The following is a 48,434-nucleotide window of genomic DNA, read 5'->3' on the forward strand; positions in this document are numbered from 1 at the left end:
TGCCGATGTTGCCGTTGATCTTCACCAGGAAGTTACGGCCGATGATCATCGGTTCCAGTTCGGTGTGGTTGATGTTGGCCGGAATGATCGCGCGGCCACGGGCGATTTCGTCACGGACGAATTCGGGGGTGATGATCTTCGGCACGCTGGCGCCGAAGCTGTGGCCGGCGTGTTGCTGGTCCAGCAGGCCAGCGGCGCGAGCCACTTCCAGCTTCATGTTTTCGCGGATGGCGACGTATTCCATCTCGGCGGTGATGATGCCTTGGCGGGCATAGTGCATCTGGCTGACGTTGGCCCCGGCCTTGGCGCGGCGCGGGTTGTTGACGTGGGCGAAGCGCAGTTTGGTCAGTTCGGCATCGGCGAGGCGTTCCTGGCCGAAATTGGAGCTCAGGCCCGGCAGGCGTTCAGTGTCGCCACGGGACTCGATCCACGCAGAACGCACATCGGCCAGGCCTTTGCGCACGTCGATGATGACATTGGGGTCGGTGTACGGGCCCGAGGTGTCGTACACCACCACCGGTGCATTGATCTCGCCGCCAAAGTCGGTCGGCGTTACATCCAGGCTGATTTCGCGCATGGGCACGAGGATGTCGGGGCGCGAGCCCTGGACATAGATTTTTTGCGAGCGGGTAAACGGTTGAACCGACTGTTGATCGACTTGGGCCGAATCACTCAGGTTCATCGTATTTTTTGGTTTTATCGTCATCACGGGCTCTCCAGACAGCATCCAGGCAGTGGAATTTTGTCGGAGCGAACCTGTAACGAATGGACGCGACCAATCAGCAATAACAAAGCTGTTGGTGCTGTGCTCAGTGCTCGAGGGGTGTTCGATTGTCGAACAACATCCCGGACGAAGCACAAGAGGACTCGCCGGGTGACGAGAAATCTTGTTCCCTACGCAGGCGCTAACCTGATCAGGTTCAACGGGATCCGAAATTATTCGATCTCAGCCTCATAGCAAGGCACCCCGACAAGAACCCGGCCAGTCTAGACACAACTGACAAAGAACGCCAACACCGCGCAAACACCTCGATGAATGGCAGAATCAGGATTGTTGCCGCCCCATTGCACAACTACACTCGCTACGCCAAGCCATGCATTGACGTGGTACGTGCCGCGCCTTAGCCTTGGCGCTCAAATTACTTGTGTAATATTAATTCTAGGGAACGCCTATGCTGCGCAAACTTTCACTGGCCCTTGCCGTGTCTTGTGCGTCTTATGGAACGGGCTGGGCAGCAGAAGCGCCCTTATCGACCAAGAACGACCTGGTCAGCGTTTACCAGGAAGCAAAGGCCAACAACGCCGACCTCGCGGCGGCCATCGCGCAATATGGCGCGCAGAAAGAAGTCGTGCCTCAGGCTCGCGCCGGCCTGCTGCCCAATCTGTCAGGGGGTGCCGAAGTCGCCAGCGTGCGCACCGCGATCGACCAGCCTTCATCGACGGCCAATCGCAGCGCAAATTCGTATCAGGCTACCCTGGCGCAGCCGCTGTTCCGTGCTGATCGCTGGTTCCAGTTCCAGGCCGCCAAGGACGTCAACGAACAGGCGGCCCTGCAACTCTCGGCCACCGAGCAAAACCTGATCCTGCAATCGGCTGAAAGCTACTTCAACGTGCTGCGCACCCAGGACAATCTGGCGTCGACCAAGGCTGAAGAAGCCGCATTCAAACGCCAGCTCGACCAGTCCAACGAGCGTTTCGACGTCGGCCTGTCGGACAAGACCGACGTGCTCAACTCACAAGCCAGTTACGACACCGCACGCGCCAACCGGATCGTTGCGCAACGCCAGGTCGATGACGCGTTTGAAGCGCTGATCACCCTGACCAACCGTCAGTACAACTCGATCTGGGGCGTCGTCCATAGCCTGCCGATCCTGCCGCCGGCGCCGAACGACGCTAAAGCCTGGGTCGATACGGCCGCCCGCCAGAACCTGAATCTGCTGGCCAGCAACTACGCGGTCAGTGCCGCCGAAGAAACCCTCAAGCAGCGTAAGTCCGGTCACTTGCCGACGGTCGACGCGGTGGCGAAATACGAAAAAGGTGATAACGACGCACTGGGCTTCAGCAACCCGAACGCCTTTGGCCAACCGTACAGTGGCAACGTCGAGCAAACGACAGTGGGCCTGCAACTGAATATCCCGATCTACAGCGGCGGCCTGACCACCTCCCAGGTGCGTCAATCGTATGCGCAACTGGATCAGACCGAGCAGCAACGCGAAGCGCTGCGTCGGCAGATCGTCGAAAGCACCCGCAACCTGCACCGCGCGGTCAACACCGATGTGGATCAGGTACAGGCGCGCAAGCAGTCGATCATCTCCAACCAGAGTGCGGTGGAAGCGACTGAAATCGGCTATCAGGTAGGGACACGCAACATCGTCGACGTACTGGATGCGCAGCGCTCGCTGTACAACTCGGTACGCGACTACAACAACACCCGCTACGACTACATCCTCGACAACCTGCGCCTGAAGCAGCAGGCCGGCACGTTGAGCCCGGGGGATCTGGAAGACCTGAAGCGCTACCTCAAGGCCGACTACAACCCGGACAAGGACTTCCTGCCGCCGGATCTGGCGAAGGCTGCGGCTGCCCAGCTCAAGGCAAGACCCGGCGAGTAATACGTCATTATTCTGATGAGGGGGCTTGCCCCCTCTTCAGAAATGTCAGGCTCAGATCGGTCGGTTGATCAACCGCCCCAGCCCATCCAGCAATCGCTGCAACGCCCCCTGATTGCTGCGCATCACCTTCAGCCCCGCCTCAGCCATCCGCTGTGCATCGCGCGGCAATTCGAACAGCCGCTGCACCGCCAGCGCCAGACCTTCGGCATCCTCCACTTCCTGCAACGCCCCGGCACTGCGCAGCTGCGCGGCGATTTCGAGGAAGTTGAACAGGTGCGGGCCACTCAGTACCGGCTTGGCCAACGCGGCCGGTTCCAGCAGGTTATGCCCACCGTTCGGCACCAGGCTGCCCCCCACGAAAGCGGTATCTGCCAAGGCGTAGAGAAACAGCAACTCGCCCATGGTGTCGCCCACCAGCACCGACGTGGCCGAGGTCACCGGCTCGCTTGTGGAACGACGCAGCGTGGCGAAACCCTGCTGCTGACACAGCTCGAACACCGTGTTGAAACGCTCCGGATGGCGCGGCACCAGGATCAGCAACGCATCGGGATGATTGGCCAGTAACTGACGATGGGCCGCGAGGACCACTTCGTCTTCACCTTCATGGGTACTGGCGGCGATCCACACCGGCCGCTCAAGCGTCTGCCATTGCGTGCGCAGCTCGACGGCGCGTTGCAGCAATTGCGGGTCGATGGTCAGGTCGAACTTGATTGAGCCGGTGACTTCCACGGTTTCCGGACGCGCTCCCAAGTCACGAAAGCGCTGGGCCTCAGCCTCGGTCTGAACCGCGAACAGGCTCATCTCGGCGAGCATCGGCTGCGTCAGTTTGCGGAAGCGGCCATAACCCTTGGCCGAGCGTTCGGACAGTCGCGCATTGGCCAGCGCCACGGGAATCCCGCGTCTGGCGCATTGGTGAATATGGTTAGGCCAGAGTTCGGTTTCCATGATCACCGCCAGCGTTGGCCGGACCCGGTCGAGAAAACGCGCAGCGGCGCAGGGCAAATCGTAAGGCAGATAGCAGTGCTGAATGCGCGGTTCATTGGCGAACAACGCCTGGATGCGCTCGGACCCGGTCGGGGTCATGCAGGTCACGGTAATCGGCAGCTGTGGATAACGTTGCAGCAAGGCGCGGATCATCGGCGCCGCCGCGATGCTTTCGCCCACCGACACCGCGTGCACCCAGATACCGCCCGGCTTCATTACCGGCAGTGCGAGGGAGAACCGCTCGCCAATGCGTTTGGCATACGCCGGCGCCTTACGCGCCCGCAGCCACAGACGAATCGCTACCAGTGGCAGCCCCAGATAAAACAGCGCGGTATAGAGAGTTCTATTCATGGCGGCGGAGTTTATCGGCTTTTCTCGCCGATCGCCTGCAAGTGCACGGCAAAACGTTCCGCCAGCCAACGAGCCGCCGGGCCCGGCGGTTCATCGCGACGCCACACCAACTCCACCACCAGCGCCGGCGGGGTCCATTCGCTGTCCAGTTCGACCATCAGGCCCTGGTACGCCGGGTATTGCACCACGTGCCGGGGCAACCAGGCCCAACCGAGGCCGCGCACCAGCCATTCGGCCATCACGTAGAAACTGTCGGCCCGCCAGACTTGCGGGCTGGCGGGCTCGCTGCCGGGGTAAACGCTGGACTGGGTCGACATCAGCAACTGCCGATGCTGCGCCAGCGCCTGACAATCAACGTGAGCCTGCTTCGCCAGTGGGTGCCCGACGCCGCACACCGTGAGCATCTCGACGCTGCCCACCACTCGCCGCTCAAGGGCCTCGGGAATCTGGTCATGATAAAACAGCAGCCCCAGATCAGCCCGGCGCTCCACCAGTTTGCGCGCGACATCGCCCTGGGCGGCGCTGGTCAGCTGCACTTCGAGGCTGGGAAATTTTTCCGCCAGGGCTTCGAAGCTTTCGATGATCGGCTGATAGGGCATGGCTTCATCCTGAGCCACACGCAATCGAGCTTCCTGGCCGCGCATCATGGCCAACGCGCGACCGTTGAGGCGCTCGCACTGGCGCAGCACTTCTCGCGCCTCTTCCAGCAAGGCATTACCGGCCTCGGTGAGTTTCGGCTGACGGCCGCTACTGCGATCGAACAGACTCACGCCCAGATCTTCTTCGAGCAGCGCAATCGAACTGCTGACCGCTGACTGCGCCTTGCGCTGATCACGTGCCACCGCAGAAAACGAACGATGCTCCGCTACGCTGACAAACAACCGCAGTTGCTCAAGATTCCATTGCATAGGCCAGCCCATCTTTTTGGCAGATAGGTAATGACTTTACCGCATCTGAAGAGTCTCTAAAATGCCGACCTCAGAAAGCAACACTTCACACGAGGATGCACCCATGACCGCTTACTACTATCTGGCCATCGCCATCTGCGCCGAAGTGATCGCAACTGTTTCGATGAAAGCCGTCAAAGGTTTCAGCACGCCGCTGCCGCTGGTTCTGGTGATCGTCGGTTACGGCATTGCCTTCTGGATGCTGACCCTGGTAGTGCGCAGCGTTCCGGTGGGAGTTGCCTACGCAGTGTGGGCCGGCATGGGAATCGTGATGGTCAGCGTCGCGGCGCTGTTTATCTACGGGCAGAAGCTGGATGTGCCGGCGATGCTGGGGATGGCGTTGATCGTACTGGGTGTCGTGGTCATCCAACTGTTCTCAAAAACTGCCGGGCACTGATGCACCGCTTTTTGTAGCAGTTGCCGAAGGCTGCGTCCGACTGCGAAGCAGTTGTAAAAACTGACAATAGACATCTCAGACAGATCGAAGGCGAGGACTTCGGTCGAGCGCGACCCCGGCTCGAACGCAGCCTTCGGCAGCTGCTACATAGCGCTTGGCATGAATCTGTATACTGCGCCCTCGTCTTGAACACTGAGGTCGCCGCATGCCATCCGTTATTTCCACCGACGTTCTGATTGTCGGCGCTGGTGTCGCCGGCCTCTGGCTGAATGCGCGCCTGCGCCGCCAGGGTTTTTCGACCGTGCTGGTGGAAAGCGCCAGCCTCGGCGGCGGGCAGAGTGTGAAATCCCAGGGCATCATCCACGGCGGCGCCAAGTACGCGTTGCACGGCGCCCTGACCGGGGCATCGGAAGCGATTGCCGACATGCCGCGCCGCTGGCGTGAAGCGCTGGCGGGCGATGGCGAACTGGACCTGTCCGGCGTACGCCTGTTGTCCGAAGCGCACTATCTCTGGTCCCCCGGCACGCTCGCCGGCAACCTCACCAGTTTCTTCGCGAGCAAGGCCGTGCGCGGCCGTGTCGATCAGGTCAAGGGCGAGCAACTGCCGCCGGCCCTGCAAGACAAACGCTTCAAGGGCAAGGTTTATCGCCTGGCGGAATTGGTGGTCGACGTGCCAAGCCTGATCCAGCGCCTGGCCGTTCTGGCCGGTGATGGCCTGCTCGCCGCGCAGAAGATCGAGCCGCTGCTGGAAGGCAACGTGCTGGTCGGCCTGAAGGTCGATGAGCGCGAGATTCGTGCCCAGCGCATCGTCCTCAGCGCCGGTGCTGGCACCGCGGCATTGCTCGAAGCGCTGGGGTTGAGCCAGCCCGCCATGCAGCGTCGGCCGTTGCATATGATCATCGCCAAAGGCCCGGGCCTCAAACCGCTTTACGCCCATTGCCTGGGCGGCGGCACCAAACCGCGCCTGACCGTGACCACTCACCCGGCCGCCGACGGTCAGTGGGTCTGGTACATGGGGGGCGACATTGCCGAGGCTGAAGGCGTTGCCCGCGAACCTGCCGAGCAAATCGCCACGGCCCAGCAAGAGCTCGGGCAGTTGCTGCCATGGATCGACCTGAGCACCGCGCAATGGGCCACCTTGCGCGTGGACCGCGCCGAGCCGTTGCAATCGGGGCTCACCCGTCCCGACAACGCCTTCCTCGCCGAACAAGGTCGCCTGCTGGTGGGCTGGCCGACCAAACTGGCGCTGGCACCGGACTTCGCCGACCGGGTCATCGCCAGCCTGACGCGTGACGGCATCCAGCCGAGCCATCCAGAGCCTCTGCCGGAACTACCGAAACCGCCAATGGGCGTGCCGGCCTGGGAGCAACTGCTGCCATGAGCCAACCAACCCTGCACGATCTGCACCGCCCATTGGGCAGCACCGGCCTGCTGGTGTCGCCGCTGGGCCTGGGCACGGTCAAACTCGGCCGTGACCAGGGCGTGAAATATCCCAATGGTTTTCAGATTCCCGACGACGATGATGCACGCCGGTTGCTCAAACTCGCCCGCGACATGGGCATCAACCTGATCGACACCGCCCCGGCCTATGGCCGCAGCGAAGAACGCCTCGGCCCGCTATTGCGCGGCCAGCGTCAGGACTGGGTGATTGTCAGCAAGGTCGGCGAAGAGTTTTCCAATGGCCAGTCGAGCCACGATTTCAGTGCCGCCCACACCCGTCTTTCAGTGGAGCGCAGCCTGCAACGTCTGGAAACGGATTTTATCGACCTGGTGCTGGTGCACTCCGACGGCAACGATATGGCGATCCTCAATGACAGCGAGGTCTACGCGACCCTCGCCACGCTCAAGGCCGAAGGCAAGATTCGCGGTTTCGGTTTTTCCGGCAAAACCGTCGAAGGTGGTTTGAAGGCTCTGGAGCAAGGTGATTGCGCCATGGTCACCTACAATCTGAACGATCAGAACGAGAAGCCTGTCATTGACTATGCTGCTGCTCACGGCAAAGCCATTCTGGTCAAAAAAGCCCTCGCCAGCGGTCATGTGTGCCTGAGTCCAGGCGTGGACCCGGTGCGCGCCAGCTTCGAGTTGTTGTTTGAACATCCGGGTGTGGCCAGTGCTATTGTCGGGACCATTAATCCGCTGCACCTCGCCCACAACGTTGCGACCGTTGCCCAGGTCCTCCGTAGAAACTGATGCCGCCCACGCGGCCTTAAGCAGGAGCCGACATGCCGCGTACGCTCATTAGAAAGAACCCGAGCAACTTCAAGACCCTGCCATTGTACGTCGAAGCGACTCCCGAAGGCTTGAGCTACCAGAGCGTCGGGATGCCGCTCAACTTTTCCCAGACCCTGCAACGTCGCCGTCCTGTGACGGTAGCCAGCACCGAGCGGTTTGCGCTGGAACTGGCCAACCTCGGGGTCTCGGTGCGCCTGACCCTGCATTGGCAGAATCGCGATTACTGGGTGTTGGTGCGCCAGCGTCGGCAAGACCGTGGCGACGTGGTGCTCAAGCTGATCTCCGGGTACGTGCCGGCCCATGAACTGAACCTGCCGCTGCACACGGCGATTCAGGAAATTGCCGAAGAGTGCCTGCTGGAAACCCCGGAAGGCTGGCTCGGCGGGCGTTTTAATGACACGTGGTTGCCTGCGCCCTATGCCAGTGCCCTGCACTACCGCGAGGCGCTACCGTTTCGCCTGACGCCGTTGTCCGGTTCGGCGCGGCCGGTGCGGTGCGCCAACCTGCAACTGATCGAACGGCCACGGGCTTACGTGCATTTGCCCACCGCGTCGTTGCAACTGATCTATGACCTGCGCCTGGACGTGCCCAAGGAAGCCAAATCCCTGAGCCTGTTTCATGTCGATGAGCGCCTGGAAGGCGATCAACTGGTGGCCCGCCTCGACCGCAAGCGCCCGGATTTGTACCTGATGCCCTTGCAGGACGGCCAGCCGATGGCCGAGCTGTATACCTTGAAGAAGGATCAGCTCTACCCCGCGAGCACGCGCGGCTTGTTCCTGGCAGAGAGTTTTGCCCAACAGGAAGGCTGGGTGGTGCGTGATGAGCGGATTCGCTGGAAAGATTGGGTGCGCCAGCAGGGGCTGAGCCCGCCGGGGAAGGATTCGGGTCTGGCGCGATTACGCGGGAAGGCAAAGCAATTACTGAAGAAAATCGTGCCGCATAAAAAAGTCAGCTCTTGATCGTTCCCACATTCTGCGTCCGTTGATCATTCCCACGCAGAGCGTGGGAATGATCAACGTCTCACTCGGATTGACGGATCTTATCGACAATCGCCGTTGTAGAGCTGTTCGCTACCAGCCCCAGCACTTTCACCGTCCCGCCATAAGCCGTCACGATGTCTGCGCCGACCACTTGGTCGATCCCGTAATCCCCCCCCTTCACCAACACGTCCGGCTTGACCTCGCGCAACAGATTTTCCGGGGTGCCTTCAGGGAAGCTGATCACCCAATCCACTGCGCCCAAACCGGCCAGTACGGCCATGCGACGGTCGACGCTGTTGATCGGACGACCCGGCCCTTTCAGGCGGCTGACCGAAGCATCGTCATTGACCGCAACGATCAATCGATCGCCCTGGGCCCGTGCCTGCTCGAGGTAGGTCACGTGGCCGGCATGCAGAATGTCGAAGCAGCCATTGGTGAAGACAATCTTCTCTTTGTGCGCACGCGCATCGGCGACGGCCAGCAAGAGCTGCTCAAGGCCCAACACACCGCGCTCGGAACCCTCTTCGCGCTGGATGGCGCGGCGTAGTTCCGGGGCGCTGATGGCTGCGGTACCGAGTTTGCCGACCACAATGCCAGCTGCCAGGTTGGCCAGGGCCACCGCATGGGGCAATTCTTCACCCGCGGCAATCGCCGCTGCCAAGGTAGAAATCACGGTATCGCCAGCACCGGTCACGTCGAACACTTCACGGGCACGGGCCGGCAGGTGCAGCGCCGGATGATCCGGACGCAGCAAGGTCATGCCGTGTTCGCCACGGGTCACCAGCAAGGCGCCGAGGTCGAGGTCGTGCATCAGCTGCGCGCCTTTGCTCACCAGTTCGTGCTCATCGGCGCAGCCACCGACGATGGTTTCGAACTCGCTGAGGTTCGGGGTGATCAGGCTCGCGCCACGGTAGATCGAGAAATCCTTGCCCTTGGGATCCGCCAGCACTGGAATGCCACGGGCACGGGCGGCCTGGATCAGCACCTGATGGTTTTTCAGGGCGCCTTTGCCGTAGTCGGACAGCACCAGCACCTTGATGCCTTCGAGCAGTTCATCGACTTGCTCGCCAAGCGCCAACGCGTCGGTGGCGAAGGGTTCTTCGAAGTCGATACGCAGCAATTGCTGGTGACGACTCATGACCCGCAGCTTGACGATGGTCGGCTGGTGCGCAATGCGCTGGAAAATAGCCCGGACGCCTGCGCCCTGGAGGCTATTGGCCAGGCTGTCGGCCGCTTCGTCGTCGCCGGTCACACCGACCAGCGAGGCAGGAGCACCGAGCGCGGCAATGTTCAACGCAACGTTGGCGGCACCGCCCGGGCGGTCCTCGATTTGCTCGACCTTGACCACCGGCACCGGCGCCTCAGGGGAAATCCGTGAGGTACCACCATGCCAGTAACGGTCGAGCATGACATCGCCGACCACCAAGACAGGGGCTTGATCGAATCGCGGCATGGACAACTTCATGGAGCAACCCACATACAAAATGAACAGGGGCGCGATATTACCACAGGGTTGGCGCTGGCTTGCGTGACGGCTGCAACGGGATGATTTGCCGGGTAAAACTGTTCATTTATTGAGCAGAAAAGCCGATAACTGCCAGCAGGCGTCGGCCAGCCCCGTTTCGTCGGTGTCGATCTCACATTCGGCAGACAGCGGCGCCTCGTACGGGCTGTCAATGCCGGTGAAGTCCTTGACCCGCCCCTGCCGGGCCGCTTGATACAAGCCTTTGGGGTCGCGCTGCGCACACACTGCGAACGGCGTGCTCACATACACCTCAATGAAATCGCCTTCGGCGAACAAACGCCGGGCGGTTTCGCGCTCGGTACGAAAAGGCGAGATCGCCGCAACGATCACTATCAGCCCCGCATCCACCATCAATCGTGCCACCTCGGCCATGCGTCGGATATTTTCCCGGCGACAGTCAGCCCCCATCCCCAGATCACGGCACAAGCCGCCACGCAGGTTGTCACCATCCAGCAGAAAGGTGTGCAGCCCACGCTGATTGAGCTGAAGTTCAAGGGCATTGGCCAGCGTCGACTTGCCCGCCCCGGACAACCCGGTCAACCACAAGCAACGCGGCCGCTGGCATTTGATTGAGGCACGCGCCTCGTTCGACAGCGCCAGCGAGTAAGGCCTGACATCGGCAACTGACATCAACTGCGCTTTATTCATAGCCGAGCATCTCGTAGTCGCGCTGGTACGCCCGGCGTACCAACCGACGGGTACGCGCCGAGCAGAAATCACGGGCGCGCATCGGCTGTCGTTGCCGGGAGCTGTTGACGTGAGGCAGCACCAGCGAACACCCCAACTGCTCGCAGACCAGTTGAAAGTCCCGTTCCAGATGCTCCTGATACCCAATGAAGTCCAACGCCAGATGCCCCAGGGAGTCGGTGAGAAAATCCGTTTGCGCGGCGAAATGCAATTGCCGCTGGATCGTTTCCGGGTGCAGCCAGCGACCGACGAAATCGTCGAAGTCGCGGTAGTGGCTGACCAGTTTTTGCGCCGCATGATCGCGCCGGCCCAACTCGTTGCCCCGCAGAAACGCGTAGGCCGAATAAGCCCTTTCCAGAGGATCACGCACAAAGGCGAATTTGAAACTGGCCGCAAACTGCTCGGAAAACTGCTGCTCGTACCAGTACAACGGCAAGTGACCGGGGCTCCAATTGTCGAACATCGCTGCGCAAATGCTGCTCCCGGCACATTTGGGGACATGAATGTACAGACAGGAAAGCTGCTCGAAGGCTTGGGGAAAACGCACATTGGCCGACATCGATTTGTTCACCACCTGGCGGTCTACCACCGACAGGCGTCCCAGCAAAAATGCCCGCTGCGACTTGGGTAACAGCTTCCAGAGATAACGTTGCAGCATGGCAGTACCCGCGCGATGGGGATGGCCCCATCGATTGAAGTCAAAGGTCGTTCAGGAACCTTAACAAGCGAGTCGCACAGATTTATGCAGGTTTGGTCAAGAAGGGTAAAGGTCTGGATACAAATCGCCGGGCGCATTGCGCGCCCGGCGAGCGAAGATCAGGCGATGTCTTCAGCCGGGGCATCGAGGCCCATGGCGTTCAGGCGGGCGTAGTATCCGTTGTGCGCCAGCAGCTCGGCATGGGTACCGCGCTCGACGATCCGGCCCTGATCCATAACCAGAATCAGGTCAGCCTTTTCGATGGTCGACAGTCGGTGAGCGATCACCAGCGTGGTCCGGCCTTTCATCACTTGATCGAGTGCCGCCTGAATGTGGCGCTCGGATTCAGTGTCGAGCGCCGAGGTGGCCTCGTCGAGAATCAGCAACGGCGCGTTCTTCAACAGGGCTCGCGCAATCGCCAGACGCTGACGCTGACCGCCGGACAGCAGCACGCCGTTCTCGCCGACCTGGGTGTCCAGGCCTTCGGGTAATTGCGCGATGAAATCCATGGCGTAAGCGTCTCGCGCCGCTTTCTCGATGTCTTCACGCGGCGCGCCGGCGAGATCGCCATAGGCAATGTTGTTGGCCACGGTGTCGCTGAACAACGTCACATGCTGGGTCACCTGGGCGATGTGCTTGCGCAGGTTCAGCAGCTTGTACTGCTCCACTTCAACACCGTCGATCAGGATCTCGCCCTTGTCGTGGTGATAGAAGCGCGGAATCAGGTTGGCCAGGGTCGACTTGCCACTGCCTGAGCGTCCGACCAGTGCCACCATTTGCCCCGGTTCGACCGAGAACGTGATGTCATTGAGCACCTGGCGATCGGTGTCCGGGTAGGTGAAGCTCAGGTTACGTACGTCCAGACGACCGGTGACAGCATCGCGTTCGACGGTGCCGGTATCGACTTCAGGCGCAACGTCCAGTTGTTCGAAAATGCTCTCGGCACCGGCCACGCCTTTCTGGATGGTCGAGCTGACTTCGGACAGCTGGCGGATCGGCTTGGGCAACAGGCCGGCCAGGGTGATGTAGGCAACCATGTCACCAGCCGAAGCATCGCCACGCAGGTACAGCACCAGGAACATCAGCACCGCCATGGCGGTGTAAATCACCAATTGCAGCAGCGGCGTGTAGATGGCACCGGTGCGGGTCATGCGCAGTTGCTTGTCGGTATTGCCCTGGCTGGCGTCGAAGAAGCGTTTTTCTTCGTAGACTTCGCCACCGAAGCTGCGCACCACGCGATAGCCCTGAATGGTTTCCGACGCCACGTGCGTCACATCACCCATGGCCAACTGGATTTTCTTGCTTTGCTTGCGGAATTTCTTGCTCGCGGTGCGCACCATGACGGCGATCAACGGCAGGATGGCGACCATGACCAGCGTCAGGCGCCAGTTCATGAACAGCAGCGAGGCAAACAGGAAGATCACCGTCATGCCCTCACGGATTACGACCTTGATCGCATCTGTGGCCGCCCCGGTGACCATCGTCACGTTGAAGGTGATACGCGAAATCAGATGACCCGAGTTATGCTTGTCGAAATACCGGTTGGGCAGAACCAACAGGTTATTGAACAGCTGTACTCGCAGATCATGAACTAGACCCAGAGAAACTTTGGCTAGAAAGTAGTTGCCCAGATAAGATCCCAGCCCTTGCCACGCGGCGATCAGGATGATCAGCAGCGGCACCGCCTGCAGCAGTTGCAGGTCGCGCAGGTAAGGCACCGTCGGGAAGAGCGCGGCCTCAGGATTGGACAGGCCATCGACAAAGTACTTGAGGATATAGCCGAGCATTGGCTGGGTCGAAGCGAAAATCAGAAAGCCGACGATGCTGATCAGAAACAGACTGATGTACGGCCGGACATAGCCAAGCAGGCGGAAGTAGATTTTCAAGCTCGATGGGCTTGCGGAGAGACTGGAGTCGGTCATATCACGCGTTTGTCGATAAAAAGGACGCTGACTTTAGCACAGCTTCTTCAGGGTTCTGGCAATCGCATAAAGGCTGTTATTGTTAGACGTCGAATCAAGCATCAAATAGCCATCACCCCGAAATGGCCGATCAACTTCAGGATTGAATCTCTCAGCATGCAACTCAGCGGTTTCAATAGTGCGTCAAATCGAGTTTTCGATTTCATTTGCCTCTGGATTCTTCCACTCGGCTATCTCTTGCTCCTGTGTGCCCTGTTCTTCCTGCCGGGCCGAAGTTTGCACCACAAGCTTTTTTATGGCTTGTTCAGCATTCCAGCGCTGATCGCCCTGTGCCTGCGTCCCCGGGAACTCAAGGAAATGATTCGTGAACCGGTGTTCGTCGCCGTGTTGGTGTTCGCGGCCTGGGCGCTATTGAGTTTGTGCTGGGGACCGGACAAGGGGGGCTTCGTCGGCCAGTTCAAACCACCGCTGCATACCTTGTTGTTGTTTGTCGGTTGCTATTTTCTGGTGCGCTATCGCAGCGAAATCATCCAGCCTTTGCTATTCACCGCGGCAATAGTCGGACTGATCGGTACCACCCACGATCTGTTCCTGTTCGCCCGCGTGTACCAGCCCGGCCTGCGATTGATCGGTGGTGGCGCGTTCGACAATCCGCTGCTGAGCTCTCACATGTACGGTTTTTACGCAGCCTACTGGATGAGCATGAGCATGATCTGCAAGCGCCGCCGGATGCTCTGGCTGAGCTTCCCGGCGCTGGCAATCATGTTCGCCGCCGTGATCGCCACGGGCTCCAGGACACCGCTGGTTGCACTGACGATGGCAGCACTCTGGCTGGGCTTCATTTGCTGGAACCGTCGCTCCGTCGTATTGCTAGGTGCGTTGGTTGCCGGCGGCGCTACGGTTTATGGGCTGTTTGCGCGAATGATCATTCTACGAGGCGACTCTTACCGCCTCGAAATCTGGCAACTGGCCTTGCAGAAAATTGCCGACCACCCCTGGATCGGTCATGGTTATAACGCCAATCTGGCCATCGACCCTGGCATTGGCGTCAACTATCAGGAGCCTCACAGTTTTGTCCTCGGCGTGCTCTATTACGTCGGCATTCTGGGTTTGCTGCCTTGGTTGTTTGCCCAGCTATGGGGACTGTTCAGCAGTTGGCGCAATCGTCTGCAACCGCTGTTTATCATGGCCTCGACCTGGCTGATATTCGGTATCGGCGCAGGCCTGACCGAGGGCGGCGGCATCATCTCCCGACCCAAGGAGCATTGGTTCCTGCTGTGGATCCCGCTGGCTTTGATCGTCGCGCTCAGCATCAACCAGCGCGCCAGACGCTTGCTGACGATGCCCGTCAAGACACTGGCGCCGATCGCCCAGCAACAACTGACTGCCAATGCGCAGGTGATCGAAGAAGATGGCCTGGGCCCTAAAGTCCTGCGCCTGCTCGATGGCAGCTTCCTCAAGCTGTTTCGTGGCCGCCGCTGGTACACCTCGGGCAGTTTCAACCCCTACTCCGAACGCTTTGCCGTCAACAGCGAGCAATTGCGCAACCTGGGGATCCCTACCCCGCCTATTCTTGCCCTTTATCGCCTCGCGGACGGCAGCAGTGCCGTGCACTATTCGCCGCTGCCCGGCAATACGCTGCGCCAGGTCCTGCAAGGCATTACCGCGCCGGCGGTGCGTCAAGCGCTGGTGGAGCGTTTCGGCAAGTTCATGGCCCAACTGCATGAACAAGGCGTTTATTTCCGCTCACTGCACTTGGGCAATGTGCTGGTGCTCGAGGATGGAGAGTTTGGTTTGATCGATGTGGCTGACCTGCGCATTTACCCTTCTTCCTTGAGCCTGGCGCTGCGTCAGCGCAATCTGCGCCATATGCAGCGCTACACGGTGGACCGGCGCTGGTTGTTCGAAGAACACTTCGAGGCGCTGCTTCAGGGCTACGCCATGACGGCACCCAAGTCCGCTGTCGAGAATCTGCACCGGCAAGTGCTGGCCGGGAGCACCCCGGCCCGGGCTCATTGATGACTGAAACCAACCCACTCATTGCGCTGGCAGCTTATCTGCTAGCCATTGCGACTTCGGCCCTGTTGTTGCGCGCAGTGCCGAAAATCGCCCGACACATCGAACATTCCGGTGAAAGCCGCTATGCCAGCATTGATGGGCTGCGCGGTTATCTGGCGTTCGGCGTGTTCGTGCACCACTCGATCATTACCTTGATCTTCCTGCGCACGGGCGTGATTGATTTTCCGCCCAGCAATCTCTACTCACAGCTCGGACAGGGCAGTGTCGCGCTGTTTTTCATGATCACCGGCTTCCTGTTCTGGAACCGATTGCTCACCCAGGGACGCCAGCACGACTGGCTGGCCTTCGCCATATCGCGGTTTTTTCGCCTCTACCCGCTGTACTTGCCGCTGATGCTGATCGTGTTTATCACGGTGTTCTACCTGCAGAACTGGGAGCTCAAGGACTCCGGCATGCGCTTTTTCGGCCAGATCCTGGCCTGGCTGACCTTCGACCGCCCGGACGTCAACCAATACCACCAAACCGGCATGCTGATCTCCAATGTCACCTGGACCCTGGGCTACGAGGTGTTTTTCTATATGGCACTGCCCCTTGCCGGCATGGTGTTTATCTACCGGGGCAGTTGGTTGCAAGTGGTGTTGTGCCTGATCGGCATTGTCGCCCTGTACAAAGTGATTGGCCTGGAGCACTCGCTGAAGAAACACTTTATGGCGAGTTTTCTCGGCGGTATCGGCGCTGCGTACTGGATTCGCAGGCCGCAACTGGTGGCCTGGAGTCAGACGCGAATGGCGGGGATTATCGCGCTGCTGGCATTGGCGATTGCCTTCACGGCATTCAACCGTGCCTTCAGCGTGAGGCCAATACTGCTCATGTCATTGTTTTTCGTGATTGTGGCGTCCGGCAACACCCTGTTCGGCGCGCTGAAACCACGCAGCATTCGCTGGCTCGGTGAAATCAGCTACAGCACCTATTTGCTGCACGGCTTCGTACTGTGGGTGTTGATCCAGCGCCTGCCGATGGCGCTTGATCTGGACGCTCGCGATATCTGGACCTTCCTGCCGCTGCTGGCTGTCTGCAGTTGCCTGTTGATCATCATCAGCAGCCTGACGTTCCTGTACATCGAGAAGCCGGGCATCACGGCCGGCAGGAAAGTGTTGCAGTGGCTGCGTCAACGCAAAAAAGCCGACAAGGCTCTGGCAGAGAAAGTCGCTCGCTGAAGCATCGCACATCCTTGTTGCAGCTGGCGAAGCCAGCTGCAAAGTGTGCATCAATGCAGGGTCAGTCTTTTTCCAGCGGTGAAAAGTACAGCCGCCCCAGACCACGCCAGGTTTTCTTGTTCCAGGCCTTCAACGGGATCTGCGCCAGCAGTTCGCGGGCCAGTTTGCGATCGCGGTTGGCGGTCTTGAGAAACATCGAGCTGAGAAACTTGTAGCGAACCTCGTCGTACAGCGGATGATCGCTGAACAGCGCATAGGAACGCAGGATGTTATCGATCATGAAGCGGTGATTTTTATAGGAGTTGGTGGGGTGCTTGCGATAGCGCGCCATCAACACATTCAGGCCGTCGATAAAGTACCCGGCGTGGGTCACCTTCAGTTCGATCAGCAGGTCTTCCAGGCGAATGTTCGGATCGAACCCGCCGACCTTGTCCAGCGCTTCCCGACGGATCATCAGGGTCGGGGCCGGTGGATAAGGTTTACGTTCCAGGAACATGTCATCGAAGTCCAGACGGCGAAACGGCACATCACGTCGCTGACGCTTCTCCGGGTACAGATTGCCGTCGGCGTCGATCAGCTCGATGTTGCCGGCGCAGATACCCACCTCGGGCTTGCCATCCATGTACTCAACCTGAATAGCGATGCGTTCCGGCAGCATGATGTCGTCGGAGCCGAATGGCGCGATCAAACTGCCGTTTGAGCGCGCGATGGCAGCGTTGAGCGTGTTCGTCAGGCCCTGATTCTGTTGAACCCGAAAATCGAATCCATATTGCGCCTGCAGCGCACTGATGCGTTCGACGCTGTCGTCTTTGGAGCCGTCGTCAACCACCAGCAGTTCGATGTTTTTGTAGGTCTGATTGAGGACGCTGAGAATGCTTTGCTCAATATAGGGACCGTGGTTGTACGACGCGATGATGACCGTGACGAGAGGTTGCGTGGTACTCATGGCTGCTCCTTGCGGGCTTGATCCAAACCGGAGTCGATCAGGTTCAGGTACTCCTGGCGGAACACCTCGATGTCATGTTGTTCCTGCAGATAACGGTAGGCCTGCTCGCCCTTGGCCTTGAGCTCGTCATCCGACAACCCGAGGTAGGTATCCAGCGCCGCGACCAGGCTCGGCACATCCTTGGGCGTAATCGCCAGCCCGCCTGCCCCTTCAATCAGCGGCAGCATGGCCGGCACGTTGGAGGCGATCACCGGCAGATGCCCGCTCATGCCTTCGAGCAGCGCCAACCCAAGGCCTTCCGCCAGGGATGGCATGGTCCAGATGTCGAAAGCGCGGATGTACTGCAAGGCGATTTCCTTGAAACCCAGCAGGTGCGCGCGCCCGGACAGGCCCAGGCGTTCGATCTCGGCCTTCAGGCGCGACTCTTCACGACCGGCACCGATGATCGCCAATTGAGTGTTCGGGTATTTGTCCTTGAGCGCGGCAAACGCCTGCAACAGATAGGTGTGGCCCTTTACCGGCACCAGACGCCCCAATGCGCCAATCAGGCGCACCGACGGATCAATGCCCAGCATTTCGCGGGCGCGCTCGCGGCTGTGCTGCAAACCTTCGGCCTGCTCGATGTCGATGGCATTGGTGATCGCGTAGGTGTTCTGGTCGGTGAAACCGCAATCGCAGTCCAGCAGGTACTGCTTGACCGCTGGGGACACACCGACAAAACGCCAGTGACGATCGATCAGTCGCTGGGTCTGGCGGCGCCGGTAAAACCGGTCGTACTCGCCGAAACCGTGGGAAATGCCGATGCACAGCGGTACTTTCAACCAGCGGTTAAGCGTCAACATCATGTTCACGGGCTTGAAGCGGTTACAGATCACCACGTCGAACTTTTCCGCACGGCAAAACTTGTACAGCGTCCACATCGCCCGCAGGCGCATGCCCTTGAGGGATTTGTCGGAAAACTCGAAATACACCGAACGGTCGGCCCGGCTTATCGCCTCACCCGGCCCGGGTTTGCCGCGCAGGAACGCCGCCGTTACTTCGTAGCGCTCGTTCGGCAAGGCCTTGACGATCTGCTCCGCGAGGTCGGCAAAATCATGGGCTTTGACGTTGTAGTCAGGCTGCAATTGCAGAACCTTTAGCCGCTGGCTCATAACTCTCCCCGCTGCGAAGCGTTTATTGGTGTGTGCTTGAGTATCCACAAGAGCTCGTGACGTCGAACCGCCTTGCGAAAGAATTCGTTCTCGCCGTAGGCCGGCGGTTTGCGCCTGGCCAACAGCCGCTGGATCAATCGGCGCAGACGACGCTTGAACGGCATCGGCGGTTGCAGGTCATGCATCATGCCCAACGCCATGGCTTTATCGCGCTGAAGCTCCAACGACAATGGCAGGCAGCAAGGCTGCATCGGCATGGCCGGGTCAAAGGCTGGCGGCAACGCGACACCATGACCGGCGTCGCCCATTGGCCAGCGGTCGTTGTCGTGCAGATGGTTGGCATAACCAAGCAGTGTGGTCGGCTGCCATTCCAGGCCTTTCAAGGCTTCGAGGACCGCTTGTTGCGCACAGATATGATCGGGGTGCGGATCGAGGGTCGGGTGCGGTAGCACGATCACTTCGGGACGTGCTCGCAGTAATAATTCACGCAGGTCGGCCAGCAAGTTATTCCAGGTCGGCGCTCCGTCGGTATCGCCCGGCAGGGCAAACGGGTTCAACTGGCGAAACAGCCGCGTGTCGCTCAGGTCCGCTTCCCGCGACGCGATCGGTTGCGTCGGCGTGGCCTGCATCGCCGCCAGTTGCAGACAGAAATAACCCAGCTGCACGCAATGCGCTTGCGGCACGCCAGCCCAGCGCGGCACCGCGATGCTGTCCCAAGCCCGCAAACGTCCCTTGAGGCGCGCGGCCTCGACCTTGTTCAGACCGATCTGTTGATAATGCTCGGCTTCGATTTCACCGGCGGTCAGGGTGACGATCCAGGCTTCATCGGCCTGGCTGTACAAACCGTAGGCGGCCAGTTCGGCATCGTCGGCGTGTGGCGCAATCACCATCACCCGTTGACGACGGAAGTCGGGTTGCTCCAACGCCCACAGCACCGGCTCGCCGAGCAGGCGGCAGAAGCGTCCACGCAGACGCAACTCGCCGCGCGACAGTACTTGCGCCTGACCACTGAGGTTCAGGTAGCGCAGGCCGTTAACGCCACGCTCGAAGGTTTGGCAGTCCGGGTTATCGCCACCCGACAACGCCACCACTGGATCGAAAAAGCGTCCCAGCCAGCTGCTTTTTACTCGCAGCGCCAACACCAGTGTGGCGTCGTCGACGAGCATTACGCCGTCATCCAGCCGCAAACGCTCACCGTCCAGGTGCACCTTGGGTTGCGGGGTGTAGGCCGGGAAGCTGTAGTGGTAATCGTCTTGGGGGGAATAAAACAGGTGGTCGGCGAACCAGGCCTCATGGGCAATCCAGCCCAGCACGGCAAGCACCAACGGCAGCCACCAGGCCACCAGCACGCCAAGGGCAATCAACAGCACCAGCGCAATCAACAGGCTGATGCGTTTGTTGCGCCGATGGCGCTTGAGCAGTTGCTGTTTGCGGCTCATGGGTTCACTCACACGGTAAAAACCGGCACAGGATTGCACCAGCGGTCCTTGTATTCCCGGTCGGCGCGGCCGAAGGAAAACCGCAAAGGCTTGTCGAGGGCGCGAGCGTGTTCCCAGGCACTTTGCGTGTTGAGGAAACTCAGTACACTGCCAGGGCTGAACTCGCGGGTTTCGGGATCGACGCCACCGTTGATGTACTCGACGCTGATCCATTCCGGCGCTTCGACGCGGTACACCAGTTGAATCGCTATCGGTGCATCGTTGAGGAAAATCACCGAGCCGATCAGCAAGTCGCGCAGCAGCTCGACCACCTCGCCCATGCGCTCTGCACCCGTGGCCGGGAAGCCCCAGCGGCGCTGGAAAAGGTCGCAATAAATCGCGGCCAGCTCAGCACTGGAAAATTCGGAGACAGGACGCACAACGCCACCGGCTTCTTCCAGCAGGCGCAATTCACGGCGCTGGTTGTAGCGGAATTTTTTCGACAGTTCTTCGGGCGTGCGCGCCATGGCCAGTTGTTCGGCCTGTAGCTTGATATCGCTGAAACGGCCTTCGTTGAGGGCCGACAGATAACGCCCGCGATGGCGCAGCGGTGCGTGTGCATCGGCGGCCGCCGGCAGGATCACCTCGGCATTGCCGAGGTCGAACAAGCCTTTTTTGCCACAGCGCTTGAGCACGTCTTTGGACAGCGCCAGGTCGCGCCCCCAGGTCGGGATGGCGGCTTTCACTTCACCGTTTTGCTCCCAGGCCAGGTAGCGCACAGGGATCTCGGCCAACTGCGCCAGGCGCTCAACCACCATGGGATGCGTCGCGACGCTACCGCCAAAACGCTGCCACGCCTGTGCATAAGTCGGGGCGTCGATCACCGTCCAGCCACGTTCGCGCCAGCCTTGAAATCGGTTGAGCATCAGCCCCTCGGTGCCAGTTCTGTGACGTGTGGCATATGCCAGAAAGCCTCGCGCACGGCGCGGTCGGAGAATCGCTCACGCAAGCGGTCGAGCATCAACTCGGCACACTGGTGACGCTGCTGCTCGTCCATCGCGGCCAGATGGTGCAGCCCTTGAGCCAGGCGCTCGGCATCGCCCAACGGGAACAGGATGCCGACCCCTTCAACGACTTCCCTCGCGCCACCGCACGCGGTCGCGATCAACGGCACGCCCGCGGCCATGGCTTCGAGCAGCACCATGCCGAACGGTTCGTGATCGGAGCTCAGGGCGAACACATCGAAGGCACGGAAGTAGCGACGAGCATCCGGTACTTGACCGAGAAACAGCACCCGATCGCCTATACCCAGTTCCCGGGCCAGTTCCTTGAGGTCCTGTTCCAGTCGACCTTTACCGAGAATCACCAGTTGGCTGTTGGCCGGCAACTGCGGTAATGCCAAGGCAAAACCATGCAGCAGCGTGTTCTGGTCCTTGTCCGGATGCAGTCGTCCGACGTTACCGACAATCCAGGCATCCGCCGCCAGGCCCAGGGTTTCCCGAGCCTCGCGAACCGACACCTGGCTGGTCTGTAACGCCGGGACATCGATCCGGTTATAGAGCGTCTGAATTCGCCCGGCCGGCCATTTCGGCAGGCAGCTGCGCATGTCGTCACGCACCGAGTCGGAGATTCCGAGCAGGCTGAGGCGCTTGCGGAAGATATGAGCGAACAGCTTGCGAGTGCCGCGCTTGTAATCGCCATACCCGTGATGCACACCGATGACCGGCAGCGAAGTCCCAAGCAGCGCGATGTAGATCGGCTTGAAGCGGTGGGCAATGCAGAAACTGAAATTGCGCGAAGCGGCGATCTTGCGCAGATCGCCGATGGCGCCCAGCTTCAGGCCACGAATGGCCTTGGAGCTGTATTCCATGAACAGCACTTCATCGGAAGCGCAGCCCGCAGCGACTTCACTGTCGGCGGCCCCGGTCAGAAAGACCGTGGTCACTCGATAGCCGGTCCCCGCGAACAGGCTGGCGTACTGCCGAGCGCAGTCCAGAAACGGGCCGTCATAGCCGTGACAGAACTGCAACACATGGCGTTCAGCCGAGCGAGTCATATGCGTCAGCGCCCTCTTTAACCACCAGGATGTCTTCCATGATCAGATACTGTAGGTCAGAGCCGAAGAACATGTTCAGGGCATCGGTCGGCGAGCAGATCATCGGCTCGCCACGACGGTTGAGCGAGGTGTTCAGCGACACGCCGTTGCCGGTCAGCACTTCCAGCGCTTTCATCATGTCGTAGTAGCGCGGGTTGTACTCGCGCTTGAGCACCTGGGCCCGGGACGTACCGTCTTCGTGGACGACTTCCGGCACGCGGGTCTTCCACTCTTCAGCCACTTCAAAGGTGAAGGTCATGAACGGCGCCGGGTGATCGATCTTGATCATCTGCGGGGCCACGGTGTCGAGCATCGACGGGCAGAAAGGCCTCCAGCGCTCGCGGAACTTGATCTGGTGGTTGATACGGTCAGCCACGCCAACGGCGCTCGGGCAACCGATGATCGAACGACCGCCCAAGGCACGCGGACCGAACTCCATGCGCCCCTGGAACCAGGCCACCGGGTTGCCGTCGACCATGATTTTGGCGATGTTTTCCGGCATGTTGGCGAGCTTGCGCCAGACCGGTTTGCTCGGGTGACGGGCACAGGCAGCGAGCACGTCTTCGTTGGTGTACGACGGGCCGAGGTAGACGTGTTCCATCTTCTCGACCGGCACGCCACGGGCGTTAGACACATAAGCCGCCGCACCGACCGCCGTACCGGCATCACCGGATGCAGGCTGTACGAACAGCTCTTTGACGTCATCACGAGCGATGATTTTCTGGTTGAGCTTGACGTTCAACGCACAGCCACCGGCGTAGGCCAGCTTGCCGGTTTCCTTGAGCACGTCGCCCAGGTAGTAGTCGATCATCTGCAGCGCGATTTTTTCGAACAGCGCTTGAATGCTCGCGGCATAGTGGATGTACGGCTCGTCGGCGATGTCGCCTTCGCGCTTCGGTCCCAGCCACTCGATCAGCTTCGGCGAGAAGTAGTAGCCTTTGCCCTTCTCTTTGTAGCGACGCAGGCCGATGACGTTGGCGTAGTCGGTGTTGATCACCAGCTCGCCGTTTTCGAACGAAGCCAGGCGCGAGAAATCGTATTTGCTGGCGTCGCCGTACGGCGCCATGCCCATGACCTTGAACTCGCCGTCGAGCATATCGAAACCGAGGAACTCGGTGATCGCGCCATACAGGCCACCGAGGGAGTCCGGATCGAAGAATTCCTTGATCTTGTGGATCTTGCCGTTCTCGCCGTAACCGAAGAAGGTCGTGGCGTACTCACCCTTGCCGTCGATCCCCAGGATCGCGGTTTTCTTCTTGAAACCGGAGCAGTGGTAAGCACTGGAGGCGTGGGCCAGATGGTGCTCGACCGGCTCGATCTTGATTTTCTTCGGATCGAAGCCCAGTTGCTCGAGGCACCAGACAATCTTGTTGCGATAACGCTTGTAGCGACGGTTGCCCATCAGGATCGCGTCAAGCGCGCGGTCCGGGGCGTACCAGTAACGCTTGGCGTACTGCCAGCGAGCCTTGCCGAAAATACTGATCGGTGCGAATGGAATCGCCACCACATCTACGTCGGATGGCTTGATGCCCGCCTGTTCCAGGCAGAACTTCGCCGACTCGTAGGGCATGCGGTTCTTTGCATGTTTATCGCGCACAAAGCGCTCTTCTTCAGCCGCCGCGACCAGCTTGCCGTCGATGTACAAGGCTGCGGAAGGATCATGGCTAAGGGCGCCGGACAGGCCAAGAATCGTCAATGCCACAGGGGTCTAGCCTCTTTAGTCTGCATGCAGGCGACAAGCGCCTCAAAAATTAATGTGCCCTCGCAAGCGGCGAGAGACAGCTAAAGGGCGGGATTATAGCGTAAACATGGCGGGAATGACCCAGCGCTTATTGTCCTACAAGGGAGGAAAGCATGAGGCCCCGCTTATCCTCGGCCCGGGCGCCAGTAAATGCTGAGATTGCCATCTGTAGCCTGGCGGTAGATCGTATACGGCAAGGACACGGTATCGAAGACACCCGACAGGCCCAGGTCCAGCAGCACGAACGGCACGAGGAAGCCGGTGGGATTCGGCGGGGCATTCAACACACAAAAGTCATAGGCCAGGCCGCTATAAATGCGGGGAATGGATTGACAGTAGGTTTTTTGTTTCCTGAGACTGCGGGCTGCGTCCTCATCAGCTTGCAACACCGTCATCGTGGTCCCGCAGCCGGTCAGTGCGAGCGAGAAAGCAGCCAACATAACAGCCATTTTTATGGTCAAGATTTGCCCTCCGTGAACGTCAGGCAAATTAGCATCGCGGCTATTCAGGGCACAGTTCATGGGGTCTGTAGATCACGTAGGACAATTCATCAGAACTCGTCCTCTAGATCTCAGGCGGCGGGTCTGGCCGTCGTCGGAACGCCGCCCGGAGCAGGCTCACTCCTACACTGGATCTGCGTCGTGCACAAAACCACTGTGGGAGCGAGCCTGCTCCCGATAGGACCGAAGGTCCGATTCAGGCGGCGCCGGAGATATCCTTGGGAAGACGCTGATCAATGACCTGATACAGCGCGCTGCTCTCAGGCCAATTGCGCATGAACCGTGCCCGATCCCGCGCATAGGCCGGGGCAAAGCTGCCCACCGAGCCATGCTGACACATCGAATCCAGGTCAATCAGCGCCCAGCGATCTTCCTGCCAGAACAGGTTGTGGCCCTTGAAGTCACCATGGCTGATGCGCGCGCCGATCAGTTCGGCGAACAAATGATCCAGCGCCAGCAACTCCGCCTCCGGCGCATGGCCGTTTTCAACGTAGGGCGCAAAACGCTCGATGATGTCCGGACCCGGCAAATACTCAGTCACCAGATAGGCCCGACTGCGCAACCAGAGAAACCGCGTCTCCAGCAGCGCCAACGGCTTGGGCGTGGCAATGCCGAGGAATGCCAGGCGATTGCCTTCACGCCACGAATGCCACGCACGGCTCGGACGCCAGAAGCGTTTGAGCCAATGGGCAAAGCCTTTGATGTTGTAGCGCTTGATCACCAGCGTCCGACCATCAATATCGACTTTTCCTACACTCGCCGCGCCGCCGGTCTTGTACAAATGGCCTTGATCGAGCAGGGCATCGGCCTGCCCCAGCACCGGCAGCATCGCGGCCTCTTCCTCGCGACGAATCGCCCGCAGCCCGAACGCCCCGCGCTGGACGCTGAACAGCGTGCAATCGCGGCCGACCTTGATCAGAAAGTCTTTCAAACGCCAGGCGCGAACCTTATCGATCTGCTTCTGCAAGGCCTCCATGGGCAAGGCGTGCTCGCCGTTGCTCAACAAGTAATACACCAGCAGTTCTTCGATGAACGGCTCCAGCGTCTTGGGCAACTGCGCAAAAAATACGCCGAGGTTTTCCAGGACTTTGTTGCGCGACAGCGGTTGGCCCGGCGTTTCAGCACAGACACCGCCGCCATCGATCAAATACAAGCGGCCGCGCTGACGCAGCAGGTTGTCCAAGTGCAGGTCTTCCTGCCAGAGTCCCTTGCGATGCATTTGGCCGATTGCGCCCAATGCCTCGGCAATCACGGCCCCTTGCATGTCCGCCAACACGGGCAAGTGTTCGACTATTTTCCAGGTCTCCCCCAGGCTCTCGGCGCCTTCGAGGAAATCGAACAGCAGCCAGCCACCCTCGCCTTCCTTTAGCCCATCCGCCAGCAGTTGCGGTGTGGTCAGGCCTTGATCGGCCAGCAAACGCACGCCGGCCAGTTCACGCTGAAAATGCCGCGCCGCTTTGCTGCCGACCAATAATTTGGCCAGCACCGGACGGCCACGCCAGACACCGGCACCCACATAACGCTGCCCCGGCAAGACCCGCAGCAAGCTCAACAATTGCAAATCGGCGGGGCCTGCGGCATCGGCCAGAGGAATGCTCATGGGCAGGCTCGGGGTGCGGCCGGCGTTCTTCAGTTCGGACAAACGCATCAGCGGGTCTCCTTACGACTGCGCCGCGCAGTCAGACGTGACACCCAACTGTCCACCAACGCACTGTCCCGAGGCTGATCGACATAGACCGCCAGCAATTCGCGCAACTGCGCGTCGGTCCACTCCGGCGCGCGACGCAGCAACGGTTCCAGATCCTTGACCCGGTCACGTTGACCGAACAACAGCGGCCGGGTCTTTTCCAGGTCGATCAACTGAGCCAGATAGCCGTCGCCGCTCGCCTGAAGAAAAATATGTTTGGGGTAGAAACAACCATGAACCTGACGCACGCCGTGCAGGCGCCGCGCCAGTTCGCCACAGGCTTTGAGGATGGCCGAATGTTGCGCCTCGCTCAGGTCCGACCAACGCTGCAACAGCGAATCCAGGTCATCCCAGCCGTCCAGCGCGCGAGTCAGCAGCACCGCGCGGACTTCACCGTTGATTTTACGCTCACCAAAAAACACCGCCTTCAGCGCCGGAATACCGAGTTTTTCATAGCGGCTGATGTTGCGAAATTCGCGGGCGAAGCTCGGCTCGCCGAAAGGCGCGTGGAAGGTACGCGTCAGGTAGTTGCTCTGGCGCTTGAGGTAAAAACCACGCCCCTCCAGATCCAGCCGAAACACACTGCTCCAGCCACCACCCGCGGTATTGGGCTCGTCCACAGCCTCGAGCTGTTTGGCCCAAAGCGCATCGAACGTGCCGAGGCCATGGCGCTCAAGCAGCGCACGGTCTTCAGCGGCCAGGAAATCAGTCATTCGCGTCCCTCGAAAAATCTCACCACGTGCCGGATGCGTTTCTTGTCGGCGGCATTCAGCCGGTCACGCTGGCGGTATTGCAGATAAAAGCGCAGGCGCTGGGTCGCCGACAGGTGGTATTTGGCCACCTTGTCGAGGCAGGCCAGGTCTTTGGTGATGCGGTACTTAAGCCAGAAGCCGTGCCAGAAATCGCCATTGGGGCAATCGATCAGGAACAGGCGGGCTTGATCATCGACCAGCAGGTTGCGCCACTTCAAATCGTTATGGGTAAAGCGATTGTCGTGCATGGTCCGGGTGTAACCGGCCAGCTGCCGACTGATCGCATCGACCCAGGCGCGGTCCGCCAACTTGGGATCACGCCGATCAGCGAGGGCCGACAAGTCTTCGGTGTTGGGCAACTCGCGGGTGATCATCGCCCCGCGGTCGTATGCCGCGCCGCGTCGCTCCAGGCCCCAGGCCACCACTTCGGCGGTAGGAATGCCCCACTTGGCGAAGCGCTTGAGGTTCTGCCATTCGGCTTTCACCCGGGGTTTGCCCAGGTAACGGCGCAGGCCTTTGCCGGCGCCGACGTAGCGTTTGACGTAGTAATTAATACCGTTGCGATTGACGCGAATGACCTCGGACAACAGGTCGCGAGTCAGCCGCTCACCTTGCAGCGCGAACACCGCTTCAAGGCTGCCAAAATCTTCTGCCAGATCGCTGTAAGCGGGCTCCAGTTTCCAACCCGCCATCAGAGCGCATCCCCATATCGCTGTTTACGGTCATAGAGTTTATTGGCCTTGCCCTCAAGCCAGGCGAGCAATGACGCTTCCTCGGCCAGAATCTGGCGCAGCGGCTGTTGGAAGTAGCCCTTGAGGAAACGCAATTTGTCACGCCGGGTCAGGCCAATGTCCAGGGCCGAAAAGTACAGTGCCGCCAGATCCTTGTTGCGCCAGCGCTGGGTGATCGCCGGGCGGGTCTGGGCACGGTGCAGGTCGATCACCGAGAGTTTGAAATCGTCAGCCGTCACCGGTTTATCGGTGTGCAGCAGGAAGTGGCAGATGTAGCAGTCGCGATGGTTGACCCCGGCGCGGTGCATCATGCCGGTCATGCGCGCGACTTCGGCGATCAGCGCACGCTTGAGCGCAGGCGCAGGCGGATGCTTGATCCAGTCGATGCTGAAGTCTTCGAGGCTGACGGTCGGCGCCAGTTCTTCGGTAACGATGAACGAGTGTTGATCTGCCGGGTTGCTGCCCTTCTCGCCGTAAGCCACGGCGGTCATGGTCGGCACGCCGACTTCTTGCAGGCGCTGAATGGCTTTCCATTCCTGACCCGCGCCGAGGACCGGCAGCTTGGCCGTCAACAGGTTCTTGAAGATCTCGCCCCAGCCAATGCCACGGTGGATCTTCACGAAAAAACCGTTGCCGTTCACTTCAGTGCGCAACGTCCGGCGCGCTTCCAGCTCACGGTAAACCTCGCCCTCGAGGCCTTCGACTTCGGTGAACGCATCGCGTCCGGCCCAAAGGCTCTTGAACGGTTCAGCCAGCATCAACTTCATTAAGCGTGCTCCGCCAGAATCACATCGGCCGCGTGTTGCGGCATGCTGTAGAGGTCGGCCGTCTCGGCAAAGGCCAGACCGTTGCGGCTCCAGGCCGCCCGTGCTTGAGCGTCGTTCAACATGCCCCTCAGGTACTGCGTCAGTTGGGCCTGCTCGAAGGGTTCGTCCAGCACCAGCCCGGCGTCGGCCTCGGCGATGTAATGGGCGTAACCACACACTGCGCTCACCAATACCGGCAACCCGGCCACCAGGGCTTCGAGCAACACGGTCCCGGTGTTTTCGTTGTACGCCGGGTGGATCAACAGGTCGGCACCGAGCAGGAAACGCGGGATATCGCTGCGCCCCTTGAGGAACGTCACGTTGTCGCCCAGCCCCAAAGCAGCGCTCTGCATCTGGAATAATTTGGGGTCATCCTGGCCAATTACAAACAGCCGGGTGCGCTTCTTCAGATCGGCGGGCAATGCGGCCAGCGCCTTGAGGCTACGATCCACGCCCTTGGTCTTGAACCCCGAGCCGATTTGCACCAGCAGCAGTTCATCGTCTTTCAGGTTGAACTCGGCACGGAAACCGGCACGAATTTCGGCCGCATTGGGCGGCGCGCGACGGTCCTGGGAAATTCCCGGTGGCAGCAGGTGAAAACGCTCCAGCGGCGTGTCGTAATGCTTGATGAACAGCGGCTGCTGCACTTCGGAAATCATCAGCACTTCGGTCTTGGCGTCCTTGGCGAACACCGCGCGCTCATACTCGGCAAAGTGTCGGTAACGGCCCCAACGCCGGTACAACGAGTGCCGCAGGTTCTGCGCCTTGTCTTCGAAGCAGCCGTCGGCGGCGTAGTAAACGTCCAGGCCCGGCATCTTGTTGAAACCGATCAAGCGGTCCACGGGGCGTTTGGCCAGGTCCGCTTCCATCCACTCACTGAGTTTTTCGTTACGGCGATGATTGAACAGCGCCTTGACCGGTGCCACCAGCACTTCGAAACCCGGCGGAACGTCGCCCTCCCAGATCAGCGTGTAGACACGGATCTGATGGCCACGCTGCTGACATTCAAGGGCGATGCGCATGAAGTCACGCTGCAGCCCTCCGAACGGAAAATACTTGTACAAGACGAATGCCAATTGCATCAGCGCAGCTCCTCAGCCAGTAACAACGTGCTCAGTCGGGTCGCGACACGCTCGGGATTCAGACGCGTGAAGCACAGCGGCCACTCGCGTTTCAGGTTGAACTGACGGGCATCCTGTTCCGTCGGTTGATACGTGCATTTCTTTTGCAGGCACGGTGCGCAGGGGAAGTCGCTGGCGATGTGAATCTGCGCTTTACCGTAGGCGCCGGTCAGGCCCGGGTTGGTCGGGCCGAACAGCGACAGGGTCGGGACGTCGAGCGCGGCGGCCAGATGACCAAGGCCGGTGTCCACGGCGACACAGGCCTGCGCGCTGGCCAGCACTTTGCCGACACCGGCCAGGTTCAGTTTGGGCAGCACTTCGACATGGCGGAACCCGGCGGCGATGCGCTCGGCCCGGGCTTTCTCGATCGGGTTGCCCCACGGCAGTTTCACGCCGACGCCCAGATAACCAACGCGTTCGGCCAGCTCACGCCAGTAGGCTTCCGGCCAGTGTTTGGTGTCCCACGTGGTGCCATGCAGGAACAGCACATACGGATTCTTGCGTGGCAGTTCGACCAGGCGTTCGACGTTCAGGCCGTAATCGCCCAGGCCTTTGGGCAAGTCGTAGCCCAACGCCAGGGCGAACAATTGACGCACCCGCTCCACCGCGTGCTGTCCACGGCCCACCGCCAGGCGGCGGGAGTAGAAGCGTGCAGCCACCGGCTCGCGCGCCGAATCCTTGTCCAGCCCGGCGACCGGCGCCTTGACGTAGCGTGTCAGCCAGGCGCTCTTCAGCAGGCCTTGGGCGTCGATCACCAGATCATATTTTTCGGCACGAATGCTTTGTTTGAAGCGCTTCCACTCGCCACTCTTGATGGTTTGCCAGAGGTTCTTGCGCCAGCGACGGATCGCCACCGGGATCACCTTGCCCACGGCCGGGTGCCAGGTCGGAATCTCGGCGAAGCCTTCTTCCACCACCCAGTCGAACGTGATGCCGGGGATCGCCCGCGCCGCATCGGTCAGCGCCGGCAACGCGTGAATCACGTCGCCCAGCGAAGAAGTCTTGATCAGCAGAACCCGCAAACTATTTGACCTCGACCACAGTGCCCTGCAACCGCTGCAAGGCTTCGTTCACGGCTTGCGGCATCAGCTGGCGCAAGCAGTTGTAATGACCGAAACGGCACGTGCGATCGAAGCACGGACTGCATTCGATGCCCAGGCGTACCACTTCGACATGCTCGGCCAGCGGCGGGGTAAAGCCCGGCGATGTCGAGCCATAGACGGCCACCAGCGGGCGGTTCAACGCGGCGGCGACGTGCATCAGGCCGGAGTCGTTGGACACCACCGCGTCAGCGCAGGACATCAGGTCGATGGCTTCCGCCAGCGAGGTGCCACCGCTGAGGTTGACCGACTCTTCACGCAGGCCGGGAATCAGCCGCGCACGGATGTCTTCGCCCACCGCGTGATCGTTTTTCGAACCGAACAGCCAGACTTGCCAGCCTTCGCGAATCTTCGCTTCGGCGACCTTGGCGTAATGCTCGGATGGCCAGCGCTTGGCCTCGCCGAACTCGGCGCCGGGGCACAGGACCAGCACCGGACGGTCGAGGGTCAGGTCGAATTTGGCCAGCGTCGCTTCGCGGGTGACCGGGTCGATCTGCAAGCTCGGGCGAGGATAAGGGGTCGGCAGTTCGGCGCCGGGCTCAAACGCCAGGGCCATGAAGCGCTCGATCATCAACGGATAACGTTCTTTATCCAGCGTGCGCACGTCATTGAGCAGGCCGTAGCGGAACTCGCCACGCCAGCCAGTGCGTTTGGGGATGCCGGCGAAGAACGGCACCAGCGCCGACTTCAGCGAATTGGGCAGCAAAATCGCCTGGTCGTACTGGCCGGCCAGGGATTTTCCGATGCGCCGACGGGTCGCCAGCTCCAAGGCACCGTGGCCGAGCGGAAAGCTCAAGGCCTGCCGGACTTCGGGCATGCGCTCCAGGATCGGCCGGCTCCACTCGGGGGCCAGGACGTCGATTTCGCATTGCGGGTGGCGTTGCTTGAGGCACTGAAACAGTGTCTGCGCCATCACCATGTCACCGACCCAACTGGGCCCAACGATCAGAATTTTCATGTGGCTTCCAAAAACGAACCGGGGAGGCCTACGCCTCCCCGCCTCGAGAATTCTACAAAACACTGCAGATCTACTGTGGGAGCAAGCCTGCACACGAGAGGGGCGTTACATCCAACATCAACGTCGCCTGAGACTCCGCAATCGCGGGCAAGCCCACTCCCACAGGGTTTTGCGCTCTGTCCTGCTTCTGCAATTCACCGCAGATCACTGTGGGAGCGGGCTTGCCCGCGATTGCGCAGTGACAGTCAGCATAAATGTTGTATGTGACGGCCCTCTCGCGAGCAAGCCCGCTCCCACATGGGGTATCCAGCGTTACAACTATCCTGTTTCAGCTTAACCCCAGCTCGCGCCAGATCCGCACTACCTGCCGGCGTTCATCGACAAACTGATCGCCTGGTATCACCCCGGCGTCCTTCTGCAAGGCCTGCCGGTGAGCGGCGGAGCGGTAGGCTTTATAGGCCTCGCGCAACAAGTTGGCGTCTTCGACGGGCATCAGCCCTTCGTGCTCCAGCTCTTCCAGAATGCGGATGTTGTCGGTCCAGCGCAGCAATGGCGGGTGTGTTTCGGACCACGCCAGGGCCGCGTATTGCACCATAAATTCAATATCGACGATACCTCCGGCGTCCTGCTTGAGATCGAACGGCGCCGTGGCCTCGAAGGCATTTGCCCCGGTGCCGGCCGCGGTGCTCTTGCTGCCAAGGTTGTCGCGCATCTTGGCGCGCATCTCGCTGACCTCCTGACGCAAGGTCGACAGGTCCCGCGCCTTGCCCAATATCGCCGCGCGCACTTTCTCGAACGCCTGGCCGACATCCTGACTGCCCACTAGTACCCGCGCTCGCACCAACGCCTGATGCTCCCAGGTCCAGGCTTCATTTTCCTGATAGCGGGCAAACGCCCCCAGCGAACTGACCAACAACCCCGATGCACCGGACGGTCGCAGGCGCATGTCCACTTCATACAGCTGGCCGGAGTTGGTCTGCGCCGTCAGCAAGTGAATGATCCGCTGCCCCAACCGAGTAAAAAATTGCGCGCCATCAATCGGTTTAGGCCCGTCGGTTTCTGCTTGCGGATCGCCGTCGTGGATAAACACCAGGTCAAGGTCCGAACCATGCCCCAATTCCAGTCCGCCGACTTTCCCATAACCGACAATGATGAAGCCGGGATCGCACAACGTGCCGTCGGTGCGCAGCGGCGTGCCGTACTTGGCCACAGTCTGGCGCCAGGCCAGGGCCAGCACTTGTTCCAGGATCGCTTCAGCGAGCCAGGTCAGGTAATCGCTGACTTTCATCAACGGCAGGCTGCCGGCAATTTCCGAGGCGGCGACGCGCAAGCGATGCGCCAGTTTGAAATGGCGCAGGGCTTCCATTTGCTGTTCGAGGTCGTCCTCGGGAATCCGCGTCAGGCGCTCGCGCAACTCGGCGGCCAGTTCCGGCGCCAGCGGCGGCTTGAATAGCCGGCCCTCGTTGAGCAATTCGTCGAGCAGCAGCGGGAAACGGGTGATCTGTTCAGCGATCCACGGGCTCGCAGCGCACAAGGTCAGCAAGCGGCGCAGCGCACCGGGGTTTTCGGTCAGCAACACCAGATACGCGGAGCGACGAGCCACGGCTTCCACCAGCGGCAGCACGCGCTCCAGCACCAGATCCGGATTGGCATGTTCAACGGCCTGAGCCAGCAAACGGGGAATAAAGGCATCAAGGCGTTCTCGGCCCAAGCGCTGCATCGCTCGCAATTGCGGGCTGCTGCGCAAACCGGCCAAGGCTTTCAGGGCTTTGGTGGCGTCCTTGAAACCGCCCTCCTCCAACTGACGGCAGGCCGCCTCTTCGTCCTGAGCCTCTTCCCACAGCGGCAGCCATTCGCCGCCGACCACCACTTCGCTTTCAGTGCCCTCCTCTTCATCGGGATCGGCAATCACCTGAGCGAAGTGCCAGGCCACACGACCACGCCAATACATCAGTTGCTCGTGGAAAGCGTCCCAGTCGGCGAAGCCCAACATAAAGGCAATACGCGCCTGATCCTGCGCGCCGTCAGGCAGCATCTGGGTCTGGCGGTCGGCAATCGCCTGGATCGCGTGCTCGGTGTAACGCAGGAATTCGTAGCCTTCGCGCAACTCGCTGATCACCGCCGGTGGCAGATAACCCTGACCTTCCAGCGTGCTCAGTACTTTTAATAGAGGGCGTTGTTGCAGGCTCAGGTCGCGGCCGCCGTGGATCAGCTGAAACGCCTGGGCAATAAATTCGACTTCACGGATGCCGCCGGAACCGAGCTTGATGTTGTCGGCCATGCCCTTGCGCCGCACTTCCTGCTGGATCAGCTGCTTCATGGTGCGCAGCGCTTCGATGGCCGAGAAATCCAGGTAACGCCGGTAAACGAACGGGCGCAGCATCTCCTGCAATTGCGCGCCGGCCACTTGATCGCCGGCCACCACCCGCGATTTGATCATCGCGTAGCGTTCCCAGTCGCGGCCCTGATCCTGGTAATACTGCTCCAGCGCATTGAAGCTCAAGACCAATGCACCGGCCGAACCGTATGGCCGCAAGCGCATGTCGACGCGGAACACGAAGCCGTCGACGGTCATCGGGTCCAGCGCCTTGATCAGGCGCTGGCCAAGACGGATGAAGAATTCCTGGTTATCCAGCGAGCGTTTCACCCCGACGGTTTCGCCGCCCTCGGGGTAGGCGAAGATCAGGTCGATGTCCGACGACAGATTGAGCTCCACGGCGCCGAGCTTGCCCATGCCGAGGATGACCATCTGCTGCGGCTCGCCACTGCGGCGGCCAGTCGGCACGCCGAATTGCTGGCAATGACGCGAATATAACCACTGATAGGCTTGATCGATGCTCGCATCGGCCATGTCCGAGAGGTCGCGGCAGGTCTGGACCAGATCGGCCTGACGGGTCAGGTCGCGCCAGATGATTCGCACTTGATGACGGGTGCGCTGGCGACGCAGGACGCGGCCGAGCTCGTCTTCGGTTTGCGCTGCATTCACCGCCGCCGCAATCTGCGCGCACAGCTCGCCGGGCGCGAAGCTGCGGTCCAGTTCGCCGGACTGCACCAGAGCCAGCAACATCAAAGGGTCACGCACACTCTGTTCAATCACAAAGTCGCTGGCCGCCGCGACACGGGCGAATTGCGCCCAGCGTTCAGGTGTCCAGGTCGACAGAGCATGGTCATCTTCAAGTGCCGCAACGGCGGCACGGAACGACTGCTCGGCACGGGTGACAAACGGCTGGAGAATGGCGGGCAGTTCGGCAAGCGCGGGAAGGCTCATGGTCTATCCTTGATCGGCGTAGAACGGGTTGCATGTAGTGAATTTTCATATTGCACTACGTGGAGGACTGTCGAACAAAAGTTAGAAATAGCTGAAAATTCTTTATTTTTGGCAGTGAACATCAAGCTTTCACCTTTTGTGGTTGGTAAAAGACCAACCTTAACGATTATTCTCACAACGCAGCCGGAGGCCACAAGCCATTCATCTGTAGTTTTACTACTCGTATATACATTCGAAAGGCTGAAATGCCCGAAGATTTGTAGTAAAACTACACGCCGCCGGAACAACCTCTCGGCAATCCAAGAATTTATATCGTCTGCCCACAAGGCCAGTCGCAAACTCAGGCAACCGATTCTGGAAGCCTTTCCGCCCTGGAGCAAGCCATGCAAGACCTCGATCCCGTCGAAACCCAGGAATGGCTGGACGCCCTGGAATCGGTTCTCGACAAAGAAGGCGAAGACCGCGCTCACTATCTGATGACCCGTATGGGCGAATTGGCGACCCGCAGCGGTTCGCAACTGCCTTACGCCATCACCACGCCATACCGCAACACCATTCCCGTTACCCACGAAGCACGCATGCCTGGCGACCTGTTCATGGAACGCCGCATTCGCTCGTTGGTACGCTGGAACGCGATGGCCATGGTGATGCGTACGAACCTGAAAGATTCTGACCTGGGCGGTCACATCTCCAGCTTCGCCTCCAGCGCCACCCTGTATGACATCGGCTTCAACTATTTCTTCCAGGCCCCGACCGACGAACACGGCGGCGACCTGATCTACTTCCAGGGCCACACCTCGCCAGGCGTTTACGCCCGTGCATTCATGGAAGGCCGCATCACCGAAGACCAGATGAACAACTTCCGCCAGGAAGTCGACGGTCACGGTTTGTCGTCCTACCCGCACCCTTGGCTGATGCCTGACTTCTGGCAGTTCCCGACCGTATCCATGGGGCTGGGCCCGATCCAGGCGATCTACCAGGCACGTTTCATGAAGTACCTGGAAGCCCGTGGCTTCATCCCGGAAGGCAAGCAGAAGGTCTGGTGCTTCCTGGGCGACGGCGAGTGTGACGAGCCGGAATCCCTGGGCGCGATCTCGCTGGCTGGCCGCGAGAAGCTCGACAACCTGATCTTCGTCATTAACTGCAACCTGCAGCGCCTCGACGGCCCGGTTCGCGGCAACGGCAAGATCATCCAGGAACTCGAAGGCGTTTTCCGCGGTGCTCAGTGGAACGTGACCAAAGTCATCTGGGGCCGTTTCTGGGACCCACTGCTGGCCAAGGACGTCGACGGTATCCTGCAACGTCGCATGGACGAAGTCATCGACGGCGAGTACCAGAACTACAAAGCCAAAGACGGCGCGTTCGTGCGTGAACACTTCTTCAACTCGCCAGAACTCAAGGCGATGGTTGCTGATCTGTCCGACGACGAGATCTGGAAACTCAACCGTGGCGGCCACGACCCGTACAAGGTCTATGCGGCGTACCACGAAGCGGTCAACCACAAAGAACAACCGACTGTCATCCTGGCCAAGACCATCAAGGGTTATGGCACCGGTGCCGGCGAAGCGAAGAACACCGCGCACAACACCAAGAAGGTTGATGTTGAAAGCCTGAAGCTGTTCCGCGATCGTTTCGACATCCCGGTCAAGGACGAAGAGCTGGAAAACCTGCCGTTCTTCAAGCCAGAGCCAAACAGCGCCGAAGCCCGCTACCTGAGCGAGCGCCGCACTGCACTGGGCGGTTTCGTACCACAGCGCCGCGCGCAGAGCTTCAGCGTGCCAACGCCGCCACTCGATACCCTCAAGGCAATCCTTGATGGCTCGGGCGACCGTGAGATTTCCACCACCATGGCGTTCGTGCGGATCCTCGCGCAACTGGTCAAGGACAAGGAAATCGGCTCGCGCATCGTTCCGATCATCCCGGACGAAGCCCGTACCTTCGGTATGGAAGGCATGTTCCGTCAGTTGGGCATCTACTCCTCCGTCGGCCAGCTCTACGAGCCAGTCGATAAAGACCAGGTGATGTTCTACAAGGAAGACAAGAAGGGCCAGATCCTCGAAGAAGGCATCAACGAAGCAGGCGCCATGAGCTCCTTCATCGCTGCCGGTACTTCGTACTCCAGCCACAACCAGCCAATGCTGCCGTTCTACATCTTCTACTCGATGTTCGGCTTCCAGCGTATCGGCGACCTCGCCTGGGCCGCTGGCGACAGCCGTACCCGTGGCTTCCTGATCGGCGGCACCGCCGGCCGGACCACACTGAACGGCGAAGGCCTGCAACACGAAGATGGTCACAGCCACATCCTGGCCGGCACCATCCCGAACTGCCGCACCTTTGATCCAACCTACGGCTATGAGCTGGCGGTGATCATCCAGGACGGCATGAAGAAGATGACCGAAGAGCAGCAGGACGTTTTCTACTACATCACCGTGATGAACGAGTCCTACCAGCAGCCAGCCATGCCGGCCGGTGTCGAGGAAGGCATCATCAAGGGCATGTACCTGCTCGAAGAAGACACCCGCGAAGCGGCACACCACGTTCAGCTGATGGGCTCCGGCACCATCCTGCGTGAAGTCCGTGAAGCGGCGAAGATTCTGCGTGAAGAGTTCAACGTCGGCGCTGACGTATGGAGCGTTACCAGCTTCAACGAACTGCGTCGCGATGGCCTGGCCGTCGAGCGCAGCAACCGCCTGCACCCGGGCCAGAAGCCTAAGCTGAGCTACGTCGAAGAGTGCCTGAACGGCCGTAAAGGTCCGGTCATCGCCTCTACCGACTACATGAAGTTGTTCGCTGAGCAAATTCGTCAGTGGGTCCCGTCCAAGGAATTCAAAGTCCTGGGCACCGACGGTTTCGGCCGCAGCGACAGCCGCAAGAAACTGCGTCATTTCTTCGAAGTCGACCGTCATTTCGTGGTGTTGGCAGCCCTGGAAGCATTGGCTGACCGTGGTGACATCGAACCTAAGGTTGTGGCTGAAGCCATCACCAAGTTCGGTATCAACCCGGAAAAACTCAACCCACTGGACTGCTGAGGAGAGATTCTGTGAGCGAACTCATTCGCGTACCTGACATCGGCAGCGGTGAAGGTGAAGTAATTGAACTGTTTGTGAAGGTCGGCGACCGTGTCGAAGCCGACCAGAGCATCCTGACGCTGGAATCGGACAAGGCGAGCATGGAAATTCCTGCGCCTAAAGCCGGCATCGTCAAAAGCATTAAAGTGAAGCTGGGCGATCGCCTGAAAGAAGGCGACGAACTGCTCGAGCTGGAAGTCGAAGGTGCCGCTGCTGCGGCCCCTGCGGCTGCCGCTGCGCCGGCTGCAAAAGCTGAAGCGAAACCGGCTGCTGCTCCTGCTGCCGCCGCCGCGCCAGCTGCTGCGCCGGCTACCGCTTCGATTCAGAAAGTGCACGTGCCGGACATCGGTTCGGCGGGCAAGGCCCAGATCATCGAGATCCAGGTCAAGGTCGGCGACACCGTCGAGGCTGATCAATCCTTGATCACCCTGGAATCCGACAAGGCGAGCATGGAAATCCCATCGCCCGCCGCTGGCGTGATCAAGGCCATCAGCGTCAAGCTCAACGACGAAGTCGGCACCGGCGACCTGATTCTGGATCTGGAAGTGGCAGGTGCTGCGGCCCCTGCTGCTGCTCCAGCTCAGGCTGCTGCACCTGCCGCCGCTGCTCCGGCACCTGCCGCTGCGGCCCCGGCTGCACCGGTTGCGGACAGCGTTCAGGACATTCACGTCCCGGACATCGGTTCGGCGGGCAAGGCCAAGATCATCGAAGTCCTGGTCAAGGCCGGCGACACCGTTGAAGCCGACCAGTCGCTGATCACCCTGGAATCCGACAAGGCGAGCATGGAAATCCCATCGCCTGCCGCTGGCGTGGTGGAAAGCGTTTCCATCAAGCTGGATGACGAAGTCGGTACCGGCGACCTGATCCTCAAGCTGAAAGTCAAAGGCGCTGCGCCTGCTGCTGCCCCGGCTCCGGCCGCCGCTGCTGCACCGAGTGCTCCGGCGCCAGCCGCTGCTGCACCTGCCGCCGCCGCACCGGCTGCCGCCCCGGTTGCTGCTCCAGCCAAGCCTGGCGCCAAAGTTCACGCCGGCCCGGCCGTGCGTCAACTGGCTCGCGAGTTCGGCGTCGAGCTGAACGCCGTCGGCGCCAGTGGCCCGCACGGTCGCATCCTCAAAGAAGACGTGCAGGTTTACGTCAAAGCGATGATGCAGAAGGCCAAGGAAGCACCGGCCGCTGCTGCCGGCGCAACCGGCGGCGCAGGCATCCCGCCAATTCCGGTCGTGGACTTCAGCCGCTTCGGTGAAACCGAAGAAGTGCCGATGACTCGCCTGATGCAAATCGGCGCGTCGAGCCTGCATCGCAGCTGGCTGAACATTCCGCACGTGACTCAGTTCGATTCGGCTGATATCACCGAACTGGAAGCGTTCCGTATCGCTCAGAAAGCCGTTGCAGAGAAGGCCGGTGTCAAGCTGACCATCCTGCCGCTGCTGCTCAAGTCCTGCGCGCATTTGCTCAAGGAACTGCCGGACTTCAACAGTTCGCTGGCACCCAGCGGCAAAGCGATCATCCGCAAGAAGTACGTGAACATCGGCTTCGCCGTCGACACCCCTGAAGGCCTGCTGGTACCGGTCATCAAGAACGTCGACCAGAAGAGCCTGTTGCAACTGGCAGCCGAAGCCGCTGCGCTGGCCGCCAAAGCCCGCGACAAAAAGCTCACCGCTGACGACATGCAAGGCGCCTGCTTCACCATTTCCAGCCTCGGCCACATTGGCGGCACCGGCTTCACGCCGATCGTCAACGCGCCGGAAGTGGCGATCCTCGGTGTTTCCAAGGCAACCATCCAGCCAGTCTGGGACGGCAAAGCCTTCCAGCCGAAACTGATGCTGCCACTGTCGCTGTCCTACGATCACCGCGTGATCAACGGCGCCGCTGCTGCACGCTTCACCCAGCGTCTGAGCAGCCTGCTGGCGGACATCCGCACCATCCTGCTGTAACACCGAGCGGCCCTCCTTCACCGGAGGGCCGCTCGCGTTCCACGTTTTCCGAGCGCCACGCTCGTACCTCAACCCCGCCAATTTGGCGGGGCTTTTTTTGCCCTGAATAAAGCTTCTTCCTACAGCAGCGGCTTACATTGCCCACAACTCAAGTCCACTTCCTCCCGATATTTTCTTCGAAGCAGCAACTAGTCTTAGTTGCACTGAAACTTAATAAAACCACATCAGCTACTTCCTGCTTCGCTAGCAATTACTTCGAATGGAATCGAACATGTTAAAACCGACTGTCGGCCCGATTATGGGCCACACTACAACTAATCACGCGCGCATTTTTCTGCGTGGAGAACTTCAAGATAATGCATTGGCATTTGCAGGGGTTCGTTATCGGCGCCAAGGCGAAGCCCATTGGTCCCGAGGCGAATTTGTTAAGTTGACGCGCTTGCGCGACATGGCCGATGTGATTGCGCTCAATGAGCTGGCCAGCGACACCGAGTACGAATATCAGGCCGGCTGGTTCAGCCCGATGAGCCCGGTGCATACCGTGGAAACGGTCCAGGAACTGCCACTGCAATGGCCACGGGAGATTTACCGGTTCCGCACTCGCTCCAGCAAGACCACCACGCCACGAGCTTACGTGGTCGGCTCTTGCCGCTATCTACGCATGACGGCAGGCATTGCGTCGGCGCCGAAACGGGGTGACCGGATTTTTGCCTCGATTGCCGATTTGACGCAGCAGGTTGACCCGCCTGTCAGCGCGATGCTGATGACCGGCGACCAAATCTATGTCGATGACCTGAACCTCGTTGCTCCCGACCGGGAATACAAGGAAATACTCAATAAGTATCGTGCAGCTTTTTCCCAACCGAACATATCCAGATTAATGTCCAATTTGCCGACCTACATGATCCTCGACGACCATGAAATAGAAGACAACTGGCCTGCCAACAAAAGCAAGGGCGATGCTTACTTATATAAAAACGCCATCGCGGCTTATGAGCTCTATCAAGCCAGCCACAGTCCGGCACATGAACTTCTGACCAACGGACAGATAAACAGAAAACTAGAACGTTATTGGTATCAGTTCACCGACGGTGATATTGAATGGTTTGTCACCGACAGCCGTACTCGCCGCAACCTGTCCGCCGATGATCGCCGTATCCTTGATGAAGAACAGGAACAAACACTGCTCAAATGGCTGATCCACAGCCCGGCCCGGGTCAAATTCGTGGTCACTAGCGTGATGTTCTACCCCGACCGCAAACGCCATGGCGATGACGCCTGGAAGGCCTTTCCAGAACAACGCCTGCGGTTGCTGGAGACGATTCGCACGCACCGCATCAAGAACGTCATCTTCGTGTCGGGCGATGTCCACGGCTCCTTGACCAGTCGCCTGACCCACAGCGCAAACCCGGACTTCGAGGTGCACACCGTTGTCTCTTCGCCGCTGTGCAACAGCAAACTGCTGCCATACGCCAAGGCCTCCACCTTCATTCTGGATCAGCCGCTGGCGCAAACGGCGGCGGGGGACTATCGGCATGAACTGACCAGCCAAGTCGTCAGCGAGGACAACTTCGCCCATCTGATCGTTGATGGCGAGCAGGTTCAGGTCAATTACCACGACCGGGACGGCAAACGATTACAAACGGTAAACATCCCGCTGCACTAAGGTCATGAAGGCCAATTGCATTAGTTTTGAGCCCGGGCTGAAGAAAACTTCGCGCCGGCCGACATATTCTTATAGCACTTGGCCTTCATGTCTCTTGTCAGTCGGGGCCGCAATGATGCAACCTTGCCGCAGACAACAGTTAAGAGGGCGAGAGCCCGGCGCGATCAGCACATTCGAAGCGAGTTTCCCTCAATGAAAAGCCAACCCGATGCCGCCAGCCGTATGGTGGCCGAGGTAGTGACGCAGTTGCCTGTGCCCTCGCGGCTCGGCATGCTGCGTTTCGAACGGCTGAATGAGCCTAGCTGGGCGCTGCTGTTTCTCGATCCTAATTGCGAACGCCATTTCGGCCTGCCGGCCGTCGACCTGTGTGCGCTGGTCGACTCCCCCTACGCCAGCCTGATGGAGCCCGAAGCGCGCTATCAGCTGCATGACGCGGTCCAGCAGCAACTCACCGACAGTCCGAACTACCAGATCCGCTACACCTTGCACACCGCCTCAGGCGCCTTGAACCTGCTGGAACTGGGCGAAGCCTATAAACAGCACAATCGGCACCTGTTGCGCGGCTATCTGCTGGTGGTCGATGACCTGTTCGAGGGCTTTCAGCTTCAGCCCGCGCAGGATCTGGAAACCCAGAACTCGCGGCTGCAAATTGCCTTGGAGCTCAACCAGCGCGCCCAGCAGGAACAATTGCAGCATCTGGACCGGGTGCGCGCCCAGCAGGACCTGATCCTGTTGCTGACCCGCCAGCGCTACAGCACCAACAATTCCCTGCAAGAAGCCGCCGAACTGATCACCCGCAGCGCCTGCGACATCTACGAAATCGACTGTGCCAGCCTGTGGAACCTCGAAGGCTCGATGCTGGTGCCGATATCGGCCTATCACCGCGCCAGCAGTGAATACCAACTGCCGGAACCGATCGACGTCAGCGGCTTCCCCGATTACCTCGAAGCCTTGCACAGCAGCCGCGCCATCGATGCCCACAACGCCATGCGTGATCCGCGCACCCGGGACATGGCCGAGAGCCTGCGCCCCCGCGATGTGAACGCGATGCTCGACGCCAGTATCCGCGTCGACGGCCAGGTGGTCGGCGTGCTGTGCCTGGAACAGACGGGGGCGACCCGCGCCTGGCAGTCGGACGAAATCGCTTTCGCCGGCGAGCTGGCCGATCAGTTCGCCCAGGTCATCAACAACCACAACCGCCGCACCGCCACCAGCGCCCTGCACCTGTTCCAGCGTGCGGTCGAGCAAAGCGCCAACGCCTTTTTGCTGGTCAATTGCGACGGCGTGGTGGAATACGTCAACCCGAGCTTCACCGCGATCACCCAGTACAGCACCGAAGAAGTCCACGGCCAGCGGCTGTCGGAACTGCCGGCGCTGGAGAACCTCAGCGAACTGCTGTTCGACGCGCCCTCGGCGCTGGCCAAGAGCAACAGTTGGCAGGGTGAATTCAAGAGCCGACGTAAAAACCTCGAACCGTACTGGGGCCAGCTGTCGATCTCCAAGGTCTATGGCGACAACCGCGAGCTGACGCATTACATCGGCATTTACGAAGACATCACCCAAACCAAACTCGCCCAGCAGCGCATCGAGCGCCTGGCCTACACCGACAATCTGACCAACCTCGGCAACCGCCCGGCATTCATCCGCAACCTCGATGAACGCTTCGCCCGCGACACCGACACACCGATCAGCCTGTTGCTGGTGGACATCGACAACTTCAAGCGGATCAACGACAGCCTCGGTCACCAGACTGGCGACAAACTGCTGATCAGCCTGGCCCGACGCCTGCGCAACAGCCTGAGCCCGAGCGGCAGCCTGGCGCGTTTCGCCAGTAACGAATTCGCCGTGTTGCTGGACAACACCGACCTGCGCACCGGCCAACAGGTCGCCCATCAGTTGTTGATGACCCTCGACAAGCCGATGTTCGTCGACAACCAATTGATCAGCGTCACCGGCTCCGTGGGCCTGGCCTGTGCGCCGCTGCACGGTCGCGACCCGCAAACCCTGATGCGCAACGCCGGCCTGGCGCTGCACAAGGCCAAGGCCAACGGCAAGCATCAGGTCCAGGTGTTCACTGAAGCACTGAATGCCGAGGCCAGTTACAAGCTGTTCGTCGAGAACAACCTGCGCCGCGCCCTGACTCAGAACGAACTGGACGTGTTCTACCAGCCCAAGCTCTGCCTGCGCAGCGGCCGCCTGCTGGGCATGGAAGCGCTGCTGCGCTGGAACCACCCGGACAAAGGCATGATCCGCCCGGATCAGTTCATCAGCGTCGCTGAAGAAACCGGCCTGATCATCCCGATCGGCAAATGGATCGCGCGCCAGGCCTGTCGCATGAGCAAGGAACTGAGCGCCGCTGGACTGGGCAATCTTCAAGTGGCGATCAACCTGTCGCCCAAGCAGTTCTCCGACCCGGACCTGGTCTCGTCCATCGCCAACATCCTTAAGGAAGAAGCGCTGCCGGCGAACCTGCTGGAGCTGGAACTGACCGAAGGCCTGCTGCTGGAAGCCACCGAAGACACCCACTTGCAGCTCGACCAGCTCAAGCGCCTGGGCCTGACCCTGGCCATGGACGATTTCGGCACCGGTTACTCGTCGCTCAGCTACCTGAAAAAATTCCCGATCGACATCATCAAGATCGATCGCAGCTTCATCCACGAAATCCCGGACAACCAGGACGACATGGAAATCACCTCCGCTGTGATCGCCATGGCCCACAACCTGAAACTCAAGGTCGTGGCGGAAGGCATCGAGACCGCCGAGCAACTGGCGTTCTTGCGCCGCCACCGTTGCGACGTCGGTCAGGGCTACTTGTTCGACCGGCCGATCCCCGGCGCCGAGCTGATCGAAAAGCTCAAGCGCTACCCGCGCGGCCCTCTCGTCTGACCCCACTCCTACAGGGGTAGTGCGTAACGGGGAGGGTTTGGGCACACTGGCGGTCTGATTCCTACATCCCAACCTGACTGAGAGGACTGATCATGGTCTTGCGCTCGGAAATCCTGGTGAACAAAAACGTGCTTCCAACCAAAGAACAAGCTCTACCCGGCCGTGAAACCCCGATGAACCTGCCGGAAAAACATTTCGTCCACGACTCCCCGCTGCTGGGCCCGTTCGTCACCAACGTCGACTTTGCCATCTTCGGCCTGGGTTGCTTCTGGGGCGCGGAACGTCGTTTCTGGCAGCGTGAAGGCGTGGTCAGCACAGTCGTGGGTTACGCCGGCGGCTTCACGCCGAACCCGACCTATGAAGAAGTCTGCTCAGGCCTGACCGGCCACAGCGAAGTGGTGCTGGTGGTCTACGAGCCGGAAAAAGTCAGCTACGACGAGCTGCTGAAGATGTTCTGGGAACTGCATAACCCGACTCAGGGCATGCGTCAGGGCAACGACATCGGCACCCAGTACCGCTCGGTGATCTATGCGACCAACCCGGAGCAACTAGCAGCCGCCAAACACAGCAGGAACGTGTTCCAGGCTGAATTGACCAAGGCCGGGAAAGGCGAAATCACTACCGAAATCGCCGAAGCGCCGACGGTCTACTTCGCCGAGGCGTATCACCAGCAGTACCTGGCGAAAAACCCTGAAGGCTATTGCGGGATTGGCGGCACAGGCGTGACCTGCCCGATCTAAAGATAGCTGCAAGCGGCAAGTTTCAAGCTTCAAGCGAAAGCCCCGCGCGCACCGCTTTTACTTGCAGCTTGCCGCTTGAAACCTGTCGCTGCTATTCAGCAATCAACCAATCCATCTGCCATCCACCCTGGGTCTGCCCCAATTTCTTGGACAGCCACGGCAGCAACTCACGCAATTCCTCTTCCAGCCCCCACGGCGGATTCGCAATCGCCAACCCGGACCCGTTCAGACTGTTCGGCGTATCCAGCGGATGCACCAGCAACTCCACGCGCAACAACTTCGGCGCGCCCGAGCCTGCCAGATCCTGATAGAAACGACGCAACAGGCGCTGGTCCTTCACCGGGTACCAGATCGCCGCCACGGTCTGACGCATCCGGCCAACCGCTTCTTTCAGCGACGCCGCACAGCGCTGCATCTCATCGAGCTGTTCAAACGGCGGATCAATCAACATCACAGCCCGCTTTTCCTGCACCGGCAACATCGCGCGCGGCACATGCCAACCTTCGCCCAGATGCACCTTCACCCGACGATCACCGGCCATGTTGTCCTTGAGCAGCAAACCGTCTTCGGGGTGCTTCTCGTTGAGCATCACCCGATCCTGCGGCCGCGTCAGACGCCGCGCCAGCTCCGGCGACCCCGGGTAATAGCGCAACTGGCCATCCGGGTTCATGTCGTGCAGCACGTTCATGTAATCGGCGGTCAGCGCCGGCAGGTCCGGCTGATCCCACAGACGCGCAATACCTTCCAGGTACTCACCGGTACGGCTCGCCTGATCACCCTGCAGGTCATACAGACCAATGCCGGCGTGAGTGTCGAGATAGGCAAACGGCTGCTCCTTGCGCGACATCAGGGCGATGAGGCGGGTCAAAGTCAGGTGTTTGAACACATCGGCGTGATTGCCGGCATGGAAGGCGTGACGATAATTCATGATTGCTCCTGCGAAGGCCGGGAAGTTTACCTTGTACCGAGGCGAACGTCAGGGCCTCGCAGCCGAGCGGGCACTTGCAGCCCCACAAACCCTGTGGTGAGGGGGCTTGCCCCCGTCGGGCTGCGAAGCAGATCCAAAACCTGCCATCCTGTGACTCCTGCCCCCCCGAATCCTCGGTCGGCAACGGAAGATACTTACCAACGCCCTAGCGCTACACTGATCTCAACGTCCGACAGGAAGTCGAAAAACCAATGCGTATTCCAGCCATTTCTTTTTTATGCCTACTGTATTCAGGCTACGTCGTTTCTAACGAACAACACACCGAAGAAGCGCGTCAATCGTTAAAGAACTATGGTCTAAGTCACTGCATGTTGAAGCCATTCAATGAAAAGTCAGCATTAGAGAAAGACATCGGCCTGACCGCTGGCGCCTTCTCCTTCATGGGCAAAGGAATGCACACCATTCTTCAAAATGAAGACACGCTTCAGGTACTGCACGACCCCTACAAAGAAACAACTGACTACATATTAACGGCCTACAACCAGACATCTTCAAACAGCAAGCACTTGAGCCAAAAAATGGTGTTTTATGGGTGTTTGGAAGTTTACAACTCAGTGGCATTTGACCGCTTCATCAAGACTCAAGACCGGTTTATCTCCAACTAACGTCTGCGGCGAGGGGAACCCATCGCCACAGAAGCAACTGGACGCTACTCCGAAGGCCGGGCCCTCAACCGCCGCCCAACCACATCCAGCACATCACACCCATCACGCAACGGAATGGCACACAGCAACGCAAAATCACTAAGAATGAACGACTCACACTCAACCGAACCGCGCATCGACATGTTTTCCAGCACCTGAGTGACGGCACGAATTCGGTAGTTGGCGGCTTCGTATAAAACATCGAGCGGCGCGTGGGTATCGACGAATAGCGTGGGCATGTCGGTGCAGTTGCTGGTGAGGGCCATGAAGCGGTTTTCAGGGTGGGGGATTGGTTTTTCGTAGGGTGGGTCGGGGTGAAGATTTTTCATAATTGAACCCTCTGGTAGTAAACGGTCGCTACCATCGGCCTTCCTACAGGCTTGGGTGGCAGCTATACGCGGGGTAGGAATATCGAGACCAGAGAACTCGACCACACCGAAGCGTGCCCGCGCACAGCCGCCGCAACTGATCTTACGGACGCATGTTGACGGCCGCAATTCAGGTGTCGACGCCGGAGCGTCCTCTCTAGTCTTGAAGGGTTCCTACACCCTGCCACTGAATTTTCAGTGACCACCAGAGACTATCGAGGGAATGCATTTCAAACCAGTTCATGGAAACCGATACGAGTTGAAGGAAACTTCCGATGAGCTTGCCCGGAAATTTCGCTACCGTTTCAGAAACGCCGACTACCAAGTAGATTGGTCTTCAAGACTGGCTTTTCGAAGGTCTTCTTTCCATTCGATAGTCGCCAATCGATAAATATCCTCAAAAAAAACTCTTGTATTTTCCATTTCATCCCACCCACAGGGGAATGAGGAATATGCCTCTGGGTCATATTCCAGCAACGACTGGAAATCGTAGCTTTTGTCCTGAAGCGCCTCTTCTAAGCATTTATAAAGTAAAAATCGGTGTCGATATGTGCGATTTCTGACCAAGCAATACTTGAGTATTAACTCTTCTCTGTCTGTTGGGTTATTCGGATCGAATTTTTCCAGTTCCTCTCCAAGAGTATGCTCACGATCATAAATATCGAAACAACCCAAAAAATATGAAGGCGTCGGTATATATGGCTGCTGAGTATCAGGATCAATAAACATAATCTTCCTCACTTCAAAAAGGGGACCAAAAAGGGGACGGATTTATTTGTTGTTCTACAACAACACCTTCGAAGCTAGCAGCAAAATTAAATCTGCCCCCTTTGATTCCGCGTTATACTCTCAGACATTATAACTCACCAACTAGATTGATCTTCGAGACTAGCTTTTTGAAGATCACTCTTCCACTCCTCACTAGCCAACTTATAAATATTCTCAAAAAAACCTCGATGATCGTCTATCTCCGTTTCATCCCAAGCCATAGACGTATTTGTCTCGTAATCGCTTTCAAACTGTGTAGAAAAATCAAAATTCAACTGTGCTAAAGCATCCTCAAGGATTTTAAACATCAAAAAACGATGCCTATATGGTAAATGCTCGAGACGAGTCAAGATGAACTCTCTAATGATTTTCTCTCTATCACTACTATCATTTGGGTTATATGAATCGCCCCTGGTTTCGTAGACACCTCCAAGCCTCATAATGAGGCCCAAATAGGAGGTGCCATGAGTCGTCAGCGTTACCCCGAAGAATTCAAGATCGAAGCGGTCAAGCAAGTGACCGAGAAAG

Annotated in this window: 39 protein-coding genes and 1 riboswitch (1 of these 40 only partly in view); of the genes, 13 read left to right on the top strand and 26 right to left on the bottom strand. The window is 59.7% G+C overall.

What is annotated here, in order from left to right:
- Window positions 1-706, bottom strand: partial view of a phosphomethylpyrimidine synthase ThiC gene (thiC, locus tag H8F22_RS28460; protein WP_059181737.1) — the 5' portion only. It extends 1,184 nt beyond the left edge of the window; only the first 706 of its 1,890 coding nucleotides appear in the window; its start codon is at window positions 704-706; the stop codon falls past the left edge of the window.
- Between the two features lie 168 nt (window positions 707-874).
- A riboswitch (TPP riboswitch) is annotated at window positions 875-980 on the bottom strand.
- A gap of 192 nt (window positions 981-1,172) precedes the next feature.
- Between thiC and H8F22_RS28465 the strand changes: the two genes are divergently transcribed.
- On the top strand, window positions 1,173-2,612 hold the full coding sequence (locus H8F22_RS28465; protein ID WP_027922016.1) for a TolC family outer membrane protein: 1,440 nt from the start codon (window positions 1,173-1,175) through the stop codon (window positions 2,610-2,612).
- A 51-nt stretch (window positions 2,613-2,663) separates the two neighbouring features.
- Here the strand turns inward: H8F22_RS28465 and waaA are convergent, their stop codons facing one another.
- Window positions 2,664-3,947, bottom strand: a complete 1,284-nt coding sequence (gene waaA / locus H8F22_RS28470) for a lipid IV(A) 3-deoxy-D-manno-octulosonic acid transferase (RefSeq protein WP_027922017.1) — start codon at window positions 3,945-3,947, stop codon at window positions 2,664-2,666.
- An 11-nt stretch (window positions 3,948-3,958) separates the two neighbouring features.
- A complete protein-coding gene (locus H8F22_RS28475) occupies window positions 3,959-4,855 on the bottom strand; it encodes a LysR family transcriptional regulator (RefSeq protein WP_059181739.1) in 897 nt (298 codons plus the stop codon).
- 103 nt (window positions 4,856-4,958) lie between these two features.
- On the opposite strand from H8F22_RS28475, the gene H8F22_RS28480 reads away from it, so the two are divergent.
- From H8F22_RS28480 to H8F22_RS28495, 4 genes are all read left to right on the top strand, one after another.
- Window positions 4,959-5,291: a DMT family transporter gene (locus H8F22_RS28480; protein WP_015093202.1), complete on the top strand. Its 333-nt coding sequence runs from the start codon at window positions 4,959-4,961 to the stop codon at window positions 5,289-5,291.
- A gap of 205 nt (window positions 5,292-5,496) precedes the next feature.
- Complete coding sequence (locus H8F22_RS28485) at window positions 5,497-6,672, top strand: NAD(P)/FAD-dependent oxidoreductase (protein WP_027922019.1); 1,176 nt, start codon at window positions 5,497-5,499, stop codon at window positions 6,670-6,672.
- Entirely contained in the window at window positions 6,669-7,481 is an 813-nt protein-coding gene (locus H8F22_RS28490; RefSeq protein ID WP_059181741.1) for an aldo/keto reductase, read from the top strand. Before H8F22_RS28485 ends, H8F22_RS28490 begins: the two co-directional genes overlap by 4 nt.
- 32 nt (window positions 7,482-7,513) lie before the next feature.
- Window positions 7,514-8,482 (top strand): hypothetical protein, encoded by a 969-nt coding sequence (locus H8F22_RS28495; RefSeq protein ID WP_027922021.1) that lies wholly within the window; start codon window positions 7,514-7,516, stop codon window positions 8,480-8,482.
- Between the two features lie 61 nt (window positions 8,483-8,543).
- On the opposite strand, the gene hldE is transcribed toward H8F22_RS28495, so the two are convergent.
- From hldE to msbA, 4 genes are all read right to left on the bottom strand, one after another.
- Window positions 8,544-9,968 carry a bifunctional D-glycero-beta-D-manno-heptose-7-phosphate kinase/D-glycero-beta-D-manno-heptose 1-phosphate adenylyltransferase HldE gene (hldE, locus tag H8F22_RS28500; protein WP_059181742.1) on the bottom strand — a complete coding sequence of 475 codons (1,425 nt, stop codon included), beginning with the start codon at window positions 9,966-9,968 and terminating at the stop codon, window positions 8,544-8,546.
- 102 nt (window positions 9,969-10,070) lie between these two features.
- A complete protein-coding gene (gene cysC / locus H8F22_RS28505; RefSeq protein ID WP_027922023.1) occupies window positions 10,071-10,676 on the bottom strand; it encodes an adenylyl-sulfate kinase in 606 nt (201 codons plus the stop codon).
- Entirely contained in the window at window positions 10,669-11,373 is a 705-nt protein-coding gene (locus H8F22_RS28510) for a sulfotransferase family 2 domain-containing protein (protein ID WP_194940975.1), read from the bottom strand. The genes cysC and H8F22_RS28510 overlap by 8 nt, the downstream gene beginning before the upstream one ends.
- Window positions 11,374-11,531: 158 nt before the next feature.
- On the bottom strand, window positions 11,532-13,334 hold the full coding sequence (gene msbA / locus H8F22_RS28515; RefSeq protein WP_027922025.1) for a lipid A export permease/ATP-binding protein MsbA: 1,803 nt from the start codon (window positions 13,332-13,334) through the stop codon (window positions 11,532-11,534).
- Between the two features lie 156 nt (window positions 13,335-13,490).
- On the opposite strand from msbA, the gene H8F22_RS28520 reads away from it, so the two are divergent.
- Entirely contained in the window at window positions 13,491-15,353 is a 1,863-nt protein-coding gene (locus tag H8F22_RS28520; RefSeq protein WP_027922026.1) for a bifunctional O-antigen ligase/aminoglycoside phosphotransferase family protein, read from the top strand.
- Window positions 15,353-16,570, top strand: coding sequence for an acyltransferase family protein (locus H8F22_RS28525; protein ID WP_027922027.1), 1,218 nt, complete (start codon window positions 15,353-15,355; stop codon window positions 16,568-16,570). Before H8F22_RS28520 ends, H8F22_RS28525 begins: the two co-directional genes overlap by 1 nt.
- A gap of 61 nt (window positions 16,571-16,631) precedes the next feature.
- Here H8F22_RS28525 and H8F22_RS28530 read toward each other — a convergent pair whose 3' ends face one another.
- The 15 genes from H8F22_RS28530 to glnE all read right to left on the bottom strand — a co-directional run bounded on the left by H8F22_RS28530 (window position 16,632) and on the right by glnE (window position 34,844).
- Window positions 16,632-17,516, bottom strand: a complete 885-nt coding sequence (locus H8F22_RS28530; RefSeq protein ID WP_027922028.1) for a glycosyltransferase — start codon at window positions 17,514-17,516, stop codon at window positions 16,632-16,634.
- On the bottom strand, window positions 17,513-18,667 hold the full coding sequence (locus tag H8F22_RS28535; protein WP_027922029.1) for a glycosyltransferase family 4 protein: 1,155 nt from the start codon (window positions 18,665-18,667) through the stop codon (window positions 17,513-17,515). The genes H8F22_RS28530 and H8F22_RS28535 overlap by 4 nt, the downstream gene beginning before the upstream one ends.
- A complete protein-coding gene (locus H8F22_RS28540) occupies window positions 18,664-20,106 on the bottom strand; it encodes a PIG-L deacetylase family protein (RefSeq protein ID WP_027922030.1) in 1,443 nt (480 codons plus the stop codon). Before H8F22_RS28540 ends, H8F22_RS28535 begins: the two co-directional genes overlap by 4 nt.
- A gap of 8 nt (window positions 20,107-20,114) precedes the next feature.
- Window positions 20,115-21,011, bottom strand: a complete 897-nt coding sequence (locus H8F22_RS28545) for an antimicrobial resistance protein Mig-14 (protein WP_059181746.1) — start codon at window positions 21,009-21,011, stop codon at window positions 20,115-20,117.
- Window positions 21,011-22,141, bottom strand: coding sequence for a glycosyltransferase (locus H8F22_RS28550; RefSeq protein WP_027922032.1), 1,131 nt, complete (start codon window positions 22,139-22,141; stop codon window positions 21,011-21,013). Before H8F22_RS28550 ends, H8F22_RS28545 begins: the two co-directional genes overlap by 1 nt.
- Complete coding sequence (locus H8F22_RS28555) at window positions 22,125-23,882, bottom strand: carbamoyltransferase family protein (RefSeq protein WP_194940976.1); 1,758 nt, start codon at window positions 23,880-23,882, stop codon at window positions 22,125-22,127. Before H8F22_RS28555 ends, H8F22_RS28550 begins: the two co-directional genes overlap by 17 nt.
- 164 nt (window positions 23,883-24,046) lie before the next feature.
- Window positions 24,047-24,382 carry a YceK/YidQ family lipoprotein gene (locus tag H8F22_RS28560; protein WP_194940977.1) on the bottom strand — a complete coding sequence of 112 codons (336 nt, stop codon included), beginning with the start codon at window positions 24,380-24,382 and terminating at the stop codon, window positions 24,047-24,049.
- A 235-nt stretch (window positions 24,383-24,617) separates the two neighbouring features.
- Window positions 24,618-26,069 (bottom strand): lipopolysaccharide kinase InaA family protein, encoded by a 1,452-nt coding sequence (locus H8F22_RS28565; RefSeq protein WP_194940978.1) that lies wholly within the window; start codon window positions 26,067-26,069, stop codon window positions 24,618-24,620.
- Window positions 26,069-26,821: a lipopolysaccharide kinase InaA family protein gene (locus H8F22_RS28570; protein ID WP_027922036.1), complete on the bottom strand. Its 753-nt coding sequence runs from the start codon at window positions 26,819-26,821 to the stop codon at window positions 26,069-26,071. The genes H8F22_RS28565 and H8F22_RS28570 overlap by 1 nt, the downstream gene beginning before the upstream one ends.
- Complete coding sequence (locus H8F22_RS28575; RefSeq protein WP_027922037.1) at window positions 26,818-27,552, bottom strand: lipopolysaccharide kinase InaA family protein; 735 nt, start codon at window positions 27,550-27,552, stop codon at window positions 26,818-26,820. The genes H8F22_RS28570 and H8F22_RS28575 overlap by 4 nt, the downstream gene beginning before the upstream one ends.
- Entirely contained in the window at window positions 27,552-28,358 is an 807-nt protein-coding gene (rfaP, locus tag H8F22_RS28580) for a lipopolysaccharide core heptose(I) kinase RfaP (protein ID WP_027922038.1), read from the bottom strand. The genes H8F22_RS28575 and rfaP overlap by 1 nt, the downstream gene beginning before the upstream one ends.
- Window positions 28,358-29,479, bottom strand: a complete 1,122-nt coding sequence (locus H8F22_RS28585) for a glycosyltransferase family 4 protein (protein WP_059181747.1) — start codon at window positions 29,477-29,479, stop codon at window positions 28,358-28,360. The genes rfaP and H8F22_RS28585 overlap by 1 nt, the downstream gene beginning before the upstream one ends.
- Window positions 29,479-30,540: a lipopolysaccharide heptosyltransferase I gene (gene waaC, locus H8F22_RS28590; RefSeq protein ID WP_027922040.1), complete on the bottom strand. Its 1,062-nt coding sequence runs from the start codon at window positions 30,538-30,540 to the stop codon at window positions 29,479-29,481. The genes H8F22_RS28585 and waaC overlap by 1 nt, the downstream gene beginning before the upstream one ends.
- A gap of 1 nt (window position 30,541) precedes the next feature.
- A complete protein-coding gene (gene waaF / locus H8F22_RS28595; protein ID WP_194940979.1) occupies window positions 30,542-31,576 on the bottom strand; it encodes a lipopolysaccharide heptosyltransferase II in 1,035 nt (344 codons plus the stop codon).
- Window positions 31,577-31,904: 328 nt separating this feature from the next.
- A complete protein-coding gene (gene glnE, locus H8F22_RS28600) occupies window positions 31,905-34,844 on the bottom strand; it encodes a bifunctional [glutamate--ammonia ligase]-adenylyl-L-tyrosine phosphorylase/[glutamate--ammonia-ligase] adenylyltransferase (protein WP_194940980.1) in 2,940 nt (979 codons plus the stop codon).
- A 383-nt stretch (window positions 34,845-35,227) separates the two neighbouring features.
- Between glnE and aceE the strand changes: the two genes are divergently transcribed.
- The 5 genes from aceE (at window position 35,228) to msrA (ending at window position 45,138) form a co-directional block, all read left to right on the top strand.
- Window positions 35,228-37,873: a pyruvate dehydrogenase (acetyl-transferring), homodimeric type gene (gene aceE / locus H8F22_RS28605; RefSeq protein WP_027922043.1), complete on the top strand. Its 2,646-nt coding sequence runs from the start codon at window positions 35,228-35,230 to the stop codon at window positions 37,871-37,873.
- Window positions 37,874-37,884: 11 nt separating this feature from the next.
- Entirely contained in the window at window positions 37,885-39,846 is a 1,962-nt protein-coding gene (gene aceF, locus H8F22_RS28610; RefSeq protein WP_059181750.1) for a dihydrolipoyllysine-residue acetyltransferase, read from the top strand.
- A gap of 271 nt (window positions 39,847-40,117) precedes the next feature.
- Complete coding sequence (locus tag H8F22_RS28615; protein WP_194940981.1) at window positions 40,118-41,512, top strand: alkaline phosphatase D family protein; 1,395 nt, start codon at window positions 40,118-40,120, stop codon at window positions 41,510-41,512.
- A gap of 192 nt (window positions 41,513-41,704) precedes the next feature.
- The gene (locus H8F22_RS28620) at window positions 41,705-44,398 is read left to right on the top strand and encodes a putative bifunctional diguanylate cyclase/phosphodiesterase (RefSeq protein WP_027922046.1); all 2,694 of its coding nucleotides are present in this window, start codon (window positions 41,705-41,707) and stop codon (window positions 44,396-44,398) included.
- A gap of 92 nt (window positions 44,399-44,490) precedes the next feature.
- On the top strand, window positions 44,491-45,138 hold the full coding sequence (msrA, locus tag H8F22_RS28625; protein ID WP_027922047.1) for a peptide-methionine (S)-S-oxide reductase MsrA: 648 nt from the start codon (window positions 44,491-44,493) through the stop codon (window positions 45,136-45,138).
- Between the two features lie 91 nt (window positions 45,139-45,229).
- On the opposite strand, the gene H8F22_RS28630 is transcribed toward msrA, so the two are convergent.
- Window positions 45,230-46,066, bottom strand: a complete 837-nt coding sequence (locus H8F22_RS28630) for a 23S rRNA (adenine(2030)-N(6))-methyltransferase RlmJ (RefSeq protein WP_194940982.1) — start codon at window positions 46,064-46,066, stop codon at window positions 45,230-45,232.
- Between the two features lie 251 nt (window positions 46,067-46,317).
- On the opposite strand from H8F22_RS28630, the gene H8F22_RS28635 reads away from it, so the two are divergent.
- On the top strand, window positions 46,318-46,731 hold the full coding sequence (locus tag H8F22_RS28635) for a hypothetical protein (RefSeq protein ID WP_194940983.1): 414 nt from the start codon (window positions 46,318-46,320) through the stop codon (window positions 46,729-46,731).
- 44 nt (window positions 46,732-46,775) lie between these two features.
- Here the strand turns inward: H8F22_RS28635 and H8F22_RS28640 are convergent, their stop codons facing one another.
- From H8F22_RS28640 to H8F22_RS28650, 3 genes are all read right to left on the bottom strand, one after another.
- Window positions 46,776-47,099, bottom strand: a complete 324-nt coding sequence (locus tag H8F22_RS28640; RefSeq protein ID WP_194940984.1) for a hypothetical protein — start codon at window positions 47,097-47,099, stop codon at window positions 46,776-46,778.
- Window positions 47,100-47,456: 357 nt separating this feature from the next.
- Window positions 47,457-47,867 (bottom strand): hypothetical protein, encoded by a 411-nt coding sequence (locus H8F22_RS28645; RefSeq protein ID WP_194940985.1) that lies wholly within the window; start codon window positions 47,865-47,867, stop codon window positions 47,457-47,459.
- Between the two features lie 134 nt (window positions 47,868-48,001).
- On the bottom strand, window positions 48,002-48,434 hold a 433-nt coding region (locus H8F22_RS28650; protein WP_324188475.1), incomplete at its 5' end, for a hypothetical protein.

The sequence above is a fragment of the Pseudomonas mucoides genome (assembly GCF_015461845.1).
In the GTDB taxonomy this organism is placed as follows: domain Bacteria; phylum Pseudomonadota; class Gammaproteobacteria; order Pseudomonadales; family Pseudomonadaceae; genus Aquipseudomonas; species Aquipseudomonas mucoides.

Coding starts and splice junctions, on each gene's coding strand:
- H8F22_RS28465 (WP_027922016.1), top strand. CDS start 1,173: ATGCTGCGCAAACTTTCACTGGCCCTTGCCGTGTCTTGTGCGTCTTAT.
- waaA (WP_027922017.1), bottom strand. CDS start 3,947: ATGAATAGAACTCTCTATACCGCGCTGTTTTATCTGGGGCTGCCACTG.
- H8F22_RS28475 (WP_059181739.1), bottom strand. CDS start 4,855: ATGCAATGGAATCTTGAGCAACTGCGGTTGTTTGTCAGCGTAGCGGAG.
- H8F22_RS28480 (WP_015093202.1), top strand. CDS start 4,959: ATGACCGCTTACTACTATCTGGCCATCGCCATCTGCGCCGAAGTGATC.
- H8F22_RS28485 (WP_027922019.1), top strand. CDS start 5,497: ATGCCATCCGTTATTTCCACCGACGTTCTGATTGTCGGCGCTGGTGTC.
- H8F22_RS28490 (WP_059181741.1), top strand. CDS start 6,669: ATGAGCCAACCAACCCTGCACGATCTGCACCGCCCATTGGGCAGCACC.
- H8F22_RS28495 (WP_027922021.1), top strand. CDS start 7,514: ATGCCGCGTACGCTCATTAGAAAGAACCCGAGCAACTTCAAGACCCTG.
- hldE (WP_059181742.1), bottom strand. CDS start 9,968: ATGAAGTTGTCCATGCCGCGATTCGATCAAGCCCCTGTCTTGGTGGTC.
- cysC (WP_027922023.1), bottom strand. CDS start 10,676: ATGAATAAAGCGCAGTTGATGTCAGTTGCCGATGTCAGGCCTTACTCG.
- H8F22_RS28510 (WP_194940975.1), bottom strand. CDS start 11,373: ATGCTGCAACGTTATCTCTGGAAGCTGTTACCCAAGTCGCAGCGGGCA.
- msbA (WP_027922025.1), bottom strand. CDS start 13,334: ATGACCGACTCCAGTCTCTCCGCAAGCCCATCGAGCTTGAAAATCTAC.
- H8F22_RS28520 (WP_027922026.1), top strand. CDS start 13,491: ATGCAACTCAGCGGTTTCAATAGTGCGTCAAATCGAGTTTTCGATTTC.
- H8F22_RS28525 (WP_027922027.1), top strand. CDS start 15,353: ATGACTGAAACCAACCCACTCATTGCGCTGGCAGCTTATCTGCTAGCC.
- H8F22_RS28530 (WP_027922028.1), bottom strand. CDS start 17,516: ATGAGTACCACGCAACCTCTCGTCACGGTCATCATCGCGTCGTACAAC.
- H8F22_RS28535 (WP_027922029.1), bottom strand. CDS start 18,667: ATGAGCCAGCGGCTAAAGGTTCTGCAATTGCAGCCTGACTACAACGTC.
- H8F22_RS28540 (WP_027922030.1), bottom strand. CDS start 20,106: ATGAGCCGCAAACAGCAACTGCTCAAGCGCCATCGGCGCAACAAACGC.
- H8F22_RS28545 (WP_059181746.1), bottom strand. CDS start 21,011: ATGCTCAACCGATTTCAAGGCTGGCGCGAACGTGGCTGGACGGTGATC.
- H8F22_RS28550 (WP_027922032.1), bottom strand. CDS start 22,141: ATGACTCGCTCGGCTGAACGCCATGTGTTGCAGTTCTGTCACGGCTAT.
- H8F22_RS28565 (WP_194940978.1), bottom strand. CDS start 26,069: ATGCGTTTGTCCGAACTGAAGAACGCCGGCCGCACCCCGAGCCTGCCC.
- H8F22_RS28570 (WP_027922036.1), bottom strand. CDS start 26,821: ATGACTGATTTCCTGGCCGCTGAAGACCGTGCGCTGCTTGAGCGCCAT.
- H8F22_RS28575 (WP_027922037.1), bottom strand. CDS start 27,552: ATGGCGGGTTGGAAACTGGAGCCCGCTTACAGCGATCTGGCAGAAGAT.
- rfaP (WP_027922038.1), bottom strand. CDS start 28,358: ATGAAGTTGATGCTGGCTGAACCGTTCAAGAGCCTTTGGGCCGGACGC.
- H8F22_RS28585 (WP_059181747.1), bottom strand. CDS start 29,479: ATGCAATTGGCATTCGTCTTGTACAAGTATTTTCCGTTCGGAGGGCTG.
- waaF (WP_194940979.1), bottom strand. CDS start 31,576: ATGAAAATTCTGATCGTTGGGCCCAGTTGGGTCGGTGACATGGTGATG.
- glnE (WP_194940980.1), bottom strand. CDS start 34,844: ATGAGCCTTCCCGCGCTTGCCGAACTGCCCGCCATTCTCCAGCCGTTT.
- aceE (WP_027922043.1), top strand. CDS start 35,228: ATGCAAGACCTCGATCCCGTCGAAACCCAGGAATGGCTGGACGCCCTG.
- H8F22_RS28615 (WP_194940981.1), top strand. CDS start 40,118: ATGTTAAAACCGACTGTCGGCCCGATTATGGGCCACACTACAACTAAT.
- H8F22_RS28620 (WP_027922046.1), top strand. CDS start 41,705: ATGAAAAGCCAACCCGATGCCGCCAGCCGTATGGTGGCCGAGGTAGTG.
- msrA (WP_027922047.1), top strand. CDS start 44,491: ATGGTCTTGCGCTCGGAAATCCTGGTGAACAAAAACGTGCTTCCAACC.
- H8F22_RS28630 (WP_194940982.1), bottom strand. CDS start 46,066: ATGAATTATCGTCACGCCTTCCATGCCGGCAATCACGCCGATGTGTTC.
- H8F22_RS28635 (WP_194940983.1), top strand. CDS start 46,318: ATGCGTATTCCAGCCATTTCTTTTTTATGCCTACTGTATTCAGGCTAC.
- H8F22_RS28640 (WP_194940984.1), bottom strand. CDS start 47,099: ATGAAAAATCTTCACCCCGACCCACCCTACGAAAAACCAATCCCCCAC.
- H8F22_RS28645 (WP_194940985.1), bottom strand. CDS start 47,867: ATGTTTATTGATCCTGATACTCAGCAGCCATATATACCGACGCCTTCA.